Origin of the sequence: Streptomyces sp. NPDC057099, assembly GCF_042671245.1 — a bacterium.
Lineage (GTDB): Bacteria > Actinomycetota > Actinomycetes > Streptomycetales > Streptomycetaceae > Streptomyces > Streptomyces purpurascens.
In genome coordinates this window covers 1-55,740 of record NZ_JBHUTX010000051.1, presented here as the reverse complement: position 1 = coordinate 55,740, position 55,740 = coordinate 1, and the positions used below count along the sequence as shown (strand labels likewise).

General features: G+C 71.1%; 53 protein-coding genes and 1 tRNA gene (1 of these 54 only partly in view). 21 read left to right on the top strand and 33 right to left on the bottom strand.

What is annotated here, in order from left to right:
- Window positions 1–175: the 3' portion of a hypothetical protein gene (locus ACFT4A_RS36300; protein WP_382839196.1), read on the top strand. 167 nt of this gene lie to the left of the window's left edge; only the last 175 of its 342 coding nucleotides appear in the window; its start codon lies off the left edge, out of view; it ends in the stop codon at window positions 173–175.
- A gap of 198 nt (window positions 176–373) precedes the next feature.
- Here ACFT4A_RS36300 and ACFT4A_RS36295 read toward each other — a convergent pair whose 3' ends face one another.
- Complete coding sequence (locus tag ACFT4A_RS36295) at window positions 374–1,363, bottom strand: NAD(P)H-quinone oxidoreductase (protein WP_382839194.1); 990 nt, start codon at window positions 1,361–1,363, stop codon at window positions 374–376.
- 135 nt (window positions 1,364–1,498) lie between these two features.
- Between ACFT4A_RS36295 and ACFT4A_RS36290 the strand changes: the two genes are divergently transcribed.
- Window positions 1,499–2,542: an ATP-binding cassette domain-containing protein gene (locus ACFT4A_RS36290; protein WP_382839192.1), complete on the top strand. Its 1,044-nt coding sequence runs from the start codon at window positions 1,499–1,501 to the stop codon at window positions 2,540–2,542.
- Window positions 2,539–3,387: an ABC transporter permease gene (locus ACFT4A_RS36285; protein WP_382839190.1), complete on the top strand. Its 849-nt coding sequence runs from the start codon at window positions 2,539–2,541 to the stop codon at window positions 3,385–3,387. The genes ACFT4A_RS36290 and ACFT4A_RS36285 overlap by 4 nt, the downstream gene beginning before the upstream one ends.
- 41 nt (window positions 3,388–3,428) lie before the next feature.
- Here the strand turns inward: ACFT4A_RS36285 and ACFT4A_RS36280 are convergent, their stop codons facing one another.
- The 6 genes from ACFT4A_RS36280 to pdhA all read right to left on the bottom strand — a co-directional run bounded on the left by ACFT4A_RS36280 (window position 3,429) and on the right by pdhA (window position 10,400).
- Window positions 3,429–4,535 carry a potassium channel family protein gene (locus ACFT4A_RS36280; RefSeq protein ID WP_382839188.1) on the bottom strand — a complete coding sequence of 369 codons (1,107 nt, stop codon included), beginning with the start codon at window positions 4,533–4,535 and terminating at the stop codon, window positions 3,429–3,431.
- Entirely contained in the window at window positions 4,532–5,902 is a 1,371-nt protein-coding gene (locus ACFT4A_RS36275) for a molybdopterin molybdotransferase MoeA (protein ID WP_382839186.1), read from the bottom strand. The genes ACFT4A_RS36280 and ACFT4A_RS36275 overlap by 4 nt, the downstream gene beginning before the upstream one ends.
- Window positions 5,899–6,852, bottom strand: coding sequence for an NTP transferase domain-containing protein (locus ACFT4A_RS36270; protein ID WP_382839183.1), 954 nt, complete (start codon window positions 6,850–6,852; stop codon window positions 5,899–5,901). The genes ACFT4A_RS36275 and ACFT4A_RS36270 overlap by 4 nt, the downstream gene beginning before the upstream one ends.
- An 85-nt stretch (window positions 6,853–6,937) precedes the next feature.
- Window positions 6,938–8,248 (bottom strand): dihydrolipoamide acetyltransferase family protein, encoded by a 1,311-nt coding sequence (locus ACFT4A_RS36265; RefSeq protein WP_382839181.1) that lies wholly within the window; start codon window positions 8,246–8,248, stop codon window positions 6,938–6,940.
- Complete coding sequence (locus ACFT4A_RS36260) at window positions 8,248–9,252, bottom strand: alpha-ketoacid dehydrogenase subunit beta (RefSeq protein WP_382839178.1); 1,005 nt, start codon at window positions 9,250–9,252, stop codon at window positions 8,248–8,250. Before ACFT4A_RS36260 ends, ACFT4A_RS36265 begins: the two co-directional genes overlap by 1 nt.
- On the bottom strand, window positions 9,249–10,400 hold the full coding sequence (pdhA, locus tag ACFT4A_RS36255) for a pyruvate dehydrogenase (acetyl-transferring) E1 component subunit alpha (protein WP_382839175.1): 1,152 nt from the start codon (window positions 10,398–10,400) through the stop codon (window positions 9,249–9,251). The genes ACFT4A_RS36260 and pdhA overlap by 4 nt, the downstream gene beginning before the upstream one ends.
- Before the next feature lie 190 nt (window positions 10,401–10,590).
- Here pdhA and ACFT4A_RS36250 point away from each other — a divergent pair, with 190 nt between their 5' ends.
- Window positions 10,591–11,076 carry an Lrp/AsnC family transcriptional regulator gene (locus ACFT4A_RS36250; protein WP_215124340.1) on the top strand — a complete coding sequence of 162 codons (486 nt, stop codon included), beginning with the start codon at window positions 10,591–10,593 and terminating at the stop codon, window positions 11,074–11,076.
- A gap of 3 nt (window positions 11,077–11,079) precedes the next feature.
- Here ACFT4A_RS36250 and ACFT4A_RS36245 read toward each other — a convergent pair whose 3' ends face one another.
- Both ACFT4A_RS36245 and ACFT4A_RS36240 read right to left on the bottom strand, forming a co-directional pair.
- Window positions 11,080–11,670 (bottom strand): TetR/AcrR family transcriptional regulator, encoded by a 591-nt coding sequence (locus ACFT4A_RS36245; protein WP_382839171.1) that lies wholly within the window; start codon window positions 11,668–11,670, stop codon window positions 11,080–11,082.
- The gene (locus tag ACFT4A_RS36240) at window positions 11,667–13,184 is read right to left on the bottom strand and encodes a 3-hydroxyacyl-CoA dehydrogenase (RefSeq protein WP_382839169.1); all 1,518 of its coding nucleotides are present in this window, start codon (window positions 13,182–13,184) and stop codon (window positions 11,667–11,669) included. The genes ACFT4A_RS36245 and ACFT4A_RS36240 overlap by 4 nt, the downstream gene beginning before the upstream one ends.
- A 160-nt stretch (window positions 13,185–13,344) precedes the next feature.
- Here ACFT4A_RS36240 and paaN point away from each other — a divergent pair, with 160 nt between their 5' ends.
- The gene (paaN, locus tag ACFT4A_RS36235) at window positions 13,345–15,036 is read left to right on the top strand and encodes a phenylacetic acid degradation protein PaaN (protein ID WP_382839166.1); all 1,692 of its coding nucleotides are present in this window, start codon (window positions 13,345–13,347) and stop codon (window positions 15,034–15,036) included.
- Here the strand turns inward: paaN and ACFT4A_RS36230 are convergent.
- From ACFT4A_RS36230 to ACFT4A_RS36220, 3 genes are read right to left on the bottom strand one after another with little or no spacing between them, the layout of a single operon-like run.
- On the bottom strand, window positions 15,033–15,773 hold the full coding sequence (locus ACFT4A_RS36230) for a TrmH family RNA methyltransferase (RefSeq protein WP_382839164.1): 741 nt from the start codon (window positions 15,771–15,773) through the stop codon (window positions 15,033–15,035). The two genes, paaN and ACFT4A_RS36230, sit on opposite strands and share 4 nt — an antisense overlap.
- A complete protein-coding gene (locus ACFT4A_RS36225; RefSeq protein ID WP_382839162.1) occupies window positions 15,770–16,987 on the bottom strand; it encodes an HTTM domain-containing protein in 1,218 nt (405 codons plus the stop codon). Before ACFT4A_RS36225 ends, ACFT4A_RS36230 begins: the two co-directional genes overlap by 4 nt.
- Complete coding sequence (locus ACFT4A_RS36220; RefSeq protein WP_382839159.1) at window positions 16,984–17,739, bottom strand: DUF5819 family protein; 756 nt, start codon at window positions 17,737–17,739, stop codon at window positions 16,984–16,986. Before ACFT4A_RS36220 ends, ACFT4A_RS36225 begins: the two co-directional genes overlap by 4 nt.
- Window positions 17,740–18,019: 280 nt before the next feature.
- Between ACFT4A_RS36220 and ACFT4A_RS36215 the strand changes: the two genes are divergently transcribed.
- Complete coding sequence (locus ACFT4A_RS36215; protein ID WP_382839156.1) at window positions 18,020–19,153, top strand: acyl-CoA dehydrogenase family protein; 1,134 nt, start codon at window positions 18,020–18,022, stop codon at window positions 19,151–19,153.
- A gap of 37 nt (window positions 19,154–19,190) precedes the next feature.
- On the opposite strand, the gene ACFT4A_RS36210 is transcribed toward ACFT4A_RS36215, so the two are convergent.
- The 4 genes from ACFT4A_RS36210 to ACFT4A_RS36195 form a co-directional block, all read right to left on the bottom strand.
- Complete coding sequence (locus ACFT4A_RS36210; protein WP_382839208.1) at window positions 19,191–19,520, bottom strand: rhodanese-like domain-containing protein; 330 nt, start codon at window positions 19,518–19,520, stop codon at window positions 19,191–19,193.
- 65 nt (window positions 19,521–19,585) lie between these two features.
- Entirely contained in the window at window positions 19,586–20,455 is an 870-nt protein-coding gene (locus tag ACFT4A_RS36205; protein ID WP_382839154.1) for a hypothetical protein, read from the bottom strand.
- 71 nt (window positions 20,456–20,526) lie between these two features.
- Window positions 20,527–21,960: a DUF2252 domain-containing protein gene (locus ACFT4A_RS36200; protein ID WP_382839151.1), complete on the bottom strand. Its 1,434-nt coding sequence runs from the start codon at window positions 21,958–21,960 to the stop codon at window positions 20,527–20,529.
- A gap of 142 nt (window positions 21,961–22,102) precedes the next feature.
- Entirely contained in the window at window positions 22,103–22,786 is a 684-nt protein-coding gene (locus ACFT4A_RS36195; protein WP_382839150.1) for a ScbR family autoregulator-binding transcription factor, read from the bottom strand.
- Between the two features lie 172 nt (window positions 22,787–22,958).
- Here ACFT4A_RS36195 and ACFT4A_RS36190 point away from each other — a divergent pair, with 172 nt between their 5' ends.
- Window positions 22,959–23,975 carry a ScbA/BarX family gamma-butyrolactone biosynthesis protein gene (locus ACFT4A_RS36190; RefSeq protein WP_382839147.1) on the top strand — a complete coding sequence of 339 codons (1,017 nt, stop codon included), beginning with the start codon at window positions 22,959–22,961 and terminating at the stop codon, window positions 23,973–23,975.
- Entirely contained in the window at window positions 23,972–24,895 is a 924-nt protein-coding gene (locus ACFT4A_RS36185) for an NAD-dependent epimerase/dehydratase family protein (RefSeq protein WP_382839144.1), read from the top strand. Before ACFT4A_RS36190 ends, ACFT4A_RS36185 begins: the two co-directional genes overlap by 4 nt.
- 13 nt (window positions 24,896–24,908) lie before the next feature.
- On the opposite strand, the gene ACFT4A_RS36180 is transcribed toward ACFT4A_RS36185, so the two are convergent.
- The 4 genes from ACFT4A_RS36180 to ACFT4A_RS36165 all read right to left on the bottom strand — a co-directional run bounded on the left by ACFT4A_RS36180 (window position 24,909) and on the right by ACFT4A_RS36165 (window position 28,970).
- Window positions 24,909–26,156, bottom strand: coding sequence for a cytochrome P450 (locus ACFT4A_RS36180; RefSeq protein WP_382839141.1), 1,248 nt, complete (start codon window positions 26,154–26,156; stop codon window positions 24,909–24,911).
- 91 nt (window positions 26,157–26,247) lie between these two features.
- Window positions 26,248–26,919, bottom strand: a complete 672-nt coding sequence (locus ACFT4A_RS36175) for a ScbR family autoregulator-binding transcription factor (protein ID WP_382839139.1) — start codon at window positions 26,917–26,919, stop codon at window positions 26,248–26,250.
- Between the two features lie 130 nt (window positions 26,920–27,049).
- The gene (locus ACFT4A_RS36170) at window positions 27,050–27,709 is read right to left on the bottom strand and encodes a response regulator (RefSeq protein ID WP_382839206.1); all 660 of its coding nucleotides are present in this window, start codon (window positions 27,707–27,709) and stop codon (window positions 27,050–27,052) included.
- Window positions 27,699–28,970 (bottom strand): sensor histidine kinase, encoded by a 1,272-nt coding sequence (locus tag ACFT4A_RS36165; protein WP_382839136.1) that lies wholly within the window; start codon window positions 28,968–28,970, stop codon window positions 27,699–27,701. The genes ACFT4A_RS36170 and ACFT4A_RS36165 overlap by 11 nt, the downstream gene beginning before the upstream one ends.
- A gap of 159 nt (window positions 28,971–29,129) precedes the next feature.
- On the opposite strand from ACFT4A_RS36165, the gene ACFT4A_RS36160 reads away from it, so the two are divergent.
- The 4 genes from ACFT4A_RS36160 (at window position 29,130) to ACFT4A_RS36145 (ending at window position 33,132) form a co-directional block, all read left to right on the top strand.
- Window positions 29,130–29,861, top strand: a complete 732-nt coding sequence (locus ACFT4A_RS36160; protein WP_382839134.1) for an ABC transporter ATP-binding protein — start codon at window positions 29,130–29,132, stop codon at window positions 29,859–29,861.
- Window positions 29,843–30,085, top strand: coding sequence for a hypothetical protein (locus ACFT4A_RS36155; RefSeq protein WP_382839131.1), 243 nt, complete (start codon window positions 29,843–29,845; stop codon window positions 30,083–30,085). The genes ACFT4A_RS36160 and ACFT4A_RS36155 overlap by 19 nt, the downstream gene beginning before the upstream one ends.
- On the top strand, window positions 30,079–32,529 hold the full coding sequence (locus tag ACFT4A_RS36150; RefSeq protein ID WP_382839128.1) for an FtsX-like permease family protein: 2,451 nt from the start codon (window positions 30,079–30,081) through the stop codon (window positions 32,527–32,529). Before ACFT4A_RS36155 ends, ACFT4A_RS36150 begins: the two co-directional genes overlap by 7 nt.
- A gap of 75 nt (window positions 32,530–32,604) precedes the next feature.
- Window positions 32,605–33,132, top strand: a complete 528-nt coding sequence (locus ACFT4A_RS36145; RefSeq protein ID WP_382839125.1) for a winged helix-turn-helix transcriptional regulator — start codon at window positions 32,605–32,607, stop codon at window positions 33,130–33,132.
- On the opposite strand, the gene ACFT4A_RS36140 is transcribed toward ACFT4A_RS36145, so the two are convergent.
- Both ACFT4A_RS36140 and ACFT4A_RS36135 read right to left on the bottom strand, forming a co-directional pair.
- Window positions 33,129–33,617: a LuxR C-terminal-related transcriptional regulator gene (locus ACFT4A_RS36140; protein WP_382839204.1), complete on the bottom strand. Its 489-nt coding sequence runs from the start codon at window positions 33,615–33,617 to the stop codon at window positions 33,129–33,131. The two genes, ACFT4A_RS36145 and ACFT4A_RS36140, sit on opposite strands and share 4 nt — an antisense overlap.
- A 192-nt stretch (window positions 33,618–33,809) precedes the next feature.
- Window positions 33,810–33,893 (bottom strand) — tRNA-Leu (locus ACFT4A_RS36135).
- Between the two features lie 449 nt (window positions 33,894–34,342).
- On the opposite strand from ACFT4A_RS36135, the gene ACFT4A_RS36130 reads away from it, so the two are divergent.
- The 7 genes from ACFT4A_RS36130 to ACFT4A_RS36100 all read left to right on the top strand — a co-directional run bounded on the left by ACFT4A_RS36130 (window position 34,343) and on the right by ACFT4A_RS36100 (window position 44,648).
- Entirely contained in the window at window positions 34,343–35,215 is an 873-nt protein-coding gene (locus ACFT4A_RS36130; RefSeq protein WP_382839123.1) for an FhaA domain-containing protein, read from the top strand.
- A gap of 10 nt (window positions 35,216–35,225) precedes the next feature.
- Entirely contained in the window at window positions 35,226–35,738 is a 513-nt protein-coding gene (locus ACFT4A_RS36125) for an FHA domain-containing protein (protein WP_215120271.1), read from the top strand.
- Window positions 35,739–35,876: 138 nt separating this feature from the next.
- On the top strand, window positions 35,877–37,430 hold the full coding sequence (locus ACFT4A_RS36120; protein WP_382839120.1) for a Stp1/IreP family PP2C-type Ser/Thr phosphatase: 1,554 nt from the start codon (window positions 35,877–35,879) through the stop codon (window positions 37,428–37,430).
- A gap of 27 nt (window positions 37,431–37,457) precedes the next feature.
- Complete coding sequence (locus tag ACFT4A_RS36115) at window positions 37,458–38,906, top strand: FtsW/RodA/SpoVE family cell cycle protein (protein ID WP_382839118.1); 1,449 nt, start codon at window positions 37,458–37,460, stop codon at window positions 38,904–38,906.
- The gene (locus ACFT4A_RS36110; protein WP_382839115.1) at window positions 38,903–40,381 is read left to right on the top strand and encodes a peptidoglycan D,D-transpeptidase FtsI family protein; all 1,479 of its coding nucleotides are present in this window, start codon (window positions 38,903–38,905) and stop codon (window positions 40,379–40,381) included. Before ACFT4A_RS36115 ends, ACFT4A_RS36110 begins: the two co-directional genes overlap by 4 nt.
- A 169-nt stretch (window positions 40,382–40,550) precedes the next feature.
- Window positions 40,551–42,575 (top strand): Stk1 family PASTA domain-containing Ser/Thr kinase, encoded by a 2,025-nt coding sequence (pknB, locus tag ACFT4A_RS36105; protein WP_382839112.1) that lies wholly within the window; start codon window positions 40,551–40,553, stop codon window positions 42,573–42,575.
- Between the two features lie 1,041 nt (window positions 42,576–43,616).
- Window positions 43,617–44,648, top strand: a complete 1,032-nt coding sequence (locus ACFT4A_RS36100; protein ID WP_382839109.1) for a restriction endonuclease — start codon at window positions 43,617–43,619, stop codon at window positions 44,646–44,648.
- A gap of 95 nt (window positions 44,649–44,743) precedes the next feature.
- On the opposite strand, the gene ACFT4A_RS36095 is transcribed toward ACFT4A_RS36100, so the two are convergent.
- Genes ACFT4A_RS36095 through ACFT4A_RS36070 form a run of 6 tightly spaced genes read right to left on the bottom strand, consistent with a single transcriptional unit; the run spans window position 44,744 to window position 49,096 of the window.
- Complete coding sequence (locus ACFT4A_RS36095) at window positions 44,744–45,496, bottom strand: class E sortase (RefSeq protein WP_382839107.1); 753 nt, start codon at window positions 45,494–45,496, stop codon at window positions 44,744–44,746.
- 13 nt (window positions 45,497–45,509) lie between these two features.
- Window positions 45,510–46,769 (bottom strand): class E sortase, encoded by a 1,260-nt coding sequence (locus tag ACFT4A_RS36090; RefSeq protein WP_382839104.1) that lies wholly within the window; start codon window positions 46,767–46,769, stop codon window positions 45,510–45,512.
- The gene (locus ACFT4A_RS36085) at window positions 46,766–47,404 is read right to left on the bottom strand and encodes an aminodeoxychorismate/anthranilate synthase component II (protein ID WP_382839101.1); all 639 of its coding nucleotides are present in this window, start codon (window positions 47,402–47,404) and stop codon (window positions 46,766–46,768) included. The genes ACFT4A_RS36090 and ACFT4A_RS36085 overlap by 4 nt, the downstream gene beginning before the upstream one ends.
- Complete coding sequence (locus ACFT4A_RS36080; protein ID WP_189727378.1) at window positions 47,401–47,598, bottom strand: hypothetical protein; 198 nt, start codon at window positions 47,596–47,598, stop codon at window positions 47,401–47,403. The genes ACFT4A_RS36085 and ACFT4A_RS36080 overlap by 4 nt, the downstream gene beginning before the upstream one ends.
- A 17-nt stretch (window positions 47,599–47,615) precedes the next feature.
- On the bottom strand, window positions 47,616–48,293 hold the full coding sequence (locus ACFT4A_RS36075) for a class E sortase (protein ID WP_382839098.1): 678 nt from the start codon (window positions 48,291–48,293) through the stop codon (window positions 47,616–47,618).
- Window positions 48,294–48,316: 23 nt separating this feature from the next.
- Entirely contained in the window at window positions 48,317–49,096 is a 780-nt protein-coding gene (locus tag ACFT4A_RS36070) for a DUF881 domain-containing protein (protein WP_382839095.1), read from the bottom strand.
- A gap of 139 nt (window positions 49,097–49,235) precedes the next feature.
- Between ACFT4A_RS36070 and crgA the strand changes: the two genes are divergently transcribed.
- A complete protein-coding gene (gene crgA / locus ACFT4A_RS36065; RefSeq protein WP_215120283.1) occupies window positions 49,236–49,490 on the top strand; it encodes a cell division protein CrgA in 255 nt (84 codons plus the stop codon).
- Window positions 49,491–49,745: 255 nt separating this feature from the next.
- On the opposite strand, the gene ACFT4A_RS36060 is transcribed toward crgA, so the two are convergent.
- On the bottom strand, window positions 49,746–50,636 hold the full coding sequence (locus ACFT4A_RS36060) for a rhomboid family intramembrane serine protease (RefSeq protein ID WP_382839093.1): 891 nt from the start codon (window positions 50,634–50,636) through the stop codon (window positions 49,746–49,748).
- A 136-nt stretch (window positions 50,637–50,772) separates the two neighbouring features.
- Window positions 50,773–51,300, bottom strand: coding sequence for a peptidylprolyl isomerase (locus ACFT4A_RS36055; RefSeq protein WP_382839091.1), 528 nt, complete (start codon window positions 51,298–51,300; stop codon window positions 50,773–50,775).
- A gap of 353 nt (window positions 51,301–51,653) precedes the next feature.
- On the opposite strand from ACFT4A_RS36055, the gene ACFT4A_RS36050 reads away from it, so the two are divergent.
- On the top strand, window positions 51,654–52,355 hold the full coding sequence (locus ACFT4A_RS36050) for a DUF5324 family protein (RefSeq protein ID WP_382839088.1): 702 nt from the start codon (window positions 51,654–51,656) through the stop codon (window positions 52,353–52,355).
- Between the two features lie 112 nt (window positions 52,356–52,467).
- Here ACFT4A_RS36050 and ACFT4A_RS36045 read toward each other — a convergent pair whose 3' ends face one another.
- The 3 genes from ACFT4A_RS36045 to ACFT4A_RS36035 form a co-directional block, all read right to left on the bottom strand.
- On the bottom strand, window positions 52,468–53,214 hold the full coding sequence (locus ACFT4A_RS36045) for a class I SAM-dependent methyltransferase (RefSeq protein WP_382839085.1): 747 nt from the start codon (window positions 53,212–53,214) through the stop codon (window positions 52,468–52,470).
- A 9-nt stretch (window positions 53,215–53,223) separates the two neighbouring features.
- Window positions 53,224–54,549: an ABC transporter substrate-binding protein gene (locus tag ACFT4A_RS36040; protein WP_382839082.1), complete on the bottom strand. Its 1,326-nt coding sequence runs from the start codon at window positions 54,547–54,549 to the stop codon at window positions 53,224–53,226.
- A 106-nt stretch (window positions 54,550–54,655) separates the two neighbouring features.
- Entirely contained in the window at window positions 54,656–55,660 is a 1,005-nt protein-coding gene (locus tag ACFT4A_RS36035) for a ThiF family adenylyltransferase (RefSeq protein WP_382839079.1), read from the bottom strand.
- Window positions 55,661–55,740 lie beyond the last annotated feature (80 nt).

Genomic DNA, 55,740 nt, shown 5'->3' with positions numbered 1-55,740 from the left:
CCCCGCCGTCCCCGAGCCCCCCGCACCGACAGAATCACCCGTGCGCGAGGCCGCAGCCCAGGCCGAACAGCCTGTCGGGCCCGTGCTGCGGATCCTGCCCCTGGGCAGCGGACTGGTGCTCATCGGACTCGGCCTGGGCCTGGCATTCGTGGGCCTCAGGCTGCGGCGCGCGTAGGGGACACGGCCGGTCGGCCCCTCACGGGGCCGTTTCAGACGCCCTGCGGTCGCGTCGCACCCTGGCCGGCTGCGAGGCGCCGTCGGGCTGCGCCGCGTCCGAGGCCTGCTTCAGGCACCCTGCGGTCGCGAGCGCGCCCGGGGCCGTACCAAGCCTCGCTTCCAGCAGCCCCGGGCCGCACCGCGTGCGAGGCCCGTGTCAAGCACTCTGCGGGGCGATCAGCAATACCTTGCCGATGTGGCCGCTGTCCTCCAGGACCTGATGGGCGGTGGTGGCGTCCGGCATGGGGAGTTCGCGGTCGATGACCGGGCGCAGCCGGCCGCCGGGGAAGAGGGGCCAGACGTGTTCGCGTACGGCCGCGACGATGGCCGCCTTCTCCTCGAGCGGACGGGCCCGGAGGGACGTCGCGCTGATCGCGCCGCGCTTGGCGAGGAGCGCGCCGATGTTCAGCTCGCCCTTGATGCCGCCCTGCATGCCGATGATCGCGAGGCGGCCGTTGACGGCGAGGGCCTTGACGTTGCGCTCCAGGTACTTGGCGCCCATGTTGTCGAGGATGACGTCCGCCCCGGCGCCGTCCGTGGCCTTCCTGATCTCCTCGACGAAGTCCTGCTCGCGGTAGTTGACCAGGATGTCGGCACCCAGCTCGGCGCACCGGTCCAGCTTCTCCTGGGTGCCGGCCGTGACGGCGACCCTGGCGCCGACGGCCTTGGCGAGCTGGATCGCCATGGTGCCGATGCCGCTGGAGCCGCCGTGCACGAGGAGCGTCTCGCCGGGGCGCAGGTGGGCGATCATGAAGACGTTCGACCAGACCGTGCAGGTCACCTCGGGCAGTGCCGCGGCCTGCCGCAGGCCGACGCCCTCGGGCACGGGCAGCAGCTGTCCGGCCGGGACCACCACCTTCTCGGCGTAACCGCCGCCGGAGAGCAGCGCGCACACCTCGTCGCCCACGTTCCAGCCGGAGACGCCGGTGCCGATCCCGGCGATCCGCCCGGAGCACTCCAGGCCGGGGTAGGGAGGCGTGCCGGGCGGCGGGTCGTAGAAGCCCTGCCGCTGCAGGATGTCGGCCCGGTTGACGGCACCGGCCGTCACCTCGACCAGGACCTCGCCCTCGCCGGGCACGGGATCCGGGACCTCGTCCCAGACCAGCGCCTCGGGCCCACCAGGTTCGGGAATCGTGATCGCATACATGACTGGGACGGTACTCCTCGGTACTCCCGCGTCATCGGTCCGGTTCTGGCGAAAATCCATATGCGGGACCGATGAGTTTGCGCGACCGTAAAGGTCTCCCCATGCGTAGCCCACGTACGCGGAAGGACCCGAAGCATGAGCACGCAGACGTCCGGCCTGGCGATCGAAACCGCGGGCCTGGTGAAGACGTTCGGCGAGACCAGGGCCGTCGACGGAGTCGACCTGTCCGTGCCCGCCGGCACGGTCTACGGCGTCCTCGGCCCGAACGGCGCCGGCAAGACCACCACCGTGAAGATGCTCGCCACACTCCTGCGCCCGGACGGCGGCGAAGCGCATGTCTTCGGCCACGACATCGTCCGCGAGGCGGACGAGGTGCGCGCCCGGGTGAGCCTCACCGGCCAGTACGCGTCGGTGGACGAGGACCTCACCGGCACCGAGAACCTGGTCCTGCTGGGCCGGCTGCTCGGTCACCACAAGAAGGCCGCCCGGGACCGCGCCGCCCAGCTCCTGGAGGCCTTCGGGCTCACGGAGGCCGCCGCGAAGCAGGTCAAGCACTACTCGGGCGGTATGCGGCGCCGGATCGACATCGCCGCGTCCATCCTCAGCACCCCCGACCTGCTGTTCCTCGACGAGCCGACGACGGGCCTCGATCCGCGCAGCCGCAACCAGGTGTGGGACATCGTGCGCGCGGTGGTCGCCCAGGGCACCACCGTGCTGCTGACCACGCAGTATCTGGACGAGGCCGACCAGCTGGCGTCCCGGATCGCCGTCATCGACCGCGGCCGGGTGATCGCCGAGGGCACCAAGGGCGAGCTGAAGTCGTCCGTCGGCGCCGGATCGGTCCATCTACGGCTGAGAGATCCGGATCAGCGGGTCCTCGCGGCCGAGCTGCTGCGCCGGACCCTCGACGCGAAGGTGCAGCTGGAGCACGACCCGGTGGCCCTGACCGCCCGCCTCGGTGCGGCGGCGAGCGACGACAGCGCGGCGCAGCAGGCGTCGCACGCGCTGAGCGAGCTGTCCACGGCCGGGATCACCGTCGACAACTTCTCACTGGGCCAGCCCAGCCTGGACGAGGTCTTCCTCGCCCTCACCGGACACGACACTCACGCCCCGGACCGCACGGCCGGCCCCGGCTCCGGCTCCGGCTCCCACGACCCGAAGGACGAGGTGGCGGCATGAGCACCACGACGACCACCGAGGCCAAGGATCTCGCCCCGGTCAGCACCGAGTCCCTCGCGGCCCTGCTCATCGCCAAGGAGCGGCCCGCGCGGCCCAGCGCCTGGTCGGCCTCGATGACCTTCGGCTGGCGGGCGATCCTCAAGATCAAGCACGTGCCGGAGCAGCTCTTCGACGTCACGGCGTTCCCGATCATGATGGTGCTGATGTACACGTACCTGTTCGGCGGGGCGCTGGCCGGCTCGCCGGAGGAGTACATCCAGTTCCTGCTGCCGGGCATCCTCGTGATGTCGGTCGTGATGATCACGATGTACACGGGTGTCTCGGTCAACACGGACATCGAGAAGGGCGTCTTCGACCGGTTCCGCACGCTGCCGATCTGGCGGCCGTCGACCATGGTCGGCTATCTGCTGGGCGACGCCCTGCGGTACACGATCGCGTCGGTCGTGATGCTCACCGTCGGCATCATCCTGGGCTACCGGCCGGACGGCGGGATCGCCGGTGTGCTCGCCGGGATCGCCCTGCTGGTGCTCTTCTCGTTCGCCTTCTCGTGGATCTGGACGATGTTCGGGCTGATGCTGCGCACCGAGAAGTCGGTGATGGGCGTCAGCATGATGGTGATCTTCCCGCTCACCTTCCTGTCCAACGTGTTCGTCGACCCGACGACCATGCCGGGCTGGCTCCAGGCGTTCGTGAACAACAGCCCCATCACCCACCTGGCGTCGGCGGTGCGCGGCCTGATGGCCGGCGACTGGCCGGCCGACGAGGTCGCCTGGTCGCTGGGCTGGGCCGGACTGTTCGTGCTGGTCTTCGGGCCGGTCACGATGCGGTTGTACAACCGGAAGTGATGCGGCTGTACGACCGGAAGCAGCCCGGCCCGCCCGGGTGGTCAGTTGCGGGGCATCGGCGGCATCGGACGGATGTCGGGGGCGACCTGGGTCGCCGGTGTCTTCCGCACGATCGTGATGAGCCGGTCGGTCAACTCCAGCCTCCCCACGGCCGGATCGTCGTAGCCGAGCACGCGGTGGCCGCGTATGACACTGACCACCAGGTCGGCGATCTCCCGCGGGGTCTTGCCCACCTCGGCCTTGACGACCGGCCGTTCGACGATGTCGAGCCCGCTGCCCTGCTGGATGAGGTCCTCCATCACCATGCCGGCGGAGGGGCTGAGCACGGACAGGCCGAGCAGACGTCCCGCGGCGCTGGCGCTGGTGACGACACCGTCGGCGCCGGACTGCTTGAGCAGCGGCGCGTTCTCCTCCTCCCGCACCGTGGCCACGATCTTCGCCCCGCGGTTGAGCTGCCGGGCCGTCAGCGTCACCAGGACCGCCGTGTCGTCGCGCTGGGTCGCGATGATGATCTGACGCGCCTTGTGCACCTCGGCCCGCTTCAGCACCTCGCTGCGGGTCGCGTCCCCGACGATGCCGGCGTAGCCCTCCGCGGTCGCGGCGTCGACGACCTTGGAACTGGGGTCGACCACGACGACCTGTTCCTTCTTCAGGCCCGTCGCACAGACGGTCCGGATCGCCGACCTGCCCTTCGTGCCAAAACCGACGACGACGGTGTGATCGCGCAACGTGGACCTCCAGCGGGTCAGTCGCCACTCCTCCCGAGTGCGTTCGGTGAGAGCTTCGAGGGTGGTGCCGACCAGGATGATCAGGAACAGCACACGCAGGGGCGTGATGACGAGGATGTTCGTGAGCCGGGCGGCGTCGCCGGCGGGGGTGATGTCACCGTAGCCCGTGGTGGAGAGGGTGACGGTGGCGTAGTAGAAGGCGTCGAGGAGGGTGAGGCCGCCGCCCGCGTTGTCGTTGTAGCCGTCGCGGTCGGCGTAGACGATCAGCGCGGTGACGACGAGGACCACCAGCGCCATGGAGAGCCGCTTGAGGACCTGGCGGATCGGATGCTCCACCACTTTCTTCGGGAGTTTCACCCGATGGGTCACCAGATGCTCGTCCGCCTGGCGGGCGATCGCGTCCTGGCCCGGAAGTTTCACGTGAAACACACTCCGATTCCGCCGGACGCCCAGGGCAGGTCGAGCAGTTCCGCCTCCTGCCCGGGACGGGCGCCGTCCGGGGGCACGACGGCCAGCGCGTCGGCCGCCGCGATGCCGCGCAGCATGGCCGGGCCGTTGTAATGCAGCGGCACGGCCTCGTCGCCGCGCAGGACGACGGGCACGAGCCGGGTGTCGTGCGGGTGCCCGTGCACGGCGTCCCTGAGCGGCAGCGTGTACGGCTCCGGGGCCGGGCGGGCCGCGAGGGTCCGCAGCAGCGGCTCGGCGAGCGTCAGCAGTCCGGAGACGGCGGCGAGCGGATTGCCCGGCAGCCCGACGAGGTGCTGGGTCTCCGTGATGCGGGCCAGCAGCATGGGGTGGCCGGGGCGCACCTTGACGCCGTCCACGAGGAGTTCGGCCCCGATACGGCGCAGGGTGGGGTGGACGTGATCGACGGGCCCCGCCGCGGTGCCGCCGGTGGTGATGATGACGTCGGCGTCGGACGCGGTCACCGCCTTGCGCAGGGCGTAGGCGTCATCGCGGACGCGTCGTACGACGGTGACCTCGGCGCCGAGCGCGCGCAGCCAGGGCGGCAGCATCGGGCCGAGCGCGTCCCGGATCAGACCGTCGTGCGGAAGACCCTCGGTGAGCAACTCGTCGCCGAGGACGAGGACTTCGGCGCGGGCCCGGGGGACGGCGGTGACCGTGTCGTATCCGGCCGCCGCGGCGAGCCCGAGCACGGCCGGGGTGACGAGGGTGCCGACGGGCAGGAGCTGGTCGCCGGTGCGGCATTCCTGGCCCCGGGGACGGATGTCCTGGCCGGGGACGACGCCTCTGGTCGCGTGCAGTCGGCCCTTGTCGTCGGTGCGGCCGTGCTCGCTGCGCAGGACGGCCGTGGTGTCCGCGGGGATGCGGGCGCCGGTGGCGATCCGGACGGCCTCGCCGTCGGTGAGGGGCGCCTGCGCGGCGTGCCCGGCCAGGACGCCCGCATCGCGTACGTCCCAGGGGGAGGGCCCGGCGACCGCCCAGCCGTCCATCGCGGAGGTGTCGAAGGAGGGGAGGTCGGTGAGGGCGTCGAGGGGGGTGGCCAGGGTGAGGCCGAGGGCGGCGTCGAGCGGCACGGAGACGGGCTCGCGGCGGGCGGCCCGGCCGGCGCTCCGGGCGGCGCGCTCGGCGATGTCCCGGGCCTGTGGCCAGGGGGTGGCCCGGTGCCGGGTGTCCGGCTTCCGGGGTGTGGGGGTGCTGTCCTGCTCCCCTCGCGGGGCGGGGTCGGGCAGGTGGGTGCCGTTGCTGTTGTTCACGAGGGCGAGCACCTCCTCGACGTCGAGATCCTCGGCGTCCTCGCCGGTGCGGGTGCCGGGCGGGGTCATCCGGCGTCCGGGCGGGTGTCGTGCGTCGCGTCGGGGGCGACGTCGGGCCGGTCCCCCGGGGACTTCGGGGCCACCGAGGCTTCCGGGGCCACCGGGGCTTCCGGGGTGCTCTCCTGAGCCCAGCGGGCCGCGAGGGCCACGGCCTTGCGGGAGGCTTCGGCGACCGCCTCGGGGCCCCCGCCGGCCCGCGCGGCCGCGTAGCCGACGAGGAAGGTGGTCAGCGGCGCGGCGGGCCTGGCCACACCATGGGCGGCGTCGCGGGCGAGGTCGAGCAGCTCTTTCACATCGACGTCGAGGTCGATCCCCAGCTCGTCCTTGACCGCGGAAATCCATTCATCCAACACGTGCCCATGCTCCCTGATGCGTGCCCTGGCGGAGGCGATGTCGTCCCAGGTGTCGCAGTCGAACGACGCGACGGGATCGGAGATGCGGGTGAGGTTCAGCTCGGCGGTGAGACGCCGCAGGGGAAGACCGTGCGGAGAGCCGTGCCGGTCGGCGAGGAGGGCGAGCGTCTCGCGCAGCCGCCGGGTGCGGTACGCGGCGACGAGGGGCTGGTCGCGGCCGTCGGGGTCGGTCAGCAGCACGCCGTCGGCGGCGCTCCCCCGCAGCGTGTCCAGCAGCCGGCCGACGGTCCGCTCGTCCAGGAACGGCAGGTCGGCGGAGAGCACCACGACGTGCTCCGCCGTGGTGTGCCGGAGGCCGGCGTCGAGCGCGGCGAGCGGTCCGCCGCCGGGCGGGTCCTCGCGGGCCCAGGTCACGGGCCGTGCCGTCGGCCGGGGCGCGGCCACGACGACGGTGGTGCGGGCGCCGTCGCACGCGGCGAGCACCCGGTCGAGCAGGGCCCGCCCGCCGACCCGCACCCCGGGTTTGTCCGCGCCCCCGAGGCGCCGGGCGGCACCACCGGCGAGCACGACGGCGTCGTGGGCGGCGGGAGGCTCGTACGCGGTCATCCCCCGAGTATGCGTGCCCCCGCGATCACATGGAACGCGGGGGAAGGGACGCGATCACCGGGAACGGCCGCGCGCCGGGGAGGAATCAGAGCGTCCGCAGCAGCACCGCCGGTTGTTCCACGCAGTCCGCCACATAGCGCAGGAAGCCGCCCGCCGTGCCGCCGTCGCACACGCGGTGGTCGAAGGTGAGCGAGAGCTGGACGACCTGCCGCACCGCCAGCTCGCCCTCGTGCACCCAGGGCTTGGGGACGATGCGGCCGACGCCGAGCATGGCGGCCTCGGGGTGGTTGATGATCGGGGTGGAGCCGTCGACGCCGAAGACTCCGTAGTTGTTCAGCGTGAAGGTCCCGCCGGTGAGTTCGCCGGGGGTCAGCTTCCCGGTCCGGCCCGCCTCGGTCAGCCGGGCGAACTCCGCGGTCAGCGACTCGGCGTCGCGCGCGTGCGCGTCCCTGACCACCGGGACCACGAGCCCCCGGTCGGTCTGCGCCGCGAAGCCCAGATGCACGTGGTCGAACCGGACGACCTCCCTGGCCTGCGCGTCCACGGTGGAGTTGAGCTCGGGGAAACGGGCGAGGGCCGCGGTGCTGATCCGGGCCAGCAGGGCCAGGAGGGAGATCTTCGGCCCGCCTGCCGTGTTCATGGCAGTCCGGGCCCGCATCAGTTCCGTGGCGTCGGCGTCGACCCAGCAGGTCGCGTCGGGGATCTCGCGGCGGCTGCGGGACAGCTTGTCGGCGACGGCGCCCCGCATGCCCTTGAGGGGCGTACGGATCTCGCCCGGGGCGGCTGTCGCGGCGGGCCGGGGCTCGGGGGCCGCCGTCGTCGGGGCGGGCCGGGGCGCGGCGCGCAGGGCGTACTCCACGTCCGCCCGCAGGATCAGCCCGTCGGGCCCGGAGCCGGTCAGCTCCCGCAGGTCGAGGCCGTTCTGCCGGGCCAGCCTGCGGACCAGGGGCGAGATCACGGGGAGGGGGCCGTCCTCGGCCTCGGGGACGCTCGCCCGCCCGTTCACCGCCGGGGCGGGGGCGGCAGCGGTCACCCGGTCCTGCCGCACCCTGCGTCGCCGCGCGGGTGCCTCGGAGGTGCCGTATCCGACGAGGACGTTCCCCGAGCCCTCGGTACCGGCCTCGTCCGCACCGCCGCCGGAGGGCGCCCGTTCGCCCACCGCCACCGTGATCAGGGGCGCCCCGACGGGCAGTTCCGTGCCCTCCTCGCCGAAGCGGGCCGTGACCACACCGCCGTAGGGGCAGGGCACCTCGACCATCGCCTTGGCCGTCTCGACCTCGACGACCGGCTGGTCGATGGCGACCACGTCGCCGATCTCCACCAGCCAGCGCACGATCTCGGCCTCGGTGAGCCCCTCACCGAGGTCGGGCAGCTTGAACTCCAACACCTGTGCCATCAGCTCTCGGCCTCCCACTGCAGACGCCCCACGGCGTCCAGGATCCGGTCCACACCGGGCAGGTGGTGGCGCTCCAGCATCGGCGGCGGATACGGGACGTCGAACCCGGCGACGCGCAGCACCGGCGCCTCCAGGTGGTGGAAGCAGCGCTCCGTGACCCGGGCCGCGATCTCCCCGCCCGGGCCCCCGAAGGAACCCGACTCGTGGACGACGACCGCGCGTCCCGTCCGCCGCACCGAGGCGCACACCGTCTCGTCGTCGAACGGCACCAGGGAGCGCAGGTCGACGACTTCGAGGTCCCAGCCCTCGGCCCGGGCCGCCTCGGCCGCCTCCATGCAGACGGGTACGGACGGCCCGTACGTGATGAGTGTGGCGCTCCGGCCCGAGCGCCGCACCACCGCGCGGCCTATCGGTTCAACGGGCGCCGGCTCCTCGGGGTTCCAGGAGTCCTTCGACCAGTACAGCCGCTTGGGTTCCAGGACGACGACCGGGTCGTCGGAGGCGATGGCGGCGCGCAGCAGGCCGTAGGCGTCGGCGACGGTGGCGGGTGTGACCACATGGAGCCCCGGAGTCGCCATGTAGTACGCCTCGGAGGAGTCGCTGTGGTGCTCCACGCCGCCGATGCCACCGCCGTAGGGGACGCGGATGGTGATCGGCAGGGGCATCCTGCCGCGGGTGCGGTTGCGCGTGCGGGCCACGTGCGAGATGAGCTGCTCGAACGCCGGGTAGGCGAACGCGTCGAACTGCATCTCCACGACCGGCCTGAGGCCGTACATGGCCATGCCGACGGCGGTGCCGAGGATGCCCGCCTCGGCGAGCGGGGTGTCCGTGCAGCGGTCCTCGCCGAACTCCTTGGCCAGTCCGTCGGTGACGCGGAAGACGCCGCCGAGGGTGCCGACGTCCTCGCCCATGACGTGCACGGCGGGGTCGGCGGCCATGGCGTCGCGCAGCGCGCGCGTGAGGGCCTGCGCCATGGTGGCCGGCTTGACGGCGACGGTGGTCATCGGTGCGTGTCCCCTTCCGGCCCGGTCTCGGCCTCGGCCGCCAGCTCGGCCCGCAGCTGCTCCTGCTGCTCGCGCAGTTGCGGGGTGGGCTCGGCGTAGACGTGGGTGAACAGGTCCATCGGGTCGAGCGCCGGGTCCTGGTTCATGTGCGCGCGCAGTTCGGCGGCCATCGCATCGGCGGCGTCCCGGGCGGCCTGCTTGCCGGCCTCGTCGAGCAGTCCGCGGCTGGTCAGCTCGTGCTCCAGGAGCTGGATCGGGTCGTGCTCGCGCCAGGTCTCGACCTCGGCGTCACCGCGGTAGCGGGTCGCGTCGTCGGCGTTGGTGTGGGCGTCCACGCGGTAGGTGATCGCCTCGACCAGGGTGGGACCGCCGCCCGCGCGCGCGTGCCGTACGGCGTCGGAGAGCACCTCGTGCACGGCGGCGGCGTCGTTGCCGTCGACCAGGCGGCCGGGCATGCCGTAGCCGACGGCCTTGTGGGCCAGCGACGGGGCCGCGGTCTGCTTGGCGAGCGGGACGGAGATCGCGAAGCCGTTGTTCTGCACCAGGAAGACCACCGGGGCCTGCCAGACGGCGGCGAAGTTCAGCGCCTCGTGGAAGTCGCCCTCGCTGGTGCCGCCGTCGCCGACCATGGCCAGCGCGACCACGTCGTCGCCCTTGAGGCGGGCGGCGTGCGCGAGGCCCACGGCGTGCGGCAGCTGCGTGGCGAGCGGGGTGCACAGCGGGGCGACCCGGTGCTCGTAGGGGTCGTAGCCGGTGTGCCAGTCGCCGCGCAGCAGCGTGAGGGCCTCGACGGGGTCCACCCCGCGGGCCACCACGGCGAGCGTGTCGCGGTAGCTCGGGAAGAGCCAGTCCCGCTCCTCCAGCACGAGCGCGGCGGCGATCTCGCAGGCCTCCTGCCCGGTGGTGGAGGGGTAGACGGCGAGGCGGCCCTGCTTGGTGAGAGCGGTGGCCTGCGCGTTGTAGCGGCGGCCCCGGACCAGCTGCGCGTACAGCGTCCGCAGCAGTTCCGGGTCGGCCTTCGCGGCGGCCTCGGTGCCGAGGACGCGGTACGGCTCGGCGTCGGGCAGCAGCGGCGCGGGATCCATGCGGGGCTGCCAGGCGGGCGGCGGGGTGGGCCGGTAAGCGCCCCGCTGCTCCATGACCGTCATGACGGCACCTCCTCGTGGGAGCGGCTACGGGAGGCGCGTCGGCTGTGACCCGCCTCACCTACCGATTGTTCGGTCGACGGCACAATTTGGCTATGGCTGGCCCCAGGCTGTGGACAAACGGTTCTCCACAGCCTGAGATGGACGCAGTACGTCCATGGTAGGGAGGTCGGCGCAGGTGGCATCTGAACAAATGGCCGAAGGACAGGACGTCGGCGGTGTGCTGCCGCCGCCGCGGCCCCTGGACGCCATAGATCAGGACATCCTGCGCATGCTCCAGGCGGACGGCCGCGCCTCGATACGGTCGGTCGCCGAACGGGTCCACGTCTCGCGCGCCAACGCCTACGCCCGCATCAACCGGCTCGTCGAGGACGGAGTCATCCGCGGCTTCGGCGCCCGCGTCGACCACCAGCGGGCCGGTCAGGGGACGTCCGCGTACATCACGCTGAAGATCGTGCAGAACTCCTGGCGCACGGTGCGCGAGGAGCTCAGAGAGCTGCCGGGCGCCTCCCACATCGCCCTGGTGGGCGGGGACTTCGACGTGCTGCTGCTGGTGCACGTCTCCGACAACCGGTCCCTGCGCGAACTGGTGCTGACCCGCCTCCAGGCGATCCCGCAGGTGCTCAGCACCCGCACGCTGCTGGTGTTCGAGGAGGAGGACCTGGAGCCGCAGGGGTGAGTTTCAGGCGTCCTTGCGGAGCCCTCCGAACGCCAGCCGCACCACCGCGTCGGCCACCTCGCGCTCGTTCATGCCGCGCCCGTCCGGGCGGTACCACTCCACGATGGAGTTGATCATTCCGAAGACCAGCCTGGTCACCAGCCGGACCTCTATGTCGCCGCGCACGTCCCCGTCCGCGGCCGCCGCCTTGATCAGGTCGGCCACCCGGTGGTCGAAGTCGCGCCGCCGCTCCAGTGCCCACCGCTCGGTGTCCGTGTTGCCGCGCACCCGCAGCAGCAGGGTCACGTAGGGCAGCTCGGCTATGAGCACCTCGACCATGCGCCGCACGACGTACTCCAGGCGCTCGGCGGACCGCCCCACGCGCGCGTGCTCCTCGTCGAGGATCCCGAAGAGGCCGTCCAGGGCCCGGCTCACGGCGCGGCGCAGCAACTCCTCCTTGCCGGCGACGTGGTGGTATATCGACGACTTGGAGATACCGGCCGCCTTGGAGAGGTGCTCCATGGAGGTGCCGTCGTAGCCACGCTCGTTGAACACCTGGACGGCGACGGACAGCAGGGTGTCCGGGGTGTACGTGTCGCGCTTGGCGGTGGTCATGAGGCTGTGCCCTCCCGCTTGTCGGAGGCGTGGGCGTGGCGGTACAGCGCGAGGGACGGCGTGTAGCGCCCCGAGGGGTCGCGCATGTGGAGATCGTCCAGGAGCGCGTAGGCCCAGTAGCGGCCGAGTTTCCGGCTCCACTCGAAGGGGCCCAGGGGGTAGTTGACGCCGAGGCGCATCGCGGTGTCGATGTCCTCCTCGGTGGCCACGCCCTTGGCGACCGCGTCGTGCGCCAGGTCGATGATCCGCGCGACCGTGCGGGCGACGATCATGCCGGGGACGTCGCCGACGAGGCTGACCCGCTTGCCCATCGCCTGGAAGAGGCCGATGGCCTCGGCGAGGGTCTGCGGGGAGGTGTCCTGGGAGGCGGACAGGGCGATCCGGGTGGCCTTGCGGTAGTCGAGGGCGAGGTCGAAGTAGACGACGTCCCGGAACTCCACGGAGGTCTGCCCGTCGGCGAGGGCGAGCTGGCCGCCGCTCGGCAGCACCATGCGGGTGCCGTTGTCGTCGTCCTCGTCGCGGACCGGGATGCCCGCCTCGCGGATCAGCGCGAGCAGGTCGGACGCCGGGCCCAGGTCGCCCTCGGCGACGACGTAGGCGGGCGGCTGCCGCTGCTCCGCCGTGTCCGGATCGGGGCGCTCGGCGCCGTCCTGGTGGTCGTACCAGCCCTGGCCGGTCTTGCGGCCCAGCCGGCCGGACTCGACCAGGCGCCGCTGGGCGAGGGACGGCGTGAAGCGCACGTCCTGGAAGAAGGACTCCCAGACCGACCGCGTGACCGACTCGTTGACGTCCTGGCCGATCAGGTCGGTCAGCTCGAACGCGCCCATCCGGAAGCCGCCCGACTCGCGCAGCACGGCGTCGATGGTGGCCGGGTCGGCGCCCTGGGCCTCGTACACCGCGAAGGCCTCGGCGTAGAAGGGCCGGGCGATGCGGTTGACGATGAAGCCGGGGGTGTCCGCGCAGGCGACCGGCGTCTTGCCCCAGGCGCGGGCGGTCTCGTACGCGCGCGTGGCCGAGGAGACGTCGGTGGCGAACCCGGAGACGACCTCGACCAGCGGCAGCAGCGGCGCCGGGTTGAAGAAGTGCAGGCCGACGAAGCGGCCGGGGGAGCGCAGGGCGCCGCCGATGGCGGTGACGGACAGGGACGAGGTGTTGGTGGCGAGCAGGCAGTCGTCGGCGACGATGCCCTCCAGCTCGCGGAACAGGTCCTGCTTGACGTCCAGCCGCTCCAGGACCGCCTCGACGACCAGGACGCAGTCCGCCAGCTCGACGAGGGCCTCGGCGGGCAGCAGCCGGGCGCGGGCGGCGTCCCGGTCGGCGCCGGTGAGCCGCTCCTTCTCGACGAGCCGGTCCAGGCGCGCGCCGATCTCGTCGGCGGCCTCCCGGGCCCGCCCGGGGACGGTGTCGTACAGCCGTACGGGATGGCCCGCGACCAGCGCGACCTGGGCGATTCCCTGGCCCATGGTGCCGGTGCCGACGACGGCCACGGGGCTGCTGAGGTCGAGTGCTGTCATGTGCGCGATCCTCCCGCACGGGGTTTTCCACAGATGCGGCGGACCCCCTTGAGCCGACCGATCGTTCGGTTACTCTAGCTCTGTCCGAGTGTTCCTGCCCAGGATTCTGCCCAGGTCATGAACTCGACGAAGAGTTCTTGAGACGAGGAGATGGTCACCCATGACCGCCGCACTCTCGGCGCACGAGCTGATCGCCCGGCACCGGTCCACCCTCGACCAGGCGCTGGAAGCGATCCGCACGCGCGCGTACTGGTCCCCGCACCCCGAGCACCCCAAGGCCTACGGGGAGCACGGCAGTCTGGACGCGGCGGCGGGCAAGGCCGCCTTCGACGCCCTGCTCGGCAGCCGCCTCGACCTCGGCCAGCCCGGCACCGACGACTGGGTGGGCGGCGAGACGTCCCCCTACGGCGTCGACCTGGGCGTGACGTACCCGCACGCGGACCTCGACGTGCTGCTGCCCGCCATGAAGGCGGGACAGCGGGCCTGGCGGGACGCGGGCGCGGAGCAGCGCGCGGTGGTCTGCCTGGAGATCATCAAGCGCATCAGCGACCGGACGCACGAGTTCGCGCACGCGGTCATGCACACCTCCGGCCAGGCCTTCATGATGGCGTTCCAGGCGGGCGGGCCGCACGCGCAGGACCGCGGCATGGAGGCGGTGGCGTACGCGTACGTGGAGCAGGTGCGCACACCCGACAACGCCGAGTGGACCAAGCCGCAGGGCAAGCGCGACCCGCTGGCCATGACCAAGCAGTTCACCCCGGTCCCGCGCGGTATCGGCCTGGTGATCGGCTGCAACACCTTCCCGACGTGGAACGGCTACCCGGGCCTGTTCGCCTCCCTCGCCACGGGCAACGCGGTCCTGGTCAAGCCCCACCCGCGCGCGGTGCTGCCGCTCGCGCTGACGGTGCAGGTCGCGCGGGAGGTGCTCGCCGAGGCGGGCTTCGACCCGAACCTGGTCGCGCTGGCCGCCGAGCGCCCCGGCGAGGGCATCGCCAAGGCCCTGGCGACGCGCCCCGAGATCCGGATCATCGACTACACGGGCTCGACCGAGTTCGGCGACTGGCTGGAGGCCAACGCCCGCCAGGCGCAGGTCTACACGGAGAAGGCCGGCGTCAACACCGTCGTCGTCCACTCCACGGCCGACTACAAGGGCATGCTCTCCAACCTGGCGTTCTCGCTGTCCCTGTACAGCGGCCAGATGTGCACGACCCCGCAGAACCTGCTCGTCCCCCGGGAGGGCATCTCCACGGACCAGGGCCCCAAGTCCTACGACGAGGTGGTCGCCGACCTCGCCAAGTCGGTCGACGGCCTGCTCGGCGACGACGCCCGGGCGAACGCGCTGCTCGGGGCGATCGTCACCCCGGACGTGAAGGCCCGTCTGGAGGCCGCGGCGGGTCTCGGCGAGGTCGCCCTGGCGTCCCGGGAGATCACCAACCCGGACTTCCCGGGGGCGGTCGTGCGGACGCCGGTGATCGTGAAGCTGGACGGGGCCAAGCCGGACGCGGAGGCCGCGTACATGAGCGAGTGCTTCGGGCCGGTGTCGTTCGCCGTCGCCGTCGACTCGGCCTCGGACGCGGTGGAGCTGCTGCGGCGGACCGTCCGTGAGAAGGGCGCGATGACGGTCGGGGCGTACACGACCGACCCGGAGGTCGAGCGGGATGTGCGGGAGGCCTGTCTGGAGGAGGCGGCGCAGTTGTCGCTGAATCTGACGGGTGGGGTGTATGTGAACCAGACGGCGGCGTTCTCCGACTTCCACGGGTCGGGGGGTAACCCTGCGGCCAGTGCGGCGCTGTGTGACGGGGCGTTCGTGGCCAACCGGTTCAGGGTTGTCGAGGTGCGGCGGGAGGCCTAAGAACTCCCGCAGCTCCAGTGGTACAGCGTCATCGCCACACTCGTCGCCAAGTTGTAGCTGCTGACCTGCGGACGCATCGGCAGCGACAGCAAGTGGTCCGCACGGGCGCGGAGTTCCTCCGACAGGCCCGTGCGTTCCGAGCCGAACGCGAGGACGGCGTCGTCCGGGAGCTTGATCCCCCGGATGTCGTCGCCCTCGGGGTCGAGGGCGAACAGCGGGCCGGGCGGCAGGTCGGGGACCTCCAGCCGTTCCACGGCCGTCGCGAAGTGCAGGCCCGCGCCGCCGCGTACGACCGTCGGATGCCAGGGGTCGACCGTCCCGGTCGTCACCACGCCCGTCGCGCCGAAGCCGGCGGCCAGGCGGATCACCGCCCCCGCGTTGCCCAGGTTGCGCGGGTTGTCGAGGACCACGACCGGGGTGGTGCGGGGCGTGCGCGCCAGCCGCGCGAGGTTGGACGCGCGGGAGGGGCGCACGGCGAGCGCGGCCACGGCGGTGGGGTGCGGGCGCGGCACGAACGACGCGTACGTCTCGTGCGGCACCTCCGTGAGCAGCGCGCCCAGCGCGTCCCGTACGTCCGGGGCCAGCTCGTCGGCGAGGGCGAGCGCCGCCGCCCGGTCGGCGGTGACCGCCACCGGCACCTCGGCGCCGAACCGCACCGCGTGCTTGAGGGCGTGGAAGCCGTCGAGCAGGACGGTACTGCCGGCGAGCCGGTGCCAGACGGTCACGGGGTCGGTCATGCCCCGAAGCCTACGTGCGTGTCCCGGGAGCCCTCGGGGGCGTGCTGCTCGGGCACCGGCACGCGCCCGCCGCGCCGGCGCGGCAGCCGGTCACGCGCGCGTGCCGCCCCGCTGCCCAGGCGGCGCAGGAAGGACGTCGGCAGGAACACCGCGTCCGCCGCGATCATCGCCAGCGAGAAGAACGGCAGGCCGAGCACGACGGCGATCACGGCGTGCTCGGTGATCATGAGTGCCAGCAGGACGTTCTTCACCCGCCGGTTGAACAGCGTGAACGGGAAGGCGACCTGCACGAGGACCGTCCCGTAGGTCACGAGCATCACCATCGTGCCGCTGGAGGACAGCAGGTCGGCGAGGGCGGGCCAAGGCGAGAAGTACTCCAGGTGGAGCGGGTAGTAGACGGCCGTGCCGTCCTGCCAGCGGGAACCCTGGATCTTGTACCAGCCGGCCGTCGCGTAGATCAGGCACGCCTCGGCCATGATCACGAGCAGGGCGCCGTTGTGCACGATGTTGGCGACGACGTCGAGCAGGATCCGCGGTTCGCCGGACTTCGCGCGCCGCCCGGCCAGCCACCACAGGGCCTGCGCCGCCCACACGGTCCACAGCAGCACGGGTATCAGCAGGTCGTCGCCGTCCATCCGGCCGACCAGGGTCGCCGCGAGCAGCACGGCCCCGAGCACGACCCACAGGGCCGGGCCGGTCCGGTCCGTGACCCGCTCGCCGCGCGCGCGGGCGTCCCGGGCGCGTGAGGCCCGCCGGGCGTCCAGCGACCACACCTGGGCGCAGCGCGTGAAGACCAGGTAGATCGACATCAGGTGCAGCACGTTGTCGCCGCCGTCGCCCATGAAGACGCTGCGGTTCTGCAGCGACAGCACGCCGACCATGAACAGCACCGACATGGTGCGGGTGCGCCAGCCCAGCATCAGCAGGACGCCGGAGAGGATCGCGAGCGCGTAGACCAGCTCGAACCAGAGCCGGCCGTCCGACCACATCAGGGTGGTGAAGGCCTTGTTGGTGCCGATGAGCTGCTCGGCGAGACCCCAGCTCCAGGGCCCGTCGGGGCCGTAGAGCTCATGGCGGTGGGGCAGCTCGCGCAGCAGGAACAGCAGCCAGGTCGCGCTGAAGCCGATACGGATCACGGCCGTCTGGTACGGGCCGAGGGCGGCCTCGGTGACCCGGGCGATGCCGCGCGAGACGGCCAGCGAGAAGCGGTTCACCGGATGCCTCCCCGGGCCTCGTCCCGCGGCACCGGCCACCAGGGCAGCTCGCGGTAGGACGGCGTCGTGGAGACCTTCTCCCGGCTCCACTTCGGCGGGGGCACGTTGGTGGTGCGGGAGCGGACCTGGACGCGCTCGATGACACCGCCGTCCCCGGCCGAGGCGCCCGCCGCGTCGTCGCGGTCGAGGCGCAGCACCACGACCCGGCGCAGATACGACTCGGAGAGTGATCCGCGCAGGCCGACCGGGCGGCTCTCGCTGTCGTGCGTCGCGGTGAAGAAGTCCCAGGCGCGGCGCAGCTCGTTCTGCTGGGTGTGGCTGGGCAGCAGATTGCCGTCGATGGCCCGGCCGTCCTCGGCGGACAGGTCGTACCAGCCGGTGCTCAGCCTCTCGCCGTCCGCGCCGCGGACCTCGGCGCGGGCCTGGATCGAGATGTTCTGCTGGAGCGGGTTCGGGGCGAAGAGCTTCCAGTTCTGCTCGAACTCCGGATAGATCCAGTCGTCCACGGCCCGGCCGTGCTCCTTGGTGACCGTGTTCGCCGGCGCGACATGCAGGAACGTCATCGCGATGTGCACACAGACCCCGATCGCGACGACCGCGAGCGCCAGCGCGACACCGATCTGATACGGGAGGGAGAGCGCGGCGATGCCGGAGCGGGGCGGGTCGGGCGGACCCGGCTCGGCGAGCCCGGACGGGCCGGGCGGGCCCTCCGGCCCGTGCCGGGCGTTCGAGCCCTCGTCGTACGCGTCCAATTCCGCCCCGTTCCAGATTCCCGGTCCGTCGTACCGCCCGCGCACGACCGCGCGGCGTCGGCACGGGCACGGTACTCAGGCCACCCACCCCGGCACAGCCCCTGTCCGCCGGTCCCGGCCGTGGCCGTCGCCACACCGCGGAAGCCGACCGTACGGCGCCCGCGACCGCCCGGAGGGACACCATACGGCGCCCGCCCGTACGCCCATTCCCTTCTGCTAGAACCTGTTCTATCTTGACGCCCCGTCAGCTCAACGGGATCGGCCCGGGAGGACAGGCACCGTGGACTTCACCTTCACCGAGGAGCAGCAGGCGGCGGCCGAGGCGGCGAAGGGCGTGTTCGCCGGGGTCGCCCCGGACGCCGTGCCCAGCCCCGCGCTCACCCCCGGCGCCGTCGCCGAGACCCACGACCGCGCCCTGTGGGACGCGCTCGCCCGCGCGGACCTGCTGAGCCTGCTGCTCGACGAGCGGTACGGCGGGGCCGGCCTGGACGCCATCGCGCTGTGCCTGGTGCTGCGGGAGTCGGCACGGGTGCTGGCCAGGGTGCCGCTGCTGGAGAGCAGCGCGGCGGCGGCGGCCGTCCAGGCCTTCGGGAGCGACGAGGCGAAGTCCGCCCTGCTCGCCCGGGCCGGCCGGGGTGAGATCGTGCTGACCGTCGCCGCGCACGGCCGCACCGGCCACGACCCGGCCGAGCTGGCCGTGACCGCACGGCAGGACGGCGGGGCCTGGGTGCTGGACGGGGTGCAGACGGCCGTAGCGTGGGCCTACGACGCGGACGTCACGGTCGTGCCCGCCCACACCGCGACCGGCCGGACCGTCCTGGCCCTGGTGCCCCGCGACCACCCCGGGGCGGTCCTCGCCGAGCAGTTCTCCACCAGCGGCGAGCGGCTCGGCGAGCTGCGGCTGGAGTCGGCCCGGCTCACCGCCCGGGACATGATCGACGCCGACGGGGCGTGGGAGTGGCTGCGGAACCTGCTGACCACCGGGACGTGCGCGCTGGCGCTCGGGCTCGGGGAGCGCGTGCTGCGGATGACCGGGGAGTACACGGGCCAACGGGAGCAGTTCGGCTTCCCGATCGCCACCTTCCAGGCCGTCGCCGTGCAGGCCGCCGACCGCTACATCGACCTGCGCGCGATGGAGGTCACGCTGTGGCAGGCCGCGTGGCGGATCGCCTCGGGGGCACCCGGCGCGCTGCCCGCCGCCGGTGACGTCGCCGTCGCCAAGATCTGGGCGGCGGAGGGCGTACGCCGGGTCGTGCAGACCGCGCAGCATCTGCACGGCGGGTTCGGCGCCGACGTCGACTACCCCCTGCACCGGTACCACGCCCAGGCCAAGCACCTGGAACTGTCGCTCGGCCCGGCCGCGGCACACGAGGAGGCCCTGGGCGACCTGCTGGCGGCGCACCCACTGGCCTGAACGCCCGAAGAAACCTGAACGCCCGAGGAAAGAGGCGCTAGAGGACGAACCCCGACTGCCCGTCGTCCGTCACCACGGGACGGCCCGCCGCCTCCCACACCTGCATGCCGCCGTCGACGTTCACGGCGTCGACGCCCTGCTGGGCCAGGTACATCGTGACCTGGGCGGACCGGCCGCCGGAGCGGCAGATCACATGGACGCGGCCGTCCTGCGGGGCGGCCTCGGTCAGCTCGCCGTACCGGGCGACGAACTCGCTGATGGGGATGTGCAGCGCCCCTTCGGCGTGACCGGCCTTCCACTCGTCGTCCTCGCGGACGTCCAGCAGGAAGTCGCCGTCCTTGAGGTCAGCGACCTCGACCGTGGGCACACCAGCTCCGAAACTCATGCCTCCGACGCTACCCGACCCGCCCCACGGGCCGGACGGCACGCGGCTCAGCCCTCGCCGAGCAGCGTGGCCAGCTCCGTCTCCCGCTCGGTGACCTGGGTGAGCAGTTGCTGCCCGATCTCGTCCAGGAGGCGGTCCGGGTCGTCCGGGGCCAGCTGGAGCATGTGGCCGATGGCGCTCTCCTCCAGCTCCTTGGCGAGCAGGGCGAGCAGTTCCTTGCGCTGGGCGAGCCATTCGAGGCGGTTGTAGAGCTCCTCGGCGCGGCTCGGGCCCCGCTTCAGCTCGGGCCCCTTGGCCCACTCCTCGGCGAGTTCGCGCAGCTCCGCCGCGTCGCCTCGGGCGTAGGCGGCGTTGACCCGGGTGATGAACTCCTCGCGCCGCTCGCGCTCCGTCTCCTCCTGGGCCAGGTCCGGGTGCGCCTTGCGGGCCAGGTCCCGGTAGAGCTTGCGGGCCTCCTCGCTGGGGCGGACCCGCTGCGGGGGGCGGACCGCCTGGTCCGTGAGCATCGCCACGGCCTCCGGGAACAGACCGCTGTCGTCCATCCAGCCGTGCAGCAGCTCCTCGACGCCGGGGATCGGCGCCAGCCGCGATCTGGCCTCCTCGGCGCGCCGCAGGTCGTCGGGGTCGCCGCTGCGGGCGGCCCTGGCCTCCAGGATCCGGGCGTCCAGGTCCTCGAGCCGGGCGTACAGCGGGCCGAGCTTCTGTTCGTGCAGCCGGGAGAAGTTCTCGATCTCGACGCGGAAGGTCTCCACCGCGATCTCGTACTCGATCAGCGCCTGCTCGGCGGCCCGCACGGCCCGCTCGAGCCGCTCCTCGGGCCGGGCCGCGTCACCTTCGGCGCGGGCCGCGTCGCCCTCGGGCGTCACCCGTTCCTCATCGGCGCCGCCACCGCCCTGCTCAGCTTCCGGGGTCGTCACCCGACCAGCCTAGGCCACGCCGCGCCCGCCCCCGTGCCCCGGACGGCCACCCGCCCGAGGCGTCCCCGGGGTCAGACGCCCGTCTCAGCGGCGACCTTCCCGGCCCGCACCCCCGCGAGCAGATCCGCGTGATCCGCCTCGGTCCGGTCCGCGTAGGCCACCGCGAACGCCGCCATCGCCTCGTCCAGCTCCTCGCTCTTGCCGCAGTACCCGGCGACGAGGCGGGGATCGGCGCTGTGGGCGTGCGCCCGGGCCAGGAGCGCGCCGGTCATCCGGCCGTAGTCGTCCATCTGGTCGGCGGCCAGCTCGGCCGGATCGACGCTGCCCTTGCGGTTGCGGAACTGGCGGACCTGGAAGGGGAAACCGTCGACCGTCGTCCAGCCCAGCAGGATGTCGCTGACGACCTGCATCCGCTTCTGGCCCAGCACGACCCGCCGGCCCTCGTGCACGGCCTCCGGCGCCTCGAAACCGGCGGTGACCAGATGCGGCACCAGCGCCGAGGACCGCGCCTCCTTCACCTGGAGCACCAGCGACTCGCCCCGGTGGTCCAGGAGCAGCACCACGTAGGACCGGGTGCCGACGCTGCCGGTGCCGACGACGCGGAACGCCACGTCGTGCACCGCGTGCCGGGCGAGCAGCGGGAGCCGGTCCTCCGGCAGGGTGCCGACGTACTCCTCCAGGGACGCGGCGACCGCCGCGGCCTCCGCGTCCGGGACGCGCCGCAGCACCGGCGGGGCGTCGACGAACCGGCGCCCTCCGCTCTCCGTGGCCTGCGTCGACTTGGCCGCGAAGCGGCCGCTCGTGTTGTGGCGAGCCTTCTCGGAGACCCGTTCCAGCGTGCCGACCAGGTCATGGGCGTCCGTGTGGGAGACGAGCTCCTCGTCCGCGATCGCGTTCCACGCGTCCAGCACCGGGAGCTTGGCCAGCAGCCGCATGGTGCGGCGGTAGGCGCCCACCGCGTCGTAGGCCGCCTTGCGGCACCGGTCCTCGTCCGCGCCGGCCTCCCGGCCCGCGAGCACCAGGGAGGCCGCGAGGCGCTTGAGGTCCCACTCCCAGGGGCCGTGCACCGTTTCGTCGAAGTCGTTCAGATCGATGACGAGACCGCCGCGCGCGTCGGCGTACAGGCCGAAATTGGCCGCGTGGGCGTCGCCGCAGATCTGGGCCCGGATCCGGGTCATGGGGGTGCGCGCCAGGTCGAAGGCCATGAGGCCCGCGGCGCCGCGCAGGAACGCGAACGGGGTGGCGGCCATGCGGCCCACCCGGATCGGGGCGAGCTCGGGGAGCCGGCCGCGGCCCGACTCCTCGACCGCGCTCACCGCGTCGGGCCGGGACGCGTCCAGGTCGAGCAAGGAGTGCGCACTCCGCGGGATGCGCTTGCGCAGGGCCTTGCCCTCGTCCTTGGGTGAGCCCTCGGCCGGCCAATCCGCGAAGCCGCGCACCCGGGGCAGCCGCCGGTCCGACCCGTCCGCCGCCCTGTCCTCGGCCGCCACATCAGCCCTGGTCATCCCAACCGCCTCCCCCGCACGCGCACGAACATCAACTCGTGCCGACCGTACATCCGGGCGGCCGAAACGCGTCAGACCCTGTGGACAACTCCCCGGCTGTGGACAACTCCCCGGCTCTGACAACTCCCCGGCCGTGGACACCTCACGCGGGAGCGGGCTGCACCCGCCCCTCCGCCACGCCCGCCACGCCCGCCACGCCCGCCACTTCGGCCAGCACCCGCTCCGCCCGCTCCACCGAGACGTCGAGCCGGGCCAGCACCGCGGGCACGCAGATACTCGGCAGGAAGTGCTCGAACATCACGACGACACGGCGTTCCAGATCCTGCCGCTGGCAGCGCAGCTGGGACAGCAGCTGCACGCCCGAGAAGCTGCCGACCAGCAGCTCGGCCGTCTCCGCCACGTCGACATGGCGCAGCAGTTCGCCCTGCGCCTTGGCCTCGGCCAGCCGCTGCACGTTCTGGTCGAACCACATCCCGAAGGCCTGCGCGCGGTCGAGGTCCATGGCCCCCTGGTCGAGGGCGAGCCCCACACTGGCCCGCACCAGCGGCTCGGACCGCAGCCGGCGGGCCAGCACCAGACCGGAGTCGACGAGTTCCTGGAGCTTGCTGGACTGCGGCGGCAGGGTGATCGCGAGCTGCTCCTCGAACACCCCGATCGCGAGCTCCTCCTTGGAGCCGAAATGGAAGTACAGCGCACCCTTGGTGACGCCCGCCCGGTCCAGGATCTCTCCGATGGTCGCCGAGGTGTAGCCGCGTTCGTCGAAGACGGCCGCCGCCGCCTCCAGGATGGTCCGCCGGGTGCGGATCGCGCGCTCCTGTCGCGCCATCGGGTGCCTCCTGATCTCCGTCGATCCCTGTGAAGTCACTGTGCAGCGGGGGCGCGGGAGCCTGTCCCAGCGGCTTGGCTCACCCTTTGAAAAAAACCGGCTCGTCCGTATCTTAGTCAAACGTCCAAGTCAAACACCGACCGCAGCCAGGCAGCCGATCCTGGGGGTTCTCATGCCGCAGACAGGACCTTTAAGCGCACCCACGGACGATCAGACCGGACGCGAGGCCCCTCCGGCAAACAGAACCGTTGCGGCCGTCGAGAACGCGCCACAAGCCGAGCGAGGACCCCACACCGCCGTCACCACGGACCTCGCCCACCGCACCACCGACACCGACGTCTTCCCCACCCGGTGGCGCCGAATCTCCGACGCCCGCTTCCGCTTCACCGCGCACTGGCCCGCCGCCCACCCCTTCTTCGGCCCCGTGGACGACCGCCACCAGGACCCGATGATCGTCGGCGAAACGTTGCGGCAGGCCTCGATGGTGCTCGCCCACGCCGAGTACGGCGCCCCGGCCGACACCCACTTCGTCATGTGGGACCTGACGGTCCACGCAGACCCGTCCGCGCTCCCGCTGTCGGACGCCGCCGAACCGGTCACCATCGACGTCGTGTGCTCCGAGGTGCGCCGCCGCGGCCGCGGCCTGAGCAGCATGCGGACCACCATGGAGTTCCGCCGCGCGGGACGCTTCGTCGCCCGCGGCACCGGCAGCACCGGCTGTACCTCGCCGCTCGCCTACCGCCGGCTGCGCGAGCGGCAGTTGACAGCCCTGGAGACTCCGGTGCCGCTGCTGGAGGGCATCGCGCCCGAGCTCGCCGGCCGCTCCCGCGCCGAGGACGTCGTCCTCGCCCCCGCCGACCGCCCCGGTGTCTGGCTGCTGCGCGTCGACACCCGCCACCCGGTCCTCTTCCCCCGGCCCAACGACCATGTGCCGGGCATGGCCCTGTTCGAGGCGGCCCGCCAGGCCGCGACCGCCGCGACCGGCCTGCACCCCTTCCTGCCCCGCGCGATGACGGCCACCTTCGCCCGGTACGCCGAGCTGCACAGCCCCTGCCTGCTGGAGACCGAGGTGCTCGGCGCGGACCCGGGGGAGGTGACCGTACGGGTCTCGGGGCGGCAGAACGGCGAGTCCGTCTTCACCGCCACCCTGACCTCCGCACGGCCCGCCCGGGTACGGTCGCTGTCGTGACGGCCAACCTTCTGATCACGGGCGCGAGCGGCTTCGTCGGCAGCCAGGTGGCCGCCGCCGCGCACCGGCAGCCCGACGTGCGCGTACGGCAGTTGTCCCGGCGGACACCGCCGGGCCCCGAAACCGTCCACGGCGACCTGAGCGACCCGGCCTCCCTGCGCGGCGCCTGCGCGGACACCGACGTCCTGGTGCATTGCGCCACCCGGATCAGCGGCGACCCCGAGACCCTCGAAGCCGTCAACGACCTGGGCACCCGCGCCCTGGTCGAGGAGGCCGTGCGATCCGGGGTGGGCCGGATCGTGTACGTGAGCACGGCCGCCGTGTACGGCCGGGGCCCCTTCCGCGGCGTACGCCCCGGGGAGGTGCCGATCGCGCCCGCGTCGGCCACCAGCCGCACCCGGGCCGCCGCCGAACGGCACGTCCTCGACGCCGGCGGCCTGGTGCTGCGACCGCACCTCGTCTACGGCGAGGGCGACCGCTGGGTCGTCCCCGGACTGGTCTGGCTGCTGGGCGAGTTGTCGGCGACCCTGTCCGGCTGCCAGGCGCTCCAGTCGATGATCGACGTCACCACCCTGGGCCGTGCGGTGGTGGCAGCGGCCCTGTCCCCGGCGCACGGCGGCGGTGTGCAGCACGTCAACCACCCCGAGCCGGTCGGGGTCCCGGACCTGCTCGGCGCCGTGAGCGCGCGGCTGGAGGTGCCCGGCGCCGATGCGGCGGTGGACGTCGCCACCGCCCTGGAACGGGCCGCCGGGACACCGCTCGCCCTCCATCACCTCGGCATGCTCACGGTCGACCACTGGTTCGTGGACGACGGCTTCTGGAAGGACCTCGACTGCTCGCCCGGCGAGGGCTTCACGGCGGCCTTCGCACGGGCGGCACCTTGGTACCGCTCGTTCCTCCGGGAGCGGAGCGCTACCTGACCCCACCCGCCTCCTACGTACGGGGGCCGTGCAGCAGTACGGGCAGCTCCTGGTGCCCCGTCGAGATGATGGAGCGCAGCCGCTTCGGCGGGCGGGACGGGTCGGCCAGGGCCAGTCGCGGGAAGCGGTCGAAGAGGGACGTCAGGGCCGCCGTCGCCTCGGCCATGGCCAGCGGCCGGCCCAGGCAGTGGTGCACGCCGTGGCCGAAGGACACATGGTCGCGGCTGGTGGCACGGGTGAGGTCGAACCGCTCGGCGTCCGGGCCGTGCCGCTCGGGGTCGCGTCCGGCACCGGCGAAGGAGACCACGAGCGGGTCGCCCTTGGGGATCGTCAGCCCCGGTTCGATCTCGATGTCCTCGACGGCGTAGCGCAAGCCGGACATGGCGCCCGGCGCCTCGAGGCGCAGCGACTCCTCGAGGGCGTCCTCCCAGGTGGCCCGCCCGGAGCGGACCAGTTCGAGCTGGTCGGGGTGGGTGAGCAGGCTGTGCACGGTGTTGTCGATGAGGTTGACGGTCGTCTCGAAACCCGCGGTGAGCAGCAGGATCAGGTTGTCCATCAACTCCTGTTCGCTGAGGCTGCCTTCGTCGCGGGCGGCGATGAGGGCCGTCGTCAGGTCGTCGGCCGGGTGGGCGCGCTTGTCCTGGAGGAACGCGGTGAGCGTGCCGTACAGCTCCACCCCGTTGGCCTGGGCGTCCTCCAGGGAGATCGCCGTGTCGAAGAAGCGGTTGATGATGCGGTACAGGGCATCGCGCGGACCGTCCTCGCCGGGCGGTACGCCGAAGAGTTCGCACACCACCTCGTGCGGCACCGCCGCCGCGAACGCCGCCCGCAGGTCGACGACTTCGCCCTCCGGGATCCGCTCCAGGTCGTCCAAGGCCCGGTCGACGATCTCCTGGACGCGCGGGAGCAGCGCCTCGACGCGCCGCTTGGTGAAGGCGGCGGCCATCGGCTTGCGCAGCCGACTGTGGTCGGTGCCGTAGGCGGTGACCATGTTGCGCACCGAGACCCAGATCGCGAGCGGCCAGGTGCGGGAGATGTCCCCGTTGATCCAGGCCGGCCAGTGCCGGAAGGCGTCCTTGCTCGTCTCGGGGCCGGCCAGGAGCCGCTTGTTCAGCTCCAGGCCGTTGATCCACCACGCCCGTACGCCGCCGGGGAGTTCCACTTCGACGGCCGGACCCTGGGTCCGGATCCGGGATATCTCGCCGTAGAGGTCCTCGCCTGACGGGTCGATCGTCAGGAAGGGACAGGCCTGCTGTGCCATGACACTTCGCTCCTTGGTCCAGAGGCTGGGGGACCATGGTGCGATCCGGCCACCGAAAAAACTTGCCATCCGGTTTGTTTTGGCCACTGCTTCACAGAGTGTTGGCCAGGGGCAGACACGTCTCCGCGCGATCGGCATCCACCGGAGCCGGGCAGGTGCCCGCCGGATCCAGCACACCGGCCAGGTGCGGCGCGGCCACGCTCGGCAGGAGCAGCTGCCACAGGTCGGTCACCGAGGGGCGGGCGAGCCTGTCGTGGTCCTCGCGGGCCAGCACCTCGATGCCGGTGGTGGCGGCCAGGACGACGGCGCCGGTGCGGTGCGGCGGCACACCGGCGGCGAGTTCACCCTGCCGCTCCGCCTCGGCGAGCAGGTCGTCCACGCACTCCCGCCACTCCCGGCGCAGATCACGCACCCGCCCGGCCGCCGCCTCGGCGTTCAGCCGTAACCCCGCCCGCACCACGCTGTCGGCGCACAGCAGCCGGGCGACCTGGTGTGTGACGTCCACAAGGCGCTGCAGGGCGCATCCGTCGCCTTCCCGGACCCGGGCCGCCGCCCGGCGCAGGGCACGGGCGGCCGCGTGCTCGACGGCCTCGGCGACAGCGGCCTTGTTCGCGAAGTGGAAGTGCAGCGCTCCGGAGCTGACCCCGGCCCCCGCGCTGATCTCCGCCAGGTTGGCCTGGACGTATCCCCGTGCCTCGAAGTGCCCGGCCGCCGAACGGATCAGCGCGAGACGGGTCCGGACGGCCCGGTCCTGTTTGGTCACCGGTGGCTCCCCTGGAGGGCTCTGATGGCGGCGCGATGAAAACCAACTCGCTGGCTTTATACAACGCGCCTACGACACACCGGACTTGGGGCCGCATCTGGGGCCACCCGCTGTCCCGGACCGGGGCGGCCTAGGCCCGCAGAAACGCCAGCACCGCCAGCACCCGGCGGTGGGTCTCGTCCGCCGGGGGCAGGTCGAGCTTCATGAGGATGCCGGAGATGTGCTTGCCCACGGCCGCTTCGGAGACGACCAGTTCGCGGGCGATCGCGCTGTTGGACCGGCCCTGCGCGATCAGCGCCAGCACCTCCCGCTCGCGCGGGGTGAGCCGCTCCAGCGGGTCGCGGCGACGGCGCAGCAACTGCCGCACGACCTCGGGGTCGACGACCGTACCGCCGTCGGCCACCTCGCCGAGCGCCTCGACGAACTCCTCGACCTGGCCGACCCGGTCCTTCAGCAGATAGCCGACGCCGGTGCCGTCGCCGGAGTCCAGCAGCTCGGCGGCGTACCGGCGCTGCACGTACTGGCTGAGCACCAGGACGGGCAGGGTGGGCCGCTCCTGGCGCAGCCGCACGGCCGCGTGCAGGCCCTCGTCCTGGAAGCCGGGCGGCATCCGTACGTCCGTCACGACCACGTCCGGCGTGTGCTCCCCGACCGCCGTGACCAGCGCCTCGGCGTCCCCCACGGCGGCGACGACCTCGTGCCCGCAGCGGCCGAGCAGCCCGACGAGCCCGTCCCGCAGCAGCACGCTGTCCTCGGCCAGGACCACACGCAGCGGCCGGTCAACTCGCAGGGTCACAGGGGATCTCCACACACAGCAGGGTCGGTCCGCCGGGCGGGCTGGACAGGGTGAGTCTGCCATCGAGCACCGACACCCGGTCGGCGAGTCCGGTCAGTCCGCTGCCCGCACCGGCCCGCGCACCCCCGCGCCCGTCGTCCCGGACCAGGAGGAACAGCCGGCCGTCGCGGTGCCCGCCGCTCACCTGAGCCCGGCTCGCCCCGCTGTGCCGGCCCACATTGGCGAGCGCCTCACACACCACGAAGTACGCGGCGGCCTCCACCGCCTGCGAGAGCCGCCCGGGCAGCTCCAGGTCGACGTCCACGGGCACGGCCGAGCGGTCGGCGGCGTCGGCGACGGCGGCTTCGAGGCCGTAGTCGGCGAGAACCTTGGGGTGGATGCCGTGGATGAGCTCGCGCAGTTCCGCGAGGGCCGTGCCCGCCTGCTCGTGGGCCTTGGCGAGCTGGTCGGCCAGCGGGCCGGGCGGCGCGTCGAGGCGGGCCAGGCCGAGCGTCATCGTCAGGGCGACGAGCCGCTGCTGGGCCCCGTCGTGCAGATCGCGCTCGATCCGTCGCCGCTCCGCCTCGAAGGCGTCCACCAACCGCACCCGGGAACGGGCCAGTTCGACCACCCTGGCCCCCAGGTCGGCCTCGCGCGGCGCGATCAGCAGCCGCGTCAGCCCGGCCCGGGCCCCGGCCACGACCCCCAGCAGATAGGCGCCCAGGACGAGGAGGACCAGCCCGAGGAGAGCGAACCCGAAGGCGGCCGGCCAGCCGGTGACGAGCCACACCTTGAGCACCTTCGCCTCGCCGAAGACGGCCAGGAGCACCGGCGTGGCGACCACCGTCAAGGGGCACAAAAGCCCGACCGCGAGCGCGAGGGCGTCGACCGGCCACAGCAGCCCCGCGAACAGCAGGGCATGGCCGAACTCCCGCCAGGTGGCCCGTTCCCGCAGCCGGGTCGTCAGCCAGGCCCGCAGGCCCGGGTCGCCGGGCGGCTCGTGCGGGTCGGGCGCAGGCTCCGGGTCGACCAGCCGCAGCCGCAGCCGCTCCAGCGCCGCCACCGGGATGCCCGCCAGGACCGTGCACAGGAGCAGCGGCAGCCCCACCAGCGCGAGCGCGAGCACCCCGCCCGCGACCGCCGACAGCACGATGCCCACGAGTACGACGACTCCGGTCACCGTGCCGGTGAGCAGATACGCGGCGGACCGCCAGGGCCACGCCGACAGCGCGTAGCCGGGGCAAGACAGGGCCTGCCACATGTTCCGAGGGTGCATGGGGATCACCGTAGAAGCCGGTCGGGAGGCCTGCCATGGGATCAGACGGAGGCCCGACGGTATGCCTGGCCCTACCCCAGGTCTAGGCCCCGCCGCACTGCGCCGGCCCACCCTCGCGGGGTTCAGTCGAAGCCCGGTCAGTCGACGCGAGGTAGGGACATGAACGCCATCCAGCTGGACTCGGTCACCAGGACATACGGCCCCGTGACGGCACTCGACGGAGTGTCGCTCTCGTTCCCCGCCGGGACCTTCACCGCCGTCATGGGCCCCTCCGGCTCCGGCAAGTCGACCCTGCTCCAGTGCGCCGCGGGCTTGGACCGGCCCACCTCCGGCTCGGTCACGATCGGCGGCACGGAACTGACCGGCCTGAGCGAACGGCGGCTGACCCTGCTGCGCCGCGAGCGCGTCGGGTTCGTCTTCCAGGCGTTCAACCTGCTGCCCTCCCTGACCGCCGAGCAGAACGTGGCCCTGCCCCTGCGCCTGGCCGGCCGCCGTGTCCCGAAGGCCCGGGTGCGTCAGGCGCTCCAGCAGGTCGGCCTCGCCGACCGGGCCCGGCACCGACCGTCCCAGCTCTCCGGCGGCCAGCAGCAACGCGTCGCCCTGGCCCGGGCATTGATCACCCGCCCCGAGGTCCTGTTCGGCGACGAGCCGACCGGTGCGCTGGACACCCGGACCGGCCGTGAGGTGCTCGGCCTGCTGCGCGGCATGGTCGACGTCGAGGGCCAGACGGTCGTCATGGTCACCCACGACCCGGTCGCCGCCGCGTACGCCGACCGCGTGGTCTTCCTCGTGGACGGGCGCGTCCACGGGGAGTTGACCGCCCCGGACGCCGAGACCGTCGCGGCGCGTATGGCCCGTCTGGAGGCGGCGCCGTGCGTATCACCCGCCTGAGGTCGATCGCCGCGCGCCTGCCCCGTCTGAAGGCCGTCGCCGCGCTGACGCCCCGCCGGAAGGCCATCGCCGCGCACCCGCAACCCCCGAAGGCCTCCGCCGCCCGTACGCGCCGCCCGAAGGCCGCCGCCCACACACCCCACCCGAAGGCCACCGCCGCGCGCCCGCCCCACCCGCAGGCCGTCGCCGTACGCCCACCCCACCCAAAGGCCCTCCCATGCTGAGCATCGCCCTCCGCACCCTGCGCACCCGCTGGGTCACCTTCACCGGCAGCTTCGTCGCGCTCTCGCTCGGCGTGGCCCTGCTCACCGTGATGGGCCTGGCCCTGGCCTCCTCCGCCACCGCACCGGAGCGCGGACCCGAACGCTTCGCCGCCGCCCCGGTCGTCGTCAAGGGCCAGGACACCCTGCGCGTACCGACCCCGAACGGCGACCGCACGTCACGGCTCGCCCACCCGCGCCCGGTACCCGCCGCAACGGTCGAGAAGTTGCGGAAGCTGGGGCCGGCCATCGCGGACCGCTCCTTTCCCGTACGCACCGCGGGCGCCCCCGCCGACCTGGTCGGCCACCCCTGGTCCACCGCCGCGTTCGCCCCCTACGACCTCGCCGGCGGCCGCGCACCCCGCACCGCCGACGAGGCAGCCGTCACCGGCGACTGGGCCCGCCCGGGCCAACGACTCCGCACCGACCGGGGCACCGTACGCGTCGTCGGCACCCTGACCTCCCGCGGCTTCGAGAACGCCGTGTTCTTCACCGACGCCCGCGCCGCCGAACTGTCCCCTCCGGTGCACCAGTTGGCGGTCACGGCGGACCCGGCGGCCGTGCGGAAGGCCGTGGGCGACAGCGCCCGGGTCCTCACCGGGAACGCGCGCCGCCTCGCCGACGCCGATCCCGACCGGGACAGCGAGGCGCTCACCGCGATGAACTCCCTGTTCGGCACCGCCGGGGGCGTCACCGCCTTCGTGTCGGTGTTCGTCGTGGCGTCGACCTTCGCCTTCGCGGTCGCCCAGCGGCGCCGGGAGTTCGCCCTGCTGCGCACCTCCGGAGCGACCCCGGGCCAGATCCGCCGGACCGTCCTCGTCGAGGCGCTCGCCGTCGGCACCCTCGCCTCGGCCGCCGGCTGCGCCCTCGGCTCCTACGGGGCACCGCCGCTGGCCGCCCGGGTGGCCGCCGAGGGCCTCGCCCCCACCTGGTTCACCATCGGCGACCACACCTGGCCCTACCACGTGGCCTTCTGGACGGGCCTGCTCGTGGCCCTCGGCGGAGCGACCGCGGCCTCCTGGCGGGCCGGCCGCACCGCCCCCACCGCAGCCCTGCGCGACGCCTCCGCGGACAGCGGGACCCTGACGCCCGGCCGCCTGCTGTGCGGTACGGCCCTCCTCCTGACCGCCGCGGTGACGCTGGCCCTCGCCCTCACCGACGCCCCGGGCGACCTCCTCCAGCGCAAGACGTACATCACCCGCCCGATGCTGCTGATCACCGCGACCGCCCTGCTGGCCCCGCTCGTCCTTCGCCCCCTGACCCGGCTGCTCACCTGGTTGCCCGCCCTCCTGCCCGGTGCCGGCGGCCTGCTGGTCCGCGAGAACACCGCCGCCGGGGTACGCCGTACCGCCGCGCTCGCGGCCCCCGTCCTGGTCACGGTCGCCCTCGCGGGTTCCCTGCTCGGCGCGACCGCGACCCTCAACGGGGCGAAGGCCACCGAGGCGAGCGAGCGCACCACCGCCGCCTTCGTCGTCACCCCGGCGGCCGGGACGGCCTTCGACACCGCCACCCTGCGCCGACTGCGCGCGGTACCGGGAGCCGAGGTGTCACCGACGTCCACGACGGCCGTCCACGTCCTGGAGGACGGCGTGGCCCTCGTCCGCTCCGAGGCCCGCGCCGCGACCCCCGCCCTCCTGGCGGCCACCGCACGCCTTCCGCTCAGCGCGGGCAGCACGAACGACCTCGACGACGAATCGATCATCGTCAACGAGGAGTGGCAGCGGCACCGGGTCGGCGAGCGGGTCCGGGTGTGGCTCGGCGACGGCACACCGCGCACCCTGCGGATCGCCGCCGTGATGTCCACCGGCACCGGCGACAACGGCGTCTACGTCACCCCGCGCAACGCCCCGGGCGCCACGGCCGACCGCGTCGACGTGGCCCTGGCCGACGGCGCGGACCCGGACGCCGTCGCCACCGCCCTGCATCGGGCGATCGGCACCGGCGACGGGCAGGTCCTCACCCGGCAGGAATGGCTCGGCGCCACCGCCCCCGGCACCCAGCGCACCACCCGCCTCGGCCTCCTGCTCGTCCTCGGCATCGCCCTCCTCTACACGGGCATCTCCGTGGCCAACACCACGGTCATGGCCACCTCCGACCGGATCCGCGACCTGGCCGTGCTGCGGCTGACCGGGGCCACCCGATGGCAGGTCCTGCGGCTGACCGGCGCCGAGGCCCTGACGGTCGTGGCGGCCGGCACGCTCCTCGGCCTCCTGGCCGCCGTCGTCAACCTGGCCGGCATGTGGAGCGCCCTCGCGCTGCTGTCGGTCCGGCCCGCCCTCACCCTCCCGTGGCAGGCCCTCGGCACCACAGCGGCCGCCTGCGCGCTCCTGGCCGTCGTCTCCGCGACATTCCCCGCCGCGGTCGCCCTGCGCCGCCGCCCGGTGGAACTGGCAGGCGTACGGGAATGACACCCCGAGGACGGGTGGATCTCATCATGAGACCAATAGACATGAGACCAGTGAACGGGCCAATAAAGTGGAGCCATGCGACGGACCTCGTTCGACACCTGGCCCTGCTCCATCGCCCGCACCGCCGACATCCTGGGCGACGCCTGGACCCTGCTGGTGCTGCGCGAGGTCTTCTACGGCGAGTCCCGCTTCGACGGTTTCATCGGCTCGCTCGGCATCGCCCGCAACACCCTCACCGACCGGCTGCGCCGCCTGGAGTCCGAGGGCCTCCTGGAGCGGCGCGTCTACCAGACCGACCCGGTGCGCCACGAGTACCTGCTGACGGACAAGGGGCGTGACTTCTTCGGCGTCCTCGCCGCGATCAACGCCTGGGGCGACCGCTGGCTGGCCGGCGACGAGGGCACCCCGGTCGTCCTGCGCCACACGTCCTGCGACCACGACACCCAGGCCCGGGTCGTCTGCTCCTCCTGCGGCGAGCCCCTGCGCCACCGGGACCTGAGCGCCCGCACCGGCCCCGGCTACCCGCCCCGCCTCCTGGACGACCCCGCCGTCCAGGAGCGTTTCGCCCCCGGACGGACCCTGGGAAACGGCGGCCGGGCCTAGGACTTCGCCCTGACCAGCCCGGCGTCGTAGGCGGTGATCACGGCCTGGATCCGGTCACGGGCCCCGATCTTGGCGAGGACCCGTCCGACGTGCTTCTTCACCGTGGACTCGCTGAGCACGAGCCGCTCGGCGATCTCCGTGTTGGTCCAGCCCTGCCCGATCGCGACCAGCACCTCGCGTTCGCGGTCACTGAGGGCCCCCAGCCGCGGGTCCGGCACGGGGGTGTCGGCCGGTGCCAGGACCTGATGGGCGTAGGCGTCCAGCAGGCGCCGGGCCAGCCGGGGAGCCACCACGGCGTCGCCGGTCGCGACCGCGTGGATGCCGGCGACGAGTTCCTCGGGCCGGGCGTCCTTGAGCAGGAAGCCGCTGGCCCCGGCCCGCAGCCCCTCGTAGGCGTACTCGTCCAGGTCGAAGGTCGTCACGATGAGGACGCGGGTGCGGCCGCCGGACGCGACGATCCGGCGGGCCTGCCGGCCGCGCCGCATCCGCCCCAGGACGACCCACCGGACCCGACAACTCAAGGCGAGGACCCGGCAGCCGTGAGATAGCTCACGCGCGAGGCCCGTCGTGGGGCCTGACCAGGCTGTGTGATGCCTCACAGGGGTCACGGCAACGAGAAACGGGCCCCTGCCGTGACTTCCGTCACCGGCAGAGACCCGTTTCATCGGTTCTCACTGTGCGCGAGGGGGGAGTTGAACCCCCACGCCCTTGCGGGCACTGGAACCTGAATCCAGCGCGTCTGCCTATTCCGCCACCCGCGCATTTGGGTGTGTCCTGGGCTCCTGTCCCTTGCGGGCCGGGCGCCTTCCGACACCCAGAACATTAGCACGCAGCACGGGGTGGGTTCACATCCCTTGTCCCCGCAGGCAGACCCGCCCCCGAACCTTCGATGCCCTGGCCACGTATCAACACGCACTGCTTCACGTATCAACCTCGTACCGGTACCCCTTGTCTCCCCAGGAGGCGGTCCGGGTCCACAGCCCGGTGCGGGACACTGGTCCACAGCCGCCTCTACGATCCTTGGCAGGAGTGAGTTCGAAGAAGAGCTCCACAGGGAACCTCGTCATGCGTCGACACCCGTCGGCCGCACCGACAGGGGGAACCAGCCGATCGACCGGCGCGTGGATACGATCAGTAAGCAGTACCAGCAGTACCCGGCAAGCGGCCCGCAGGGCAGTACACAGGACGGCAGCCAAGGAGGAGGTGCCCCATGGGAGTCCTGAAGAAGTTCGAGCAACGTCTCGAAGGTCTGGTCAACGGCACCTTTGCCAAGGTGTTCAAGTCCGAGGTCCAGCCCGTGGAGATCGCTGGAGCGCTCCAGCGCGAGTGCGACAACAACGCCACCATCTGGAACCGCGACCGGACGGTCGTGCCCAACGACTTCATCGTCGAGCTGAGCACACCGGACTTCGAGCGGCTCAGCCCCTACTCCGGCCAGCTCGGCGACGAGCTCGCCGGCATGGTGCGCGACTACGCCAAGCAGCAGCGCTACACCTTCATGGGCCCGATCAAGGTCCATCTGGAGAAGGCGGACGACCTCGACACCGGTCTGTACCGGGTGCGCAGCCGTACGCTCGCCTCCTCCAGCAGCCAGCAGGACGGCCCGGGAGGCGGCGCCGCGCCCGCCGCCCCGCAGGGCGGACGCGCCGGCGGTGGCTACGGCTACCCGCCGGCCGCCGGATCGCCCGCGGGCGCCCCGCCCATGCCGTCCGCGCCGCCCCCCGGCGGCCGCCCCGGCGGGTACGGCTACCCGCAGCCCGCAAGCGGCCAGCGGCCTCCCGCCGCCCCGGCCTCCGGCGGGCGTACCCGCCACTGGATCGAGATCAACGGCACCCGCCATCAGATCTCCCGCGCGACACTCGTGATGGGCCGCAGCACCGACGCCGACGTGCGGATCGACGACCCCGGCGTCTCCCGCCGGCACTGCGAGATCCGGACCGGAACGCCCTCGACGATCCAGGATCTCGGATCCACCAACGGCATCGTGGTGGACGGGCAGCACACCACCCGCGCTACGCTCCGCGACGGCTCGCGGATCGTCGTGGGCAGCACCACCATCATTTACCGGCAAGCCGAAGGGTGAAGCGGGGGCAATGTCAGAGCTGACCCTCACGGTCATGCGGCTGGGTTTCCTGGCCGTACTGTGGCTGTTCGTGATCGTGGCCGTGCAGGTCATCCGCAGCGACCTGTTCGGTACGCGTGTCACGCAGCGCGGATCGCGCCGCGAGGCCGGCCGGCAGCAGCAGGCCGCCGCCCGCCAGGCGCCACCGCAGCAGCGCCAGCAGTCCGCCGGCGGCCGACGCGGCCGCAACGCCCCCACCAAGCTGGTCGTGACCGAGGGCACCCTCACCGGCACGACGGTCGCCCTCCAGGGCCAGACCATCAGCCTGGGCCGGGCGCACGACTCGACGATCGTGCTCGACGACGACTACGCGTCCAGCCGTCATGCCAGGATCTACCCGGACCGCGACGGCCAGTGGATCGTCGAGGACCTCGGCTCCACCAACGGCACGTACCTGGACCGGAACCGGCTGACGACTCCCACACCGATTGCGCTGGGCGCGCCGATCCGCATCGGCAAGACCGTCATCGAGCTGCGGAAGTAGTGCTACACCAATGAATGAGCGCGAGCGGAGCGAGCACGCGGTGGCGGGCCTCCCGGGCCCCCGCGCGCTCCCGACCGGAGGGTGGGCAGTGTGGCTCGACACGACCGGCTGTACCCGGAGCCGACAGGCGAGGTGCGCATGAGTCTGTCACTGCGCTTCGCCGCCGGATCGCACAAGGGGATGATCCGGGAGGGCAACGAGGACTCCGGTTACGCCGGCCCGCGCCTGCTCGCCATCGCCGACGGCATGGGCGGCGCCGCGGCCGGTGAGGTCGCCTCCTCCGAGGCGATCTCCACCATCGTCGCGCTCGACGACGACGTCCCCGGCTCCGACGTCCTCACCTCCCTCGGCACGGCCGTCCAGCGCGCCAACGACCAGCTGCGCTCCATGGTCGAGGAGGACCCCCAGCTGGAGGGCATGGGGACCACCCTGACCGCCCTGCTCTGGACGGGCCAGCGCCTCGGCCTCGTACACGTCGGCGACTCCCGCGCCTACCTCCTCCGCGACGGCGTCCTGACGCAGATCACCCAGGACCACACCTGGGTGCAGCGCCTGGTCGACGAGGGCCGCATCACCGAGGAAGAGGCCACGACCCACCCGCAGCGCTCGCTGCTGATGCGCGCGCTCGGTTCCGGCGACCACGTCGAGCCGGACCTGTCGATCCGCGAGGTCCGCGCCGGCGACCGCTACCTGATCTGCTCCGACGGCCTGTCCGGCGTGGTGTCCCACCAGACCCTGGAGGACACCCTCGCCAGCTACCAGGGCCCCCAGGACACCGTCCAGAACCTGATCGAGCTGGCGCTGCGCGGCGGCGGCCCGGACAACATCACGGTGATCGTCGCCGACGTCCTCGACCTGGACACCGGCGACACCCTCGCGGGGCAGCTCTCCGACACCCCGGTCGTGGTCGGCGCCGTCGCCGAGAACCAGCACCAGCTGCACGACAACGGCATCATGCAGACCCCCGCCGGCCGCGCCTCCGGCCTCGGCCGCCAGGGGCACGGGCACGGCGGCGGAGGCGAGTTCGGCCCGCCCGGCTCCGGCGACACCACCGGCTACATCCCGGCGACCGGCCTGGACTACGGCGACGACGACTTCGTCAAGCCGCGCCGCAAGGGCCGCTGGCTGAAGAGATCCTTCTACGGCGCCCTCGCGCTGGCCGTCATCGGCGGCGGACTGTACGGCGGCTGGCGCTGGACGCAGACGCAGTACTACGTCGGCGCCGAGGACGAGCACGTCGCGCTGTACCGGGGCATCAGCCAGGACCTGGCCTGGGTGTCGCTGTCGGAGATCGAGAAGGACCACCCCGAGATCGAACTCAAGTACCTGCCGCCCTACCAGCAGAAGCTGGTCAAGGCGACCATCGCCGAGGGCGGCCTGAAGAACGCCCAGTCGAAGATCCAGGAACTGTCGGTACAGGCCTCCGCGTGCGAGAAGGAAGCGCAGCGACGCGACGCCGAGAGCCGGACCAACTCCAAGACCGGCGAAGGCGAGGCCGGGGGCACCACGGGAACCACTCCCGCCTCCTTCACGTCCAAGGCCACACCGACGCCGAACCCGTCGAACCCGTCGGGCTCGCCGTCGGCGCCTGAGAAGTCCACGCCCCCGTCCACGACCGCACCTACTCCCAGCCCCGGCCCCAGCCTCTCGGAGGAAGAGCAGAAGGTCGTCTCGCTGTGCGGTAAGCAGTAGGCAAGCCGTGAGAGGCCCTGTCACACGATGAGCAGTACGAATACGTCGAACTCGCCGACGCACCACACGTCCACGATCGGCGCGATCGGTGCGCCGAGCCGGCGCAACACCGAGCTCGCGCTGCTGGTGTTCGCTGTCGTCATCCCGGTGTTCGCCTATGCCAATGTCGGGCTGGCCATCAATGACGAGGTGCCAGCCGGCCTGCTGAGCTACGGCCTGGGACTCGGTCTGCTGGCCGGTGTGGGCCATCTCGTCGTACGGAAGTTCGCGCCGTACGCGGACCCGCTGATGCTGCCTCTGGCCACGCTGCTGAACGGCATCGGGCTGGTCGTCATCTGGCGGCTGGACCAGTCGAAGCGGCTGCAGGCGTCCAACACGTTCGTCGAGGCGGCGCCTCGCCAGCTGATGTACTCCGCGCTCGGTGTCGCCCTGTTCGTATCGGTGATCATCTTCCTCAAGGACCACCGCGTCCTGCAGCGCTACACCTACATCTCCATGGCCGGTGCGCTGCTGCTGCTGGTCCTTCCGCTGGTTCCGGGACTCGGCAAGAACGTCTTCGGCGCGCGGATCTGGATCCAGATCCCCGGTCTGGGCACCATCCAGCCCGGTGAGTTCGCCAAGATCGTCCTCGCGGTGTTCTTCGCGGGCTACCTCATGGTGAAGCGCGACGCGCTGGCACTGGCCAGCCGGCGCTTCATGGGCCTGTACCTGCCGCGCGGCCGCGACCTGGGTCCGATCCTGGTCGTCTGGGCGATGTCCATCCTGATCCTGGTCTTCGAGACCGACCTGGGTACCTCGCTGCTGTTCTTCGGCATGTTCGTGATCATGCTGTACGTCGCAACCGAGCGGACCAGTTGGATCGTGTTCGGTCTGCTGATGTCCGCGGTCGGCGCCGTCAGCGTCGCGTCCTTCGAACCGCACGTTCAGCAGCGCGTCCAGGCCTGGCTCGACCCGATGAACGAGTTCAAGCTGAGCCGCGAGGGCGTCCTGGGTCATACCGAGCAGTCGATGCAGGCTCTGTGGGCCTTCGGCTCCGGCGGCACCCTCGGCACCGGGCTCGGCCAGGGCAACTCCGACCTCATCGGCTTCGCCGCCAACTCCGACTTCATCCTCGCCACCTTCGGCGAGGAGCTGGGCCTGGCCGGGCTCATGGGAATCCTGCTGCTGTACGCACTGATCGTGGAGCGTGGGGTGCGCACCGCCCTCGCTGCCCGCGACCCGTTCGGCAAGCTGCTGGCCATCGGCCTGTCCGGCGCCTTCGCACTTCAGGTGTTCGTCGTGGCCGGCGGTGTGATGGGGCTCATCCCGCTGACTGGTATGACGATGCCGTTCCTGGCGTACGGCGGTTCCTCCGTCATCGCCAACTGGGCGCTGATCGGCATCCTGCTCCGGATCAGCGACACCGCCCGCCGCCCGGCACCCGCTCCCGCCGGCAATCCCGACGCCGAGATGACCCAGGTGGTCCGCCCGTCATGAACAAGCCCCTGCGCCGGATCGCGATCTTCTGTGGTCTGCTGGTCCTCACGCTCCTCATCCGTGACAACTGGATTCAGTACGTCCAGGCCGACGAGCTCAGGACCGACAAGAACAACCGCCGGGTCATCATCGAGCGCTACGCCTCGCCGCGCGGCGACATCATCGTCGACGGCCAGCCGATCACCGGCTCCAAGGAAACCTCGGGCAGCGACTTCAAGTTCAAGCGCACCTACAAGGACGGCGCGATGTGGGCGCCGGTCACCGGCTACGCCTCGCAGGCCTTCGGTGCCACGCAGCTGGAGAACCTCGAGGACGGCATCCTCACCGGCAACGACGACCGGCTGTTCTTCCGCAACACCCTCGACATGCTCACGGGCAAGAAGCAAGAGGGCGGCAACGTCGTCACCACGCTGAACGGTGCCGCGCAGAAGGCCGCGTACAACGGTCTGAAGAAGCAGGGCGCCAAGGGAGCGGTGGTGGCTCTCGAGCCGTCCACCGGCAAGATCCTGGCCCTGTCCTCCTACCCGTCGTACGACCCGTCGACCTTCGCCGGGAACTCCACGACCACGGACACCAAGGCCTGGCAGAAGCTGGAGAAGAAGAACAACCCCGACGACCCGACGCTCAACCGGGCGCTGCGCGAGACCTACCCGCCGGGTTCCACCTTCAAGGTGCTCACCGCGGCCGCCGCGCTGGAGGACGGGCTGTACTCGGAGGCGGACCAGAAGACGGAGACGCCGCTGCCGTGGACCATGCCGGGGACCACGACCCCGCTGAAGAACGAGGGGAACATCCCCTGCAAGAACGCGACCCTGCGGGTGGCGCTCCAGTACTCCTGCAACACCGTCTTCGGCAAGATCGGCTCCGACCTCGGCAACGAGAAGATGCTGGCGATGGCCAAGAAGTTCGGCTTCACCGAGGAGCAGTTCACCCCGGTCCGCGCCAACGCCTCGGTCTTCGGCGACGACATGAACCCGTCGGAGACCGCGCTGTCGTCGATCGGCCAGTTCAACACCGCCTCGACCCCGCTGCAGATGGCCATGGTCGCCTCGGCCGTCGCCAACGACGGCAAGCTGATGAAGCCGTACATGGTCGACGAGTTGCAGTCGCCCGGCCTCGACCCGGTCGAGAAGACCGAGCCGGAAGAGCTGAGCGAGCCGATGTCCGCGGAGAACGCCCAGATCCTCCAGTCGATGATGGAGACGGTCGTCGACAAGGGCACCGGCGCGAACGCCAAGATCCCGAACGTCAAGGTCGGCGGCAAGACCGGTACCGCCCAGCACGGTGTCGACAACAGCGAGAACCCCTACGCGTGGTTCATCTCCTACGCCAAGGACAGCGACGGCGGCGCACCGGTGGCCGTGGCGGTCGTGATCGAGGACGACAACGCCGTCCGTGACGACATCTCCGGCGGCGGCCTCGCGGCGCCGATCGCGAGGAACGTGATGGAGGCGGTCATCAACAGCAAGAAGTGACCCCGCTCACGTCTGCTTCACATCGGTGCACGTTGCGATACCGGTCCTGTATCGGCTGACGGGCTTGGCCAGGTCACACAAAGCGAGCCGGGTACGGTAGGCCCGGACGGCAGCCTCCGACCGTACAAGCGTGCCGGTCGGGACCGACGGAGAGGGCTGGTAGGTAGCTATGGAAGAGCCGCGTCGCCTCGGCGGCCGGTACGAACTGGGCCAGGTGCTCGGGCGTGGTGGCATGGCGGAGGTCTACCTCGCGCATGACACCCGCCTCGGCCGCACCGTGGCGGTGAAGACGCTGCGCGCGGATCTCGCGCGTGACCCTTCCTTCCAGGCCCGGTTCCGCCGGGAGGCCCAGTCGGCCGCCTCGCTCAACCATCCCGCGATCGTCGCGGTCTACGACACGGGCGAGGACTACATCGACAACGTGTCGATCCCGTACATCGTCATGGAGTACGTGGACGGCTCGACGCTCCGTGAGCTTCTGCACTCCGGCCGAAAGCTGCTGCCGGAGCGGACGCTGGAGATGACCATCGGCATCCTCCAGGCCCTGGAGTACTCGCACAGAGCCGGCATCGTCCACCGCGACATCAAGCCGGCCAACGTCATGCTGACGCGCAACGGCCAGGTCAAGGTCATGGACTTCGGCATCGCCCGCGCCATGGGCGACTCCGGCATGACGATGACCCAGACCTCGGCCGTCATCGGCACCGCCCAGTACCTCTCTCCGGAGCAGGCGAAGGGCGAGCAGGTCGACGCGCGGTCGGACCTCTACTCGACCGGCTGTCTGCTCTACGAGCTCCTGACGGTCCGTCCGCCGTTCGTGGGCGACTCCCCGGTCGCCGTCGCGTACCAGCACGTCCGGGAAGAGCCTCAGTCCCCGTCGGTCTTCGACCCCGAGATCACGCCCGAGATGGACGCGATCGTGCTGAAGGCCCTCGTCAAGGACCCCGACTACCGGTACCAGTCGGCCGACGAGATGCGCGCCGACATCGAGGCCTGCCTCGACGGCCAGCCGGTCGCGGCCACGGCCGCGATGGGCTCGGTGGGCTACGGCGGCTACCCCGACGACCAGCCGACGACGGCCCTGCGCGCGGAATCGGGCGCGGGCGCCACGTCCATGATGCCCCCCGTGGGCCCGGACGACGGCTACGGCTACGACGACCGCCCCGACCGGCGCCGCGGGCAGCAGCGCAAGTCCAACACCTCCACGATCCTGCTGGTGGCGGCGGGCATCCTGGTGCTGGTGGGCGCGATCCTGATCGGGCGGTGGGCGTTCAGTGGCGACGGGGTCGGCAACGAAGCGGTCGACACCCCGAACTTCGTCGGCGAAACGGTGGACGACGCCAGGAGACTGGCGAAGAACAGCGACCTCAAGCTGACCACCACCAACAAGCCCTGCGAGAACCAGAGCAAGGGCAAGGTGTGCGACCAGGACCCGACGGCCGGGACGAGTGTCAAGAAGAACGACACCATCACCCTGACCGTGTCGACCGGGGCGCCGAAGGTGGCCGTGCCGAGTGTCGTCGGCAAGATCATCGACGACGCCAGGGCGGTGCTGGAGGACGACAAGTACCAGTTCAAGGTCGAGACGAAGCCGCAGGAGTCCCCTGAGGACCCCGGCACCGTCCTCGAACAGAGCCCGGATCTGGGCAAGGAGGTGGAGAAGGGATCCACGATCACCCTCACCATCGCCAAGGCGGAGGAGAAGTCCACCGTCCCGGACGTCCTCGGCCAGAGCTGTGACCAGGCCAAGGCGCAGATGACCGCCAACAACCTGGTGGGCAACTGCACCGAGGTGGACACCCAGGACGACAACCAGGTCGGCAAGGTCATCCAGACCACGCCGCAGTCCGGCTCCTCCGTCGACAAGAACTCGTCGGTCAACATCCAGATCGGCAAGAAGAAACAGCAGAAGGCGCGTGTGCCTCAGGTCGTCGGCCAGACGGTCGGCCAGGCCAAGCAGGCCCTGGCGGCGGCCGGCTTCACGAACATCCAGTTCGCGGGCGGCAGCGACCAGAGCGACACCGCCATCGTCGCGGGCCAGGACCCCCAGGGCAACCAGGAGGTCGACGACCCCGCGGGCACGACGATCACTCTGCAGACCGTCGGCGTCGGAGGCGGCAACAACAACGGCGGCAACGGCAACGGCAACGGCGGCATCTTCGGCGGCCTGAACGGCCGCAGCGAGGACGACTGACCGCTCCCCGTACGGCAGGCGCCCCAGCACCCCCGGTGCTGGGGCGCCTTCGTGTCTGCTGGGCTGTGATCACGCCATGATCGCGGCTCGAACCACCCGGGCGGCAGGGGCGCTCTCGGTCATGATGGGGACTGCCTGACCGTCTACGACGACGACTACGACTACGACTACGAGACCATCGCCCAGCTGAAGACGGAGCAGCCCTGCCCTGACGCACGAGTACCAGTGCTTCGGGAGCAAGGTGCCCGAGAACATCAAGGTCGGCGTGCGCGTCTCCCTCATCAAGAGCGGCGACAAGTTCAGCGGCTTCAAGTACAACCTCACCACCTGAGCCACGGTGGAATGACGAGTAGATGAAGGGGGCTCGCGCGCAGGTCATGCGGGCGAGCCCCCTTCGGCTTTGTCCTGCACTGCCGCGCGGCGCGCGAAGGAGCGGGCCTTGCCGAGCCGCTCGGAGTCGAACGCGTCCGTCGCCCCCCCACTCCCTTCAGCCGCGAATGCCCCGGACCACGACGAGTTCGTTCGGGCACCACCAGGAGCCGACGGCTGCCCGTCATACGGACACCGACGAGGGCGCGCACATCGGTCACCTCCTCCCCGTAGCGCACACCCCCGTCGTCGAGCGCGGCAGTGAGAGTCGTGAGCGGCGTCGGCCGTGCGATCACGTGCACCGTGTCGCCGGTGCGACGGCGCAGGCCCGCGAAGTCCACGTCCCCGATGAGGCGGCCGTCGGCCCGCAGAAAGCTGCCCCGGTCCACCGGCCGGGCCTGCCGACAGGCGGCCTGTACCCGGCTACGCGGGAGCACGCTCGTACACCTCGACGTCCCAGCCGCTTGCCCGGAGGTGAACGGCCGCGGCGAGACCACCTATGCCGACGACATCCGCCTGGTACCGGGCGCGCTGCTTCGGCGTTAGGGCGTTTCGAGTTTGCCTCGCAGACTCGTACGCCCATCGATCGTGTCTTCACATTTCATGACTCGTTCACCGGGTGGGGTGGGGAATCAGAAGTCCACCCCGGCCATCCGAGCCGAAGGACAAGACGTGATCAACGAAACCGCACTGCTGGAATCGCCCACTCTGCGCTGCAGCGTGCTCGACCGCACGGACGTACTCGACAGAGTCAGGACACTGACGCTGCTGCCGGACGGGATGCATGTGACGACGGCGATGGTGGCGTCGTACTTCGAGGTCGGTCTCGAAGCCATCAAGTCACTCGTCAAGGACCACCGAACCGAGCTGGAGGCCAACGGCTACGGTCTGCTGACCGGCGAAGAACTGAGGTCCTTCAAGAACCTCAGTGGAATCCAGTCCCGCACCCGATCCCTCGCCCTCTTCTCCCGACGCGCCGTCCTCAACGTCGCCATGCTGCTCCGTGACAGCGAAGTCGCACGTCAAGTGCGTGTCTATCTCCTCGACATGGAGTACCAGGCACGCACACAGCCTGTGGATAACCCTGTCCCGGCCGACGTCGTATCCCTCGACGACCGGATCGACCAGCGCATCACCCACATCCTGGGCAAGACCGTCGTCCCCATGTTCAACGCCCTGATCGAGACGTCGGGCGAGCACCAGCGAGAGCTCATCGCCCTACGGGCAGGCGTCCAGCGCATCGAAAAGCGGCTCCGACAGCACAACGCCCGGCTGCAGCGACTGGAAGGCCCACGCGAGGACCGTCCCCTCGCCGGAGTCATGGCCTCCATGGACGCCATGAACGGGCGCGAGTTCGAAGAACGCGTCGCCGAGCTGCTGCGCCGCGACGGCTGCACCAACGTCGTCGTCCAAGGCGGCGGAAGAGACCGAGGCATCGACATCACCGCACTCACGGCCGACGGGCGACGCATCGTCGTCCAGTGCAAGAGGTTCGCGCCGCACCTCTCCATCACCAGCCCCGACGTCCAGAAGTTCGCCGGAGCCGCCAAGGTCCTGCACCAGTCCGAGGTGGCCCTGTTCGTGGCGACCTGCCCCTTCACCCGCGACGCCCTGAACATCGCAGCCGAGAGCGGTATCACCGCCGTACACCGCGGGCTGTTGGAGGAGTGGACCGCCGGGGCGCCACTGACCGTCCTGGAGTGACAACCGGACCACGGCAAAAGGCCCGAAGCCGCAAAAGAAGGTTGCGGCTTCGGGCCTCCGTCATGCTAGCGGCCGTCCTCCCACACGGAGGACGATCAGCTCAGCTCCTCCGGCGGAGTCCGCTCGCTGTCCACCTTCTCCACCCGCTCCAGCTCCCCCCACACGACGTAGCGATACGTGCTCGTGTACACCGGCGTGCAGGTCGTCAGAGTGATGTAGTGGCCCGGCTTCTTCTTCCCCGACTCCTTCGGGACCTTGGACAGGACCTTGACGTTGTACTTCGACGTCTCGGGAAGGATGTCGTAGACCTTGTAGACGTACCACTTGTCCTTCGTCTCGAAGACGATCGGGTCGCCCTTCTTGATCTTGTCGATGTTGTGGAACCGGGCGCCGTGGCCGTCGCGATGGGCCGCGAGGGAGAAGTTGCCGTTCTTGCCCGACATCGGCAGGGCCGACTTGACCGGGTCGGTGTAGTAGCCGGCGACACCGTCGTTGAGGATCTTGTTCGACGTGCCCTTCTCGACCAGGACCTCGCCGTTCTTCATCGCGGGCACATGCAGGAAGCCGATGCCGTTCTTGGTGTCCAGCACACCGGGACCGCCCCGCCCGTGCGCCCAGTCGTCACGGACCCTGTCGGCCTGCTTGCCGGCCGCACGGTCGGCGACGACGTTCGTCCACCACAGCGAGTAGACGACGAACAGCCCGAGGACCAGGCCCGCGGTGATGAGGAGTTCCCCGAAGACACCGACCGCTATGGCGATCGGGCCGGGCCGGCGGCGCGGAGCCGCCTGCCGTGACGCGGGCGCGCCGATGTGCTCTTCGTGGTCCGTGTCGGTGGTCGCTGCCACTGGTCATCTGCCCTTAACTGACGAGCGCATCCGGCTTGCCCTTGCTGCGCGGCCGTTCCTCGACCATCTTGCCCCAGACGATCATCCGGTACTTGCTGGTGAACTCCGGCGTGCACGTGGTCAGCGTGATGTAACGGCCGGGCTCGGTGAACCCCGACCCGGTGGGGACGGGCTTCAGGACGCTCGTGTTGCTCGGCGGGGTCACCGGCAGGATCGACGCCATCTTGTAGACGAAGTACTCGTCCTGCGTCTCCACCACGATCGGATCACCCGGCGTGAGCCTGTTGATGTACCGGAACGGTTCTCCATGGGTGTTGCGGTGCCCCGCCAGCCCGAAGTTGCCGCTCTTGTCGCCCGGCATCGCGGTCTTCAGCGCACCGTCCGCGTAGTGCCCGACCATGCCCCGGTCCAGGACGCCCTTGTTGCTCGTGCCCTCCGCGATCGGCACGACCACGTCCAGCTTCGGGATGTGCAGGATGGCGAAACCCTGCCCCGGCTCGAAGGCCCCCGGGTTGCGCTTGCCGTTCGCCCAGTCGTCCTGGAGGCTGCTCGCCTCCTTGCCGGCCTGCGCGTGCGCCCGCACGTTCGTCCACCACAGCTGGTAGGTGACGAACAGCAGCATCAGCACGCCGGTCGTGATGAACACCTCGCCGATCGCCCTGCTGGCGACGACCGCCGCGCCCGGCTTGCTCGCCTTCGCCTGCCGCCGCGCCTCCACCCGCGACAGCGGCGCCCGCCGACCCCCCTGACCGGACTCCTCCTGAGCCGGTCGGGCGTCCGGAGCGCCGCCATGGCGCCCGTGACGGCGTTTGGCGGCCTTTCTGCGGGCCGCCCGGCCACCGTGGGCCGGTCCGGCCTGCCGGGAGGCGGACGAGCCCGGAGAGCCCGCCACGGCGTCACCGTCCGCGGACGGCGGATCCGGTATCCGCAGCGCCACCGTCTCCTCGTCGACGGGAGGCAGGTACGGCTCCTCCGGGAGCGGCTCGTACGACGCCGCGTACGGATCCGGCTCCGGCTCCGACATGTACGGCTGCGACTGCGGATCCGGCTGACCGCTCAGCTGCGGGTTCGGCTGCGGGTTCGGCTGCGGGTTCGGCTGCGGGTTCGGTTGCGGGTTCGGCTGCGGACTCAGCATCGGATTCGGCTGCGGTTCCGGCTGCGGGGAAGCGCCGTACGCCCCAGCGCCCGACCAGTCCTCGAACGCACCCTGCGCCCCGTACGACTGCTGCCCGTACGAGGTGTCGGACTCGCGCTCGGGGCGCAGCGCCGTCACGCCGAGGCCCTGCCCACCACCGGGGCGAGCCCCGCCGACCTCGCCACCGCGCCCTGGTCGCCGCACTCCACCAGCCAGTTCGCCAGCATCCGGTGCCCGTGCTCGGTCAGCACCGACTCCGGGTGGAACTGCACACCCTCGACCGGCAGTTCCCGGTGCCTCAGGCCCATCACTATGCCGTCGTGCGTCCGGGCCGTGACCTCCAGCTCGACCGGCACCGTGGCGGGCTCGGCGGCCAGCGAGTGGTAGCGCGTCGCCGTGAAGGGCGAGGGCAGACCCGCGAAGACGCCCTTGCCCGCGTGCTCCACCGGCGAGGTCTTGCCGTGCAGCAGCTCGGGCGCACGGTCGACGACACCGCCGTACGCCACCTGCATCGACTGCATGCCCAGGCAGACGCCGAAGACCGGGACGCCCGTGGCGGCGCAGTGCCGGACCATGTCCACACAGACGCCCGCCTGCTCCGGAGTACCGGGCCCCGGGGAGAGCAGAACACCGTCGAAGCCGTCCTGGGCGTGCGCCGTCGACACCTCGTCGTTGCGCAGGACCTCACACTCGGCGCCCAGCTGGTACAGGTACTGGACCAGGTTGAAGACGAAGCTGTCGTAGTTGTCGACGACGAGAATGCGCGCGCTCACTGGTTGTCCACCGTCACATCGTTGAAGGGCAGCAGCGGTTCCGCCCACGGGAAGACGAACTGGAAGAGGACGTAGACCACGGCCACGACCAGGGCGAGTGAGATCAGCGCCTTCACCCACGTGTTCCCCGGCAGATGCCGCCAGACCCAGCCGTACATGCCGTCCCTTCCGTCGTACCACGGCACCAGACCCACGCCGTACAGCCACCAGACTAACGGCGCAACGCCTCAGGTTTCCCGGCCTCCACAGGCTGGGTGGAGTCCAGGTGCGCCCAGACGATCAGACGATGACTGTGACCCCATTCCGGTTCGCACGTGGTCAGCGTCAGATACCGGCCCGGCCCCGTGTACCCGGAAGTACGTGGAACAGGGTCGATCACCTCGATGTCCGAGGGCACTGTTTTGTACGGGCCTTTGTCGATCCGATACGTGAACCATGTCGTGCCGTCGGTCAGCACCACCGCATCGCCGCGCCGCAGCCTGGGAAAGTCCTTGAAGGGGTCCCCGTAGGTGCGGCGATGGCCGGCGACCGCGAAGTTCCCCTTCTGCCCCAGCTGGGCGGTGTCCGCGTAGTGCCCGAGGCCCTTCTTCAGCGTGCCGGTCGCGGTGCCCTCGAGCACCGGCTTGTTCCACGTGAAACCAAGACGCGGGATGTACATGATCGCGAAGGGCTTGGCCTTGACGTAGGGCGCGGGCCTCTGCGGGCTCGCAGGGGAGCCCCCGGCCGACGGACGAGGCTTCGACCACTCCCGCTGAAGCAGATCGATCTGGTCGTCCATGACATGGTCGGCCTTCACACCGGTCCAGAACAGCACATAGACGACGAACAGCACGATCACACTGCCGACGGTGATGCACAGTTCGCTGACGGTCCTGACGATCACGCGCACCGGCAGCTCCCCCGGCCTGGCTGCTACTCCACGGGCTTCGCGTAGTGCAGATCCACTGTGCCCGAGTAGCCGGGAAGAGTCACCGGGCCGTTCTCCTCAACTTTCCAGCCGAGCCCGTAGACGTTGACGTAGACCATGTAGTTCTGGATCGCCGGGGACGCCGCGAGCGACCTCTGCAGCTTGCCCGGGTCACCCACCGCCGTGATCTTGTACGGCGGCGAGTAGACGCGACCCTGGAGGATCAGGGTGTTGCCCACACAGCGCACCGCGCTGGTGGAGATCAGCCTCTGGTCCATGACCTTGATGCCCTTGGCCCCGCCCTGCCACAGCGCGTTCACCACGGCCTGGAGGTCCTGCTGATGGATCACCAGGAAGTCGGGCTGCGGCTCGGGATAGCCGGGCAGCTTGGCGGTGGCGTCCGGCGGGGCGTCATTGAGGGTGACCGTCAGCGAATCACCCTTGAGCTTCTGGGTGCCCGCACGCTGCTCCAGGGCGGCGAGCTTGTCGTCCTCCGCCTTGGTGCTGCCGTCGTCGCGCTCGGCGAGCGCCTCTATGTCCTGGCGCAGGGTTCCGTTGGTCTCGTCCAGCTCGCCGTTCTCACGGCTGCGCTCATGGATGAGGTCGGACAGCTTCAGCAGGGAGCTGTCCGTGCGGATATTGGTGCCCTTGGCCGTGTTGAAGCTGGTGAAGAAGATCAGACCCGCGAGAGCGAAGACGGCCGCCGTGAGGATTCGCACGGGCCGGAAGCGGCGCGCGCGCTCAGGGGTGGATCCCGTCCCGGGGGAGTCGGCAGAATTGCTCAACGTACCCTTATCTCCTTCGGCGCCACGGAAGCACTACGCTAACGGACGACCGGGGGAGCACTCAGAGTCCCCTTACGCTGCCCCGAGCCAGACCCAGATCCCTGCGCGGCCACGCAGCGCATCGACAGGAGAGACCCTCGTGCCGAAGTCACGTATCCGCAAGAAGGCCGACTACACGCCGCCGCCGGCGAAGCAGGCAACGGCCATCAAGCTGACCAACCGTTCCTGGGTCGCGCCCGTCATGCTGGCCATGTTCCTCATCGGCCTGGCCTGGATCGTCGTCTTCTACGTCACCGACGGCTCGCTGCCCATCGACTCGCTGGGCAACTGGAACATCGTGGTGGGCTTCGGCTTCATCGCGGCCGGATTCGGTGTCTCCACCCAGTGGAAGTAGCGGTCGCCGGACGGTGAACGCAGCTCTGCCCAGGGCTGTTCGCTGAGTTATCCACAGCAGTTATCCACAGGTGGAAAAGAAAGACGATCTGTGGATAACTAGTTGAGTGTTGACGCCGGTACGACGGAAGTACCGCAGCTCGAAAACCTGTTCGCCCCCTGCCTGACCTGCGGAGACGCAGGTCAGTGACAGGGGGCACATGTGTTCCCGCACCGTGTGCACAAGATTCGCCACCCGCTGTGGACAACATCACGCTCAGCTGAGCTGGGCCGTCCTCAGGAGGGTCAACAGGACGACCACGCCGAGGACCAGCGCACAGGTGCCGTACTGGACCAGTGCGCGGCGCGCGCGAGGGGCGTGGACCATGGCGTATCCGACGACGACACCGGCGACGAGGCCTCCGATGTGGGCCTGCCAGGAGATGTTGAAGCCCGGGCTGAAGGTGAAGATCAGGTTGATCACCAGCAGCGCGATGATCGGCCGCATGTCGTAGTCGAGCCGGCGCATCAGCACGGCCGTGGCGCCGAAGAGGCCGAAGATCGCGCCGGAGGCGCCCAGTGTGGCCGTGTCCGGGGAGGTCAGCAGATAGGCCAGGGCACTGCCCGCGAGGCCCGAGACGAGGTAGAGCGCGAGGTAGCGGACACGGCCGAGGGCTGCTTCGAGGGGGCCGCCGAGCCACCACAGGCTGAGCATGTTGAACGCGATGTGCCAGATCTCCTGGTGCGTGAACATCGAGGTCACCATGCGGTACCACTCGCCTCCCGCCACGCCCTGGGTGGGTGTGAAGGGCGCCGGCGGCCAGGCGCCGAGCAGGACGATGTCGGTGAGGATCGACTCGTGGACCTGGACGGCGATGAACACGGCCAGGTTGATACCGATGAGGATCTTGGTCAGCAGGCGGGGGTCGGAGGCGATCGCGCCGCCCGCGATGGTCCGGGGCATGGCGGCGGTGGGCGCGTGGCCTGTGCCGGAGCCGGTGCGGACGCACTCGGGGCACTGGAATCCGACGGAGGCGTTGACCATGCACTCGGGGCAGATCGGGCGCTCGCAGCGGGTGCAGCGGATGCCGGTCTCGCGGTCCGGGTGGCGGTAGCACATGGGGACGCTGTGGGCGTCCTGCGGGCTGCCCGCAGCCTGGTCGTCCATGAGATCCCCTATGTCGTGGAAGCCGTGGGTCCGTGGTGGTGGCCGTGGGTCGTGAAGGCCGTGGTGGGAAAAGCCCCGCCCCGCTCATCCTTACGGACGAGCGGGGCGATTGGTTCCCCTGTGGGGGCCTTCGTGCTCAGCGGGTCTCGATGACGACCGACTCGATGATCACGTCGTTCACCGGGCGGTCGGTGCGCGGGTTCGTCTGGATCGTGGCGATGGTGTCCACGACCTTCTGGCTCGCCGCGTCGGTGACCTCGCCGAAGATGGTGTGCTTGCGGTTCAGCCATGCCGTCGGGGAGACGGTGACGAAGAACTGCGAGCCGTTGGTGCCCGGGCCGGCGTTGGCCATCGCCAGCAGGTAGGGCTTGTCGAAGCGCAGGTCCGGGTGGAACTCGTCCTCGAACTGGTAGCCGGGACCGCCGGTGCCGTTGCCCAGCGGGTCACCGCCCTGGATCATGAAGCCACTGATCACCCGGTGGAAGACCGTACCGTCGTAGAGCCTGTCCGTGGACTTCTTCCCGGTCTCGGGGTGAGTCCACTCCCGCTCGCCCTGGGCGAGCTCGACGAAGTTCTTGACCGTCTTGGGGGCGTGGTTCGGCAGAAGCCGGACTTCGATGTCGCCGTGGTTGGTCTTCAGGGTGGCGTAGAGCTGCTCAGCCACGATCCTGCCTTCCGTTGTCTTTCCGTGACTCCCTGATCCTCGCATGGACGGCGCTCCACGTCGCCTGACCTCCGTTCGCCGGGGGGAAACAGGGCCGATCGGTTGCGGAAAACCGGTCGAGTAGGCCCGGGGCGGGCGCGCGTGGCGGCGATCCGTGGCATTGTCGACGACAAGCTCCCGTTGCCCCCGATTCATCCGCTATTGCACGTGATCGGCTTGCGGCCCGAGACGGCCCGGGGCCGTTTCCCGTGACCCGGATGCCCGTCCGCGCATGCCTGGCGGCGCACCCGGAGGCATGATCCGTAAAAGGGTGGAAAGTCGAAATACCGTACGCCACCGAGGAGGAGGAACCCGTGACCCGCATCGACAGCGTGCGCGCCGCGACCGGTTCGGCGAAGGACAGCGTGCTGCACGCCGCGGAAGTGGTGGCGCCCTACGCCGACACGGCCAAGGACAGGGCCACGCACTACGCACACGAGGCACGCGTACGGCTGGCGCCCAAGGTGACCCAGGCCGCCGGACAGGCACGTGTTCAGTACGGCGCTCATGTGCAGCCGTATCTGGAGCAGGCCCGTACGCATGTGCCGCCGAAGGTCGACCAGGCCGCCCACGAAGCCGCCGTCCGCACGCGCAAGGCCGCAAAGCAGGCGGCGGACTACTCCCGGCCGAGGCTTGAGCAGGCGATGGCCGCGGCCGGGCCCGTCACGACGGAGGCCGCGGCCCGGAGTGTGGCCGCGATGGCCGCGCTGCGCGGTCAGGTCTCATCGAAGGAGATCCAGAAGCTGGTGCGCAAGCAGGAGCGGCGGGCGAGGGCCGGCCGTGCCGTGAAGGCGCTGGCGATTCTGGGTGCTCTCGCCGGTGGTGCCTTCGCCGCCTGGAAGTGGTGGGACAAGCAGGCCAACCCGGACTGGCTGGTGGAGCCGCCCGCCGCGACGGAGGTTCCCGAGTCGGGCCGGCTGTCTTCCGTGGACGGCAGCGGCCAGTCGGTCCTGGACCCGGAGGTCCAGGCCAAGCAGGCCGAGGAAGAGGCCGCTCAGCGCGACGACCGTTCCTGACGGTCGCCGGGGCAACTGCACGGCGGGGCGGGAGACTCGGGGTCCGGCTTTGAGAGCCGGCCGTGAGGGTCTCCCGCCCCGCCGTGCTGTTTCACGTGAAACAAGCTCGAGCTCAGACCTTGCGTACCTTCCACACCACTTCCGCCGGCCACTTCTCCGCCCAGTTCCGGTCGAGTGCTTCCTTGAAGTAGGTGGCGCCGTCGGCCGGGGCGAGGGGTTCCACCAGGCGTTCGATGGTGAATCCGCAGTCCCGGAACAGGTCGATCCACTGGGCGTAGGTGGAGTGGAAGACGACGACGTCGCCCCCGTACTGCATCCGGGCGTCGCCGTAGGGGTTCGCGAGGCGCTCGCCGACCGTGCCGCTCTGGTTGTCGAAGCACATCTGCAGGAGCGGGGAGTAGGTGCACAGGCCGAGGATGCCGCCGGGGCGGAGCACGCGGTGGGCTTCCTGGAGCAGGCGCCCGGGTGGGGAGAAGTCGAACGCGCCGTGGTCGCAGAAGGCCGCGTCGAAGACTCCTGAGCGGAACGGCAGGCGCTCGGCGGCGGCTTGGACGAAGCCGGCGGCTCCTTCGCCGAGGGCGCGTGAGAGCTGGCCGGAGGAGAGTTCGACACCGTAGGCCCGGTATCCGGCGCGGGCGAAGCCGGTGGTGTCGTGGCCGATGCCGCAGCCGAGGTCGAGGATCCGGGAGCCGGCCGGGAGGTCGTCGGTGAAGATCTTGAGGTCGCTCTCGGGCAGGTGCCAGATGCCCCAGGAGGGGTGCCGGTCGGCGTCGAAGTGTTCGGGGTGGGCGTCGTGGTAGAGCTCGCTGTTGGAGTCCCAGTACTGCTCGTTGACCTTGAGGTAGTTGATCTTTGCCATGGCTTGTCCTCAGTCTGGCGGGGGTTCGCACACCGACAGGTCGGCCCAGCCGGACGGCGGGCTGACGTAGTTCTTCACGCGCAGCCGGGCGGCCGACCTGAGCCGTCCGAACAGGCAGACCTCACCGGTCGCGTTCAGCAGTTGTTCGGCCTGGGCGCAGTGGGCGAGCCGGTCCTGGAGGTCGTCCGCGGCGAGGGCCCGGTGCACGAGGTCCTTGAAGGCGGAGGTGGGTCCGCCGGGGAGCCGGTCCGCTGGGCGGCGGGTGAAGGGGAGCAGGAGGGCAGCCGGGTCGGGCCAGGGCGAGGCCATCAGCACGAGGCGGAAGTCTTCGCGGTGTGTGGTGTGGAGTTCGGTGAGATAGGCCCGGTAGTCGATGGCTTCGGGCCGGAGGATGAGTCCGGTGTTCTGGCCGAGCTGGTCGGCGAGGATGCGGGCCGTCTCCGGGTTCGGTGAGAAGTCCGGGAAGACCAGGCGGGCGGGGGTGCGCCCGGCCGCCGGGAACAGTTCGTGTGCGGGGTGGGCGGGTGCGGTGGGGCGGTGGGGTTCCCACAGGCCGGTGAAGGAGTCGAGCGGGCTGAGGGCGCCGTGGAGTCTGTGGGACAGGTCCTGCCGGTCGAGGGCGGCCGCTGCGGCTTGCTTCTGTTCTGCGGCCATGCTGTTCGGCGGGAGGAGGGCGACGGCGATGTCGAGGTCGTCGACCTGGAGGTCCGGGTAGTCGGCGCGGTGGGCCCATCGGGGCACGGGGAACGTGGTCGGGCAGGTGATGTCGACGGCTCTTCGGTCGTAGAGGTGCTGCCCGTGTTCGGCGCCGGTGGACAGGACGTAGGTGACATCGGGCCAGGGGCCGGTTGCCCGCAGGCGGATTTCACCGGGTGGGCCGTCGGCCGGGGTGTAGGCGCCGCTGGTGACGGCCGGGTCGCTGTGCCGGGGGCCGAAGACGGGGTTGGCGAGGAGTGCGGGCAGATCGCCGACGGGGTGGCGGGTGGTCAGCAGCAGCCGGTCGGGGTCGAGGGGCTGGAGCCGCTCGATGAGGGAGACGAGCCAGGCGAAGGGGCCGGCCTGCTTGGCGACGGCCGCGATGTGGCGGGCGATGTCGCGGGCGTGGATGGGCCGGCCGTCGGACCACCTCGCACCGGGCCGCAGGGCGAAGTCCCAGCGTTTGTCGTCCAGGCGGAGCGGGTGGTGCAGCAGGCCTGGCGTCAGGGTGCGGTCGGGGCCTTCCACGAAGAGCGGGCTGGTGAGTTGGCGCGTGATCGTCAGGCCGGTCCAGTCGTCGGCGGCGCCGTAGAGGCCCGACGGAATCAGGTCCGTTTCCACTCGGATCGGCTTGGACATGCCGCTTCCCCTTTGGCGCGATACTGCTGCGTTTTTGGCGCGAACCGTGCCGCTAGGGCGAGGTACAGCCACTCAAATCCTTGACCACGGCATGCCGAGCGACCGCTTATTGAGCCTGGGCGATGATATGACCGGTTTCGAAGTCAATGATTTTCCGCACGTCGTATTCGACGAGCTCGGTGATGCCCGCGAGGTGATGAATGATCGCAGCGGCCATCCAGGCACAGATGATGGTGTTGTTGGGGCCGAAGGAATAGCGCGTGCTCCGGAGATGACCGGCATCATTTTCCGACTCGGCGTCGGTGCGCTCCGGAAAGGAGAGCTGCTCGGGAGTCACGGTTGATTTCCCCGGGGCGAAGAGCGGTCCGTAGAAGCCCCGCTGCATGCCCACACCGCCGAATATGGACGGTATATTCCGGCTCCAGGCCGATGCGGCGACGGCATCGGAGATGCTGCCGATCGGCTGGTCGATGCAGACGGCGATGACATCGACGTCCGCGTGCGTTTCCAGGACTTCGCCGATTTCTGCGGCCGATCGTACGAACCGGTCGACGAGCGAGATGTCGGCGTCCGGCACCCGGTCTCTTACATAGGTGCGGGCCGCGTCCAGTTTGGGTTCTCCCACGGCTGCCACGGGGAAGGTGAACTGGCGGTTCAGGTTGTTCAGCTGCACCTTGTCGGCATCGACGAGGACGAAGCGCCTGACGCCGGCTCCGATGAGGTGCTGGAGGATCACGCTACCGGTGCCGCCGACACCCATGACCATGACCTTGGCGCCGCAGATGCGGCGTTGTGCCTCGTCAGGGCGGTGTGTGTGCAGGGCGAGATGCCCCCACTGCCGGGCGTGGACGCTGTCGTCGCCCGCGGGTCCCGAGGGTGACTCGATGAGAAGGCCGCGCTTCCATAAGCCTCCGACGAGGCCCGCGCATGCGGAGTCGCGGCGCGTCAGCGCTTCGAGGGCTTCACTGTCGCAGCCGCCTTCGAGAGCTTCCAGCAGCCGGCTGACCGTGCCCTTGCCGTTATCGAGGACGTATTTCTTCTTCTCGCCCTGGAATGTCACCGTGCCGTCGGCCGATTCCAGTTGCCAGGCCGGGTTCAGCCATACACGCATAGCGCGCGAACACATCCTCGAAGCAGGAAGCGGATACCACTCAGGGATGCATGGAGCGGGTGTGCGGCCCCGTTTTACCG

Coding starts and splice junctions, on each gene's coding strand:
- ACFT4A_RS36110 (WP_382839115.1), top strand. CDS start 38,903: ATGAACAAGCCCCTGCGCCGGATCGCGATCTTCTGTGGTCTGCTGGTC.
- ACFT4A_RS36040 (WP_382839082.1), bottom strand. CDS start 54,549: ATGTCCAAGCCGATCCGAGTGGAAACGGACCTGATTCCGTCGGGCCTC.
- ACFT4A_RS36160 (WP_382839134.1), top strand. CDS start 29,130: ATGAACGCCATCCAGCTGGACTCGGTCACCAGGACATACGGCCCCGTG.
- ACFT4A_RS36290 (WP_382839192.1), top strand. CDS start 1,499: ATGAGCACGCAGACGTCCGGCCTGGCGATCGAAACCGCGGGCCTGGTG.
- ACFT4A_RS36045 (WP_382839085.1), bottom strand. CDS start 53,214: ATGGCAAAGATCAACTACCTCAAGGTCAACGAGCAGTACTGGGACTCC.
- ACFT4A_RS36120 (WP_382839120.1), top strand. CDS start 35,877: ATGAGTCTGTCACTGCGCTTCGCCGCCGGATCGCACAAGGGGATGATC.
- ACFT4A_RS36060 (WP_382839093.1), bottom strand. CDS start 50,636: ATGGACGACCAGGCTGCGGGCAGCCCGCAGGACGCCCACAGCGTCCCC.
- ACFT4A_RS36195 (WP_382839150.1), bottom strand. CDS start 22,786: ATGGCGCGACAGGAGCGCGCGATCCGCACCCGGCGGACCATCCTGGAG.
- ACFT4A_RS36230 (WP_382839164.1), bottom strand. CDS start 15,773: ATGACCGACCCCGTGACCGTCTGGCACCGGCTCGCCGGCAGTACCGTC.
- ACFT4A_RS36295 (WP_382839194.1), bottom strand. CDS start 1,363: ATGTATGCGATCACGATTCCCGAACCTGGTGGGCCCGAGGCGCTGGTC.
- ACFT4A_RS36190 (WP_382839147.1), top strand. CDS start 22,959: ATGCCGCAGACAGGACCTTTAAGCGCACCCACGGACGATCAGACCGGA.
- ACFT4A_RS36200 (WP_382839151.1), bottom strand. CDS start 21,960: ATGACCAGGGCTGATGTGGCGGCCGAGGACAGGGCGGCGGACGGGTCG.
- ACFT4A_RS36275 (WP_382839186.1), bottom strand. CDS start 5,902: ATGACCCCGCCCGGCACCCGCACCGGCGAGGACGCCGAGGATCTCGAC.
- ACFT4A_RS36130 (WP_382839123.1), top strand. CDS start 34,343: ATGGGAGTCCTGAAGAAGTTCGAGCAACGTCTCGAAGGTCTGGTCAAC.
- ACFT4A_RS36150 (WP_382839128.1), top strand. CDS start 30,079: ATGCTGAGCATCGCCCTCCGCACCCTGCGCACCCGCTGGGTCACCTTC.
- ACFT4A_RS36270 (WP_382839183.1), bottom strand. CDS start 6,852: ATGACCGCGTACGAGCCTCCCGCCGCCCACGACGCCGTCGTGCTCGCC.
- ACFT4A_RS36245 (WP_382839171.1), bottom strand. CDS start 11,670: ATGACCACCGCCAAGCGCGACACGTACACCCCGGACACCCTGCTGTCC.
- pdhA (WP_382839175.1), bottom strand. CDS start 10,400: ATGACGGTCATGGAGCAGCGGGGCGCTTACCGGCCCACCCCGCCGCCC.
- pknB (WP_382839112.1), top strand. CDS start 40,551: ATGGAAGAGCCGCGTCGCCTCGGCGGCCGGTACGAACTGGGCCAGGTG.
- ACFT4A_RS36125 (WP_215120271.1), top strand. CDS start 35,226: ATGTCAGAGCTGACCCTCACGGTCATGCGGCTGGGTTTCCTGGCCGTA.
- paaN (WP_382839166.1), top strand. CDS start 13,345: ATGACCGCCGCACTCTCGGCGCACGAGCTGATCGCCCGGCACCGGTCC.
- ACFT4A_RS36165 (WP_382839136.1), bottom strand. CDS start 28,970: ATGCACCCTCGGAACATGTGGCAGGCCCTGTCTTGCCCCGGCTACGCG.
- ACFT4A_RS36260 (WP_382839178.1), bottom strand. CDS start 9,252: ATGACCACCGTCGCCGTCAAGCCGGCCACCATGGCGCAGGCCCTCACG.
- ACFT4A_RS36140 (WP_382839204.1), bottom strand. CDS start 33,617: ATGCGGCGCGGCCGGCAGGCCCGCCGGATCGTCGCGTCCGGCGGCCGC.
- ACFT4A_RS36145 (WP_382839125.1), top strand. CDS start 32,605: ATGCGACGGACCTCGTTCGACACCTGGCCCTGCTCCATCGCCCGCACC.
- ACFT4A_RS36285 (WP_382839190.1), top strand. CDS start 2,539: ATGAGCACCACGACGACCACCGAGGCCAAGGATCTCGCCCCGGTCAGC.
- ACFT4A_RS36115 (WP_382839118.1), top strand. CDS start 37,458: ATGAGCAGTACGAATACGTCGAACTCGCCGACGCACCACACGTCCACG.
- ACFT4A_RS36240 (WP_382839169.1), bottom strand. CDS start 13,184: ATGACAGCACTCGACCTCAGCAGCCCCGTGGCCGTCGTCGGCACCGGC.
- ACFT4A_RS36180 (WP_382839141.1), bottom strand. CDS start 26,156: ATGGCACAGCAGGCCTGTCCCTTCCTGACGATCGACCCGTCAGGCGAG.
- ACFT4A_RS36035 (WP_382839079.1), bottom strand. CDS start 55,660: ATGCGTGTATGGCTGAACCCGGCCTGGCAACTGGAATCGGCCGACGGC.
- ACFT4A_RS36265 (WP_382839181.1), bottom strand. CDS start 8,248: ATGGCACAGGTGTTGGAGTTCAAGCTGCCCGACCTCGGTGAGGGGCTC.
- ACFT4A_RS36250 (WP_215124340.1), top strand. CDS start 10,591: ATGGCCGAAGGACAGGACGTCGGCGGTGTGCTGCCGCCGCCGCGGCCC.